Here is a 52,586-nt window from a genome sequence, read left to right as displayed (position 1 = left end):
GAACCACCAGGCGGGGGCGTACCGGGACGTGCTGCTGCGGCGGTGGCGGAACCTGCTGGGGCGCACCATGTGGGACTTCCCGCGGGCCGAGGGCGGGGACGATGACGGCCGCCTGTTCCTGGTGCTCGGGCTGGGGCCGGAGGACACCGAGGGCGCGGCGGATGCCGCGGTGCCCGGCGACCGGGACGCGCTGATCGCCTACGGGCCGCTGCTGTCCGACGACGGCACGGTCCGGGTGGGGACGGCGGCGCTGGTACGGGCCACCGACGCCGGGGCCGCGCGCGCCGTGCTGGACGCGGAGCGGCACGCCGGGGTGGAGGTCCACCCGTGGGAGTTCGGCGGTCGCCGCTGAACCGGGGCGGGTCTCCACGCGCCGGAAAATCGTTGGCGGCGCCGAAACCGCGGATGCCAGGATGCGGTGCATGACGCCGCAGTACCAGATCCGTGCCGACTACGACGCTCGTACCATCGTGGTCTACCAGGCGTACCCGCCCGCGATCGCCGACGCCGCACTGCGGGCGGGGCGCTTCGTCGCACCGTTCTCGTTCCAGCGGATGACGTGGATCAAGCCCTCGTTCCTGTGGCTGATGCACCGCAGCAACTGGGCCCGCAAGCCGGGGCAGGAGCGCGTCCTCGCGGTGCGGATCACCCGGGAGGGCTGGGAGCAGGCCCTGTCCCGGGCCGTGCGGACGACCGCGGACCCCAAGGCGCTGGCCCGAGCCGCCGTGCACCTCCAGTGGGACCCCGAGCGCTCGGTGCGCGGAGCGGCGCTGAACCACTACAGCATCCAGGTCGGCATCGGCCGCCACCTGATCCGCACGTTCGCCGAGGACTGGGTCGTCGGCCTCACCGACCTCACCCCGCAGGCCCACAAGGCCGCGGAGCTCGTCCGGAGCGGACGCGCCGCCCAGGCACGGCGGCTTCTGCCCGCAGAGCGCGTCTACCCGATCAGCCGGAGCCTGGAAGAGCACCTCACACCGATGTAGGCCGTGCCCGACCGGCGAGGACGGACCCGCGCCTGTGGCGCTAGGGGGGCAGCGTGTTCTGCACGAATCGTCGCAGGTGGGTGCGGACGGTGTCGGGCCGTTCCAGCCAGGGTTCGTGTCCGGCGTCCTCGATCCGGGTCAAGGGGAGCGGGAGACGGCGGGCGAGGGATTCCAGCGCGGCGAGGGGCCGGGGGTCGGCGCGGGCTTGCGCGCCGAGTTCGGCGTTCATCGTCCAGTTGACGGGGCGGCGGCGCCGGGCTTCCCGGGCGGCCCGGTACAGGCCGTGTCCGGGGTCGGCGTGGTCGGTGGACCAGGAGAGGGTGAGCAGCTCGACCTCCTGGTCCTCGGTGCGGTGCGGTGTCTCCTTCAGGGTGCGCAGGCGGGCCTGCTGCCGCGGGACATGCGGCGGATGCGCTCGTCCCGGTAGCGGGTGCGCCAGTCTCCGGTGAAGGGACCGCACAGGAGCAGTGCCGCGGCGACCCGGTGGGGGTGGCGCAGGCAGAACCGGGCGGCCGGGTCGGCGCCGTAGGAGTGCCCGACGAGGACGGCGGTGGGGGCGTTCCAGGCGTCGAGGAGCTCGGCGAGGTCGTCGACGTGGCAGGCGAGGGTGTGCCGGCCGGTCCAGGGGGAACGGCCGGTGCCGCGCTGGTCGTAGCGGTAGGCGGGGGTGAGGTCGGCGACCATGGGGGCGGGTTCGGCCAGGTAGTCGGGCAGGCCGGGGCCGCCGTGCAGGAGGACGACGGGCGGGCGGTGGTGCCCGGTGTCGCCGAGTGACCGCCAGTGCAGGTGCGCGCCGCCGGTCATGGATGCCTGGTTCCGGGTCTTCGTCGGGGTCACGGTGGTGAACGTACCCGGGCGGTGGGCGGCAAATGAATGGCGTCGGCGCGCGGTTCTTCGGCAGGGTGGGGTGGCAACACCGGTACCGGAGAGAGGGATGTCGATATGGCCAGCAAGTTCACCGAGCTCGCGTTCGATTGTGCGGATCCGGCGGGGCTCGCCCGGTTCTGGTGCGAGGTCCTGGGTTATGAGGTGCAGGGGGAAGAGGACGACTTCGTGTTCATCGGTTCGCCTGATGCTCCCGAAGGCAGGAAACGCCGCGGGCCGGTGCCGCCGGTGCTGACCTTCGCGCGGGTGCCGGAGGGCAAGGTCGTCAAGAACCGGCTGCACATCGACGTCAACCCGACCGACCGGGAGCAGGGGGAGGAGGTCGAGCGGCTGCTGGGGCTGGGCGCCCGGCGCGTGGACGTGGGCCAGGGCGAGGGGGACGGCTGGGTGGTGCTGGCCGACCCGGAGGGGAACGAGTTCTGCGTCCTCGCGGGGCGCCACCCGTAGGCGGTCACAGGGTGAGGGCGTGCAGGGTGATCGCCCACTCCCCCGCGGAGAACTCCAGTCGGCAGAGTTCGCGGTTCCGGGTGTCGCGCACGGCGGTGGCGACACCCTCCTTGATCTCCACGCAGTTACCGCCGTTACCGCCGCTGTGGCTGGACTTGTGCCAGTGGTCGGTCACGGGCCTTCTCCTAACGTCCGGGGCGGAAGGCCGCAGGGGTCAGTCGGCCGTGAGCGTACCCAGGAAAGCGGCCCACTCCCCTGCCGTCACCTCCAGGTGGCCGAGCCCGCGGTTCCGGGTGTCACGGATGCGTGTTCTCCGTCCCTCTCTCACCTCCACGCACTCACCGGAGTGACCACTGTAAGAAGACTTGTGGTACTCGTCTGCGTTCACAGCGTGTTCCTCTCCTTCGCAAGAAAGCCCTTGGTGGCGATGGGAGACCGGGCCACGGCCATGAGCGAGTTGAAGAGGTCCCCGGTTTCCAAGCATCTCGTCGAGATCCGCGGCCTCACCCCCGACGGCGACCAGCACGGCGCGATGCGCTTCCACCTCGCCACCCGGGCCGGGGAGGAACTCTGGTTCCACGAATTCCCCGCCCGCCTGATCGGCGCCCCGCCCTCCCCCTTCTTCCGCCCCTTCGCCCACAGTCCCGCTCCCGCCGACTTCGACCACCTCGGCTATTGGTGGCGCCACTTTCCCACCGGCCCCACCTGGTCCTACGCGCCCCCCACCTGGATGCTCCCACCGAACGGACGGGTGCCCGGCCGCGCCGTGCAGCGAGACTGAGGACCGAAGACCGGGAGCCGCCCGCGGAAAAACCCGTGGCCCCACCGGCACACCCCCTGTGACAATGCCCGATATGCAAGAGGTCGAGGTCGTTGTCGCCCACCGGGAGTGCGCGACCCTGCGCGTCGGCGACGTGTTCCTGAAGATCGACGCCGACCAGGCCCGCACCGACACCGAGGTCGAGGCGATGGCCCTGGCACCGGTCCCCACCCCCGAGGTCCTGTGGCGCAGGCCCCCCGCACTCGCACTCGCCGCCCTCCCGGGAAGGCCCCTGGGGCGCCTGGGCGAACCGTCGACCGCGCCACCGGCGGCATGGGCCGCGGCCGGTGCCGCCGTGCGCAGGCTCCACGAGGCGCCGCTGCCGCCCTGGCCCGGTAAGAGCCCCGACCGGCTCGCATCCGACCTGGACCGCGAATGCGCCTGGCTCCTCGCCAACGACGTCCTCCCCGCCGACCTGGTCACGCGCAACCGCCGGATCGCCGAGGGCGTGCTCCGGCCGTGGACACCGGTGTTCGTCCACGGCGACCTGCAACTCGCCCACGTGTTCGTCGACGGCGACGAGGTCACCGGCGTCATCGACTGGACCGAGGCGGGCCGGGGCGACGCCCTGTTCGACCTCGCCATCCTCACACTCGGCCACGAGGCGCACCTCGGCGACGTCATCGCCGGTTACGGTGCCGACGTCGACCTCGATGTGATCCGCGCGTGGTGGTCCCTGCGCTGCCTGCTGGCGATCCGCTGGCTGGTCGGGCACGGCTTCGACCCGGCGGCGCCGGGCTGCGAGATCGACGTTCTCAAGGCCCGGATGTGAATTCGTAGAAGGGACCGACGAGGATGCGGGCAGCGGAGTCCTCACGTGCGGCGGCCGCGGCCATGGCGATCGCCTCGTCGCTCGGCCTGACGGCCCGGGTGGCGCCGGCGGCGGAGCAGGTCGCGCAGTTCGAGGTCGACCTCGCACAGCGGCTCGCCCGGGCCGGATGACCCGTGGCCGTCCTCGACCCCCGGGTGGAGCCGCGCGTGTACGAACGCGACGGCTTCACGGTCACCCTGTGGACCTACCACGAACCCGGGACCTCCCGCGAGGTTCCGCCAGCCGACTACGCCGACGCGCTGGAGCGCCTGCACACCGGCATGCGCGCACTCGACGTTCCGGCACCGCACTTCACCGACCGGGTCGAGCACGCCCAACGGCTCGTCGCGGACCGCGATCGCACCCCGGCACTCGCCGACGCGGACCGGCAACTGCTCGGCGACACCCTGCACACCCTGAAACAGGCGGTCGGCGAACGCGGCGGTACCGAACAGCTCCTGCACGGCGAACCGCACCCCGGCAACCTGCTCACCACGCACAACGGCCTGCTGTTCGTCGACCTGGAGACGTGCTGCCGCGGCCCCGTCGAGTTCGACCTCGCCCACGCGCCCGAGGAGGTCGGCGCACACTACCCGGGTGTCGACCACGGCCTGCTGCGCGACTGCCGGACCCTCGTGCTCACGATGGTCACCACGTGGCGCTGGGACCGGGACGACCGGTTCCCCGACGGCCGCCGGGTCGGCACGGAGTGGCTCGGCCGGATCCGGACGGCCCTCGCCTGACGGACACCGCAGACCTTCTCCGCGATGAGTTCCGGCCCGGGTGAGAGTCTGTAGTGGTGACCGTCACGGCATGAGACACCCGGAGGACACCATGACCACCACCCACGACGACCAGACCGCCGCCGCGCTGCCCGGCCGCCCGCCCGTCGTCGACCAGGCCACCTGGCAGGCCGCCCGCGACGAACTCCTCCTCCGCGAGAAGGCCCACACCCGCGAGGGCGACGCCATCGCCGCCGCCCGCCGCCGCCTGCCCATGGTGGAGTTCGACGGAACCGCCGAGGTCGTGGGCGCCGACGGCCCCGTTCCGTTCCTGGACCTGTTCCAGGGCCGCGACGAACTCGTGGTGTACAAGCACATGTGGCACGACGACACCCCGCACCAGGGGCAGTGCTACGGCTGCACCACCGCGGCCTGGCACTTGCAGGACGCCTCCTACCTCAACGCCCGCGGTGTCTCCTTCGCGTTCCTGACCGAGGGCCGCTGGGAGGAGGTGGCGCCCTTCGTCGAGTTCATGGGCTACACCCAGCCCTGGTACTCGGTGCGCGGCCTGCCCGAGCCGATCGGCGGCGAGATGGGGTACCTCACCTGCTACCTGCGCGAGGGCGAGCGCACGTTCCTCACCTACTCCACCACCGGACGCGGCTGCGAGCGGGTCAACGCCTCCATGGGCCTGCTCGACATGACGCCCTACGGCCGCGGCGAGGTGTGGGAGGACAAGCCCGAGGGCTGGCCCGAGGGCCGGGCCGCCTGCTGGTCCTGGAAGACCGACGCCGACGGCGAGCCCACCTGGGGCCGGACCGGTCGGCCCACCCCGCAGTGGACCCGCCCCGGCGCGACCCGGCTGTAGGCCATCGGGCGCACCGGGACGTCGGACGGGGACCGGCCGGGGCGGGACGACGGCGCCGTACCCCGCCCCGGCCGAACGGACTACAGCAGCAGGAACGAGAAGTCCTGCCCGGTCCTGCGCTTCAGCGGGAAGTCCGCCTTGACGCGGCGGGCGACCTCGCTGCGGCTGATGCCCAGGGCCTGGGCGATGAGCCGTTCGGGACGGACCGGTACGGGGTCCTCGAAGGCGACATCGACCCGGACGGGCCACGGGTCCTCGGGGGCCGGGGGCGCGTCGAGCTCCCAGCAGTCCTCCCAGTCGAGTGCGAACCGGTTGCGGTGGGCGGTCGACGGGTCGAGTAGGACCCGCGCGACGAGGTCCGCCGAGTTGGCGGTGTACCCGGCGAGCAGGTCGGCGGGCAGCGAACGCACCGGAACGCGCTCATGGACGATGAGCTTGCCGGTCCGGTCGCACCCGACGCAGTTGACCAGCAGCCAGACGTGGAGCAGCTTGCCGTTGGCGTTGACGCGGAACCGGCCGTCCTTGGTGGTGGCGCGCTCACAGGCGCAGTCCACGCAGGTGAGGACGAGCAGGGGCAGGCGGGTGCGCCGCACGGCCCAGGGCAGCACGGAAAAAGTATGTGAGGACAAACCTGATCTCTCTTAAGACCTGACGAAGAGCACGGGAAAGAGAGCCGACGGTGTCCGTCGGCGACCGATGCACGGGAAAGAGTCAGAGAGCAGGGGGCGTCATGCGCGCGATGTCCTCACGTAGGTGAACGGGGCGGGAACACGCTAGGGGGCCGCCGCCCGCCGGGACAACCCATTTATCCGGCGCCCCGCCGGCGGAGGCGGGTGCGCCGGTCCCCGAACACCGCTGCCGTGCCCGAACCCGGCGGGCCCGGTGCTAGCCGGCGTCCTTGACGAAGACGAGACCGTCGATACCGGGCAGGTGCGCCGGGTCCAGCGACGCGTACCCGAACCACGGGGACACCCGGGCGGCGGGGTCCGCGCCGTCGAGGGCGGCGGCCAACCTGCCGGGGCCGACGATGCGGCGGTCACCCGGGAGCGCGTACGGCAGGCCCTCCACGGGGCGTTCACCCCCCGGTCGTGCAGGGTGCCCACGGCGGTGGCCCAGATACGCGTACTGCTCCCCCAGCCGGGCGTCCACCTGCGCGCCCGCGCTCCACCACCGCACCGGTCCCCGCCACATGGTCATGGTGCTCTCGTCCCGCTGGAAGTGGCTGTTGCGGCCGCTCGCCAGCACGGGGCCGCGTTCGGCGAGGGCGAGCAGTTCGGCGGCCATCATGGCGGCCCGCACGCCCAGCAGCCGTCCCATGCGCCCCGGGGAGGCGTCGGCCGTCCAGTGGTGGTAGCGCAGCAGGCCGACGGCGGTGCGCCCGTGCAGGCGCGCCCGGTCCCGTTCCTCCCGTGAGGAGGTCGCGATCAGGTGCGGCGCCTGCTCGTCGAGCAGCCCGACCTGGTCGTGGTGGCGCAGGGTGCGGCCGCTGACGCCCGCCCGGGCCGCCAGTTCACCGATGGTCCACTCCATCGCCGTCCCCCTCCCCCGCGTCACCGGCCCAGGTGGCCCAGCGCGGTCGCGATGATCTCAGCGTGGTCGTCGCGCAGCGACCGGGCCGCGGTGCGCCCGGTCGCCGCCAGGTAGGCGTCGACCAGCCGGTTGCCGACCGCGTACCCCGCCCCGGCGGGCAGCCCCACCGGGGCGGCGCCGAAGCGCCTGGCGCTCTCGTCGCCGTGCACCCAGGCCGTGAAGTTCTCCATGCCGGTCACCCCCAGCCCCGACACCACCTTGTCGAACACCGCCTCGTCATGCAGGTGCGGCACACCGATGCGGGTACGGCCCAGGTCGTCGCCGTACAGCTCGCGGGCGAAGGCGTCGGCCAGCCCCTCGCCCACCACGTGCTCGCCGACCGTGACGGTCGCCGGGTCCCACACCACCCCGCCCGGGGCGTAGCGCAGGTTGTGGTGCAGCTCGTGCACGGCGGTGGCCTCCAACCGCTCCAGGTTCTCCGGGGACGGCCACAGCGTGATGGTGACGTACCCCCAGATACCGCCGAAGCCGGTCACGCCCAGGACGGTGTCCGTGAAGTGGGCGTCGGCCGGATCGCCCAGGGTGAGCAGCACCGTGACATCGTGCACCTCCAGCCCCGGCACGGCACCCGCCAGCTCGGCCGCGGCGCCCTCCATCGCGGTCCCGACCCGGTTCCACGCGTCGGCCCGCGCCAGGTCCTCCAGGGCCGCCAGGCAGCGCTCGGTGTCGCGGTCCAGGGGGAAGCCCATGCCGCCCAGGTGCGCGTCCACGAGGTCGACCTCCGCGGGTGCGAAGCGGTACATGCCCCGCACGGGTTCGAGCATCCGAGCCAGCAGGGCGGGGCGGTCGGCGGCCGGGGAGCGCAGCACGCGCTCCATGCCCGTACGGGTGTCCACAACAGTGATCGTCATGGCACCGACGCTAGGGGCTGACGCTGCGTCAACCGCAAACCGGCGGACCGCGGACCACCGTAGCGCGCACCCTCCCACGGCACAGTGCCGGCGACCGCGCGCCACGGGGACTCCCCCCGTGGCCCGGCCCGCTACGCTGACCGGATGCGCGTGCGCAATCGTTGGATGATCCTGTCCCTGGCCATGGTGGCGCAGATCGCCGGGATCACCGCTTCCTTCGGCGTCCCGGTGGTACTGCCCCAGTTGGGCGAGGCCTTCGGCATCGGTGTCGCGCAGGCCGGGGTGGTGGCCGGGCTCCCCTCCCTGGGGCTGCTGCTCACCCTGCTGCCGTGGGGCGTGGTCATCGACCGGGCCGGTGAGCGGACCACCATCGTGCTGAGCCTGGTCCTGACCGCGGTGGCGCTGGGGGCGCTGTGGTCCGCCGACGGCCTGTGGGGGGTGTCCGCCGTCATGCTGGCAGTGGGCGCGGTCTGCGGGCCGGTCAACGCCGCCAGCGGCCGTCTCGTCCTGTCGTGGTTCTCCGCCCGCGAACGCGGCCTGGCCATGGGGATCCGCCAGTCCGGGTTCCCGCTGGGGGTCGGCCTGGCCGCGCTCGTCCTGCCCGGGGCCGCCGACCGGTGGGGGTTCGTGGCCGCGATGTCGCTGCCCGCGGCCCTGGCCCTGGCCGCCGTGCCCCTGGTCCTGCTCATGGCGGACCCGCCCCCGGCTCCGGCCGCGGCCCCGGGCACGCCCACCGGACCGGCCGCCCCCGGCCGGGGCTCGCCCTACCGGCACCGGACCCTGTGGCGGGTGCACGGGGTGAGCATGCTGCTGGGCGTCCCCCAGATCACCCTCATGGTCTACGCGCTGGTGTACCTGGTGCAGGAACAGGGGTGGAGTGCCCCGCTCGCGGGGGCGGCGGTGGCCGCCGCCCAGGTGCCCGGCGCCGCGGGGCGGCTGCTGCTGGGGGTGTGGTCGGACCGGATCGGCGACCGGATGCGCCCGGTGCGGTGGCTGGCCGCCGCCACCGCACCGGTCCTGGTCCTGCTCACCGCAGTGCCGCCGCTGTGGGACGCGGCGGCGGTGCCCCTGCTGCTGGCCTGCCTGGTGGCGACCATGTGGCACAACGGGCTGACCTTCACAGCGGTGGCCGAGACCGCCGGGACCGCGTGGGCGGGGCGGGCGCTGGCGGTCCAGAACTGGCTCCAGGCCGTCAGCACCGTCCTGACCCCGGTGCTCATGGCCGCGGTCATCACCCTGTGGGGGCTGCCCGCGGTGTTCGCGGTCGCCGCCCTGTTCGCCGCGGCCGCGGTCCCCCTGGTCCCCGCGGCCCGTACCGCCCGCCCGGCCGCGGCCGGATAGACCAGTCGGATAGACCGGTCGGATGGGCCCCTGGGCGAGCACGGTGTCGGCCACCCGCTCGAACCCGGCCGCGCGCCACCTCCTTGATCTGCTCGGGCAGGGCCGGGTCCAGGCCCTGAAGGTCCCCGGGGTGTGGTCGAATACAGACATCAGCCCCAGAGGTCGCGCCAGCCCCGCACTCCGCTAAGGACATCCTGTGCCGAACCCGCCCGCCGCTCCCCTGCCCGACCTGGTCCGCCGCTGGCAGCGGGGCTGGGGGACGGCGCGCTCCCTGCCCGAGCCGACCGAGGTGGACGGGGCGCTGCGCGTGCACTTCGGGTTCGAGCACCGCCACGACGAGTACGTGCTGCTCGACGCCGACGGCGACCCCGACACCATCCCCGCCGCCGCCGAACGCGTCCTGGCCTCGGAGCACACCGACTGGCTGACCGTGCCCACCACCGCGCCCGACAAGACCGCGCTGCTGTTGCAGGAGGCGGGCCTGGAGGTCGACCCGGGGACCGAGACGCTCATGTCCGCGGACCTGGACGAGCACCCGGTCCTGGACCCGCCGCGCCCCTACCGGGCCACGGTCGGGCGCGCCCGCGCGGTGATCCGGGTGCGGATCTCCACCGCGCAGGGCGAGGAGGCCGCCGGCGGGGTCATGGGAGTCGTCGACGACGACGCCGTGGCCGACTCCATCGTCACCGAACCCGACCACCGCCGCCGCGGCCTGGGCGCGGCGGTGATGTCGGCGCTGGCCGAGCACGCCCGCCGCGCGGGCGCCGTCCACGGCCTGCTGGTGGCCTCCCCGCAGGGCCGCCACCTGTACACCTCCCTGGGCTGGGCGCCCCGTGCCACGGTCCTCATCGCCCGCGCCCCGCTCTCCGTCGGAGGATGACGCCGTGCCCGTCTGCGGCGTTCGGCCGTCATGGGCGCCATGACGGCCCCTCTCCGGCCCCCGTACCGTTGCCCCGCCCCCGCTCACGTGTCGGCGTGGATGCGCTCCACCAGGGGCGGGGCCCGGTGGGCGCCGTAGCCGCGCGCAGGGCGGGCGGCCGCCGGTCACGGCCGGTGACGGCGCCCCGCCTGGTCCGCGCGCTGACCGCGTGAACCCCGGTCAGGGCGTGCGGCGGGTGACCGCCACCAGGTAGCGGCACTCCCGCCGCCCGGGGTTGTGGAACTCGCAGGGCGCGGCCGGGCCGAGCCGCAGGCAGTCGCCCTGGTCCAGCTCGTGCACGGTGTCCCCCTCGCCGAACTCCAGGGTCCCCTCCAGGACCCAGATCTGGTGGTGGGTGAAGGTGTAGGCCTCGGCGGGGAAGGCCACCCGCGCCCCCGGGGGCAGGTGCACCTCCACCAGCTCCAGGCGGCCGTCGGAGGCGGGCGAGACGGCCCGGCGGGTGTACCCGGTGTCGGGGTCGGTCCACACCGGCTGCTCGGCGCGCCGGACCAGCCTGCGCTCGCCGCGCTCGGCGTCGGCGATCAGCTCCGACAGGGTGATGCCCAGCGCCGCCGACAGCCGCCCCAGCAGGGAGGCGGTGGGCTGGACGTCGCCGTTCTCGATGCGGCTGATCATGGCCCGGGAGACCCCGGACAGGTCGGCCAGGGCGGCGCCGGTCAGGCCCCGGTCGGAGCGCAGGCGTTGGAGGGTGGTGGCGAGGGCCACAGAGAGGTCATCGCTCATGGGGTTCATCATAGTGAACATATTCGTTTACCATCCTCACTATGAACGCGATGCCCACCCTCCACACCGTCCGTGACGCCACCCCGGCCGACGCCGCCGCCTGCGCCGACATCTACGCCCCCTACGTCACCGACACCGCCATCACCTTCGAACTGGAGGTCCCCACCGCCCAGGAGATGGCCAACCGCATCGCCGCCGCCCAGGCCCGCCACGCCTGGCTCGTCCTGGAGGACGCCGACGGCACCGCCCTGGGCTACGCCTACGGCGGCACCTTCCGCACCCGCGCCGCCTACGACCACTGCTGCGAGGTGAGCGTCTACCTGCGCCGCGGCCTGCGCCGCACCGGCGGCGGGCGCGCCCTGTACTCGGCACTGCTGCCCCGCCTGGCCGAACGCGGCATGACCCGCGCCATCGCCTGCATGACCCTGCCCAACGACGCCAGCCTGGGCCTGCACCGCGCCCTGGGCTTCACCGACGTCGGCGTCATGCACAGGGTCGGCCGCAAAAACGGCCTCTGGCACGACGTCGCCTGGGCCGAACTCGACCTCACCGCGCCGAACACCTGACCGTCCCGCCCCACCGGCGGCCCCGGCGGCACGGACCGTCCCCACCGACCACTATCCTCGAAAGATCCCACCTTTTCCGTGCCGCCCCGGGAGAGCCCGTGCCCCCAGCACCCGCCCGCCACCGCCCCACCGGCCTGGTCTTCGCCCTCGCCTCGGCCCTGGCGTTCGGTGGCGCGGGCATCTTCGCCCGCCCCCTCCTGGACGCCGGCATGGACCCGATCCACGTCACCTGGCTGCGCCTGGCCGGGGCCGCCCTCCTGCTGCTGCCCGTCGCCGTGCGCCACCGCCGCCTGCTGACCCGCCGCCCCCTGCTCATCCTCGCCTACGGCGTGTTCCCCATGGCCGGGGTCCAGGCCCTGTACTTCGCCGCGATCGCCCGCATCCCCGTCGGGATCGCCCTGCTCATCGAATTCCTCGGCCCCGTCCTGGTCCTGGCCTGGCTGCGCCTGGTACGCCGCACCAAGGTCCCCCCGGCCGCCGCCGTCGGCGTGATCCTGGCCGTCACCGGCCTGGTGCTGCTACTGGAGGTGTGGGCGGGCATGCGCCTGGACGCCGTGGGCGTCGGCCTGGCCCTGGGCGCCGCCGCCGGCCAGGCCGCCTACTTCCTGCTGTCGGACCGCACCGGCCAGGACGCCGACCCCCTGGCCGTCATCGCCTTCGGCTCCCTCACCGCCACCGTCCTGCTGCTGCCCCTGGCCCGCCCCTGGTCCCTGGACTGGGACCTGCTCGCCACCACCACCGCCCTGGGCCCGCTACCGCTGCCCGGCTGGTCCCTGGCCCTGTGGCTGGGCCTGGTCTCCACCGTCATCGCCTACTTCACCGGCATCGCCGCCGTGCGCCTGCTGTCCCCGCAGATCGCCGGAGGCGTCGCCTACCTTGAGGTCGTCACCGCGATCGTGCTCGCCTGGATCCTGCTGGGCGAGACCCTGGCCCCCGTGCAGATCCTCGGCGCCGTCGTCATCGTCACCGGGGCGTTCATCGCCCAGACCGCCGTCCCGGGCACCCCCGGACCCCCGACCGACACCCCGCCGGACCCCATCGACCCCGACCGGCCCGCCGCACTGGCCTGAGGACGCACCCGCCGCGCTCAGCCGTTCCCGCCCACCGGGCACGGCTCCTCCCCCCGAACGGCGCGGCGCCGCGACAGCCACCAGGTGCCCGCCCACGAGCAGGCGATGATCGCCGCGATCACGTACCGCGACGTCATCAGGTGCTCGCGCGGGTACAGGTTCCCGGTCAGGTAGAAGTCGATGAACCCGAACTCCATCACCGGCCGCCCGGTCGCGGCCCGCGACCAGTTCTCGATCTCGGTCAGAGAACACGGCCAGTCCACGATGACGATCCCCAACGCGTAGGCGGCCACCCCCAGGTGCGCCCAGAACAGGCGGGGGCGCCACCAGGCGGTGAAACCGCCCAGGACGACGTAGGCGAAGAACACGAAGTGCAGGGCCGCGGCCGCGTACCCGGCCAGCAGGACGAGGGAGGTCATACCCCGAAGCTACGGAGCCGCGCACCCGCCCGCATCCGCACGTGTACTCACCCGCACTGAGCACCCGTACTCATCCGCGCCCGCACCCGGTAGCGTCTCGGTCCATGACCACCGCCTCCGCCGTTCTCGTCCTGGGCGCCAGCGGACACCTGGGCGGCGAGGTCGCCCGCCGGGCCCTGGCCGCGGGCCACCGGGTGAACGCCACCTCCACCACCGGTGCCCCCGCCGCCCCCGCCGCCCCGGGCATCACCTGGCACGCCCTGGACCTGCGCGACCGCGACGCCGTCACCGACCTGGTGGAACGGGTACGCCCGGACACCGTCGTCAACACCGCCTACCGGCAGGGCGACTGGGCCGTCACCGCCGACGGCGCCGCCCACGCGGCCCTGGCCGCCGCCGCGACCGGCGCCCGCCTGGTCCACGTCTCCAGCGACGCCGTGTTCTCCGGCGCCGCCCCCGCCTACCCCGAGACCGCGCTCCCGGACCCCGTCAACCCGTACGGGGCCGCCAAGGCCGCCGCCGAGACCGCGATCAGGGCCCTGCACCCGAACGCGGTCATCGCCCGCACCTCGCTGATCCTCGGCGACGGCGGCTCCGTCCACGAACGCCGCGTCCACGACCTGGCCTCGGGCGCCGCCGTCGGCGCCCTGTTCACCGACGACGTCCGCTGCCCGGTCCACGTCGGCGACCTGGCCGACGCCCTGCTGGAACTGGCCGCCTGCGACCGCACCGGCGTCCACCACCTCGCCGGACCCGACGCGCTCAGCCGCCACGACCTCGGCGTGCTCATCGCCCGCCGCGACGGCCTGGACCCCGACCGGCTGCCCCGCGGACGCCGCGCCGTATCCGGCCCGCCCGGCCCGCTGGACGTCCGTCTGGACTGCACCGCCACCCGGGCGGTACTGCGCACACGGCTGCGCGGGGCCCATGCCTTCCTGGCACCGCGCTGACCCGCCCGCGGCCCCCGGGCCGCAGGGCGCGCAGAACCGGATGCGCCGAGCACGCACATATGCGCTGGTGAAACCCCGTGCCGAAGCGGGCGCACCGCCGCCGGCCCGGCTACCGTCGAAGGTGCGGGCGACCTCCGACCCCGTCCCCTCCGAGAGAGCGCCCGCGACGGCGCGGCCGGGACCCGATCGTGAGCCGTCCTGCACACCGGCCGTAAGGCGCACTCATCTCTTACGGCACAGCGGATCGGGGTATGGACGAGGTGCATCGATTCCGCGGACGGGCAAGACGAACAGCCCACCAGGGGTTGTCGAAAATGCCGTTTCGTCCAAATCCTGCTAGCGTGCGGGGCGCGAAACGACAGGCACGGTGAGGAGAGCTGAACATGGCCCGACAGACTCGCGAGCAATGGGGGACGCGCGCGGGCTTCCTGATGGCGGCGATCGGCTCCGCCGTCGGCCTCGGCAACATCTGGCGATTCCCCTACATCGCCTACGAGAACGGCGGCGGGGCCTTCCTCGTTCCCTACCTCGTCGCCCTGCTCACCGCCGGCATCCCGCTGCTCCTGCTCGAATACGCGATCGGCCACAGGTACCGGTCCTCCGCACCGCTGGCCTACCGGCGCATCGCCCGCCCGGCCGAGGCCATCGGATGGTGGCAGGTCGCGATCTGCTTCGTCATCGCGATCTACTACTCCGCGATCATCAGTTGGGCCATCGCCTACATGGGCTTCAGCGTCACCGAGGCATGGGGACAGGACCCCGACGGGTTCTTCTCCGGCGACTACCTCCAGGTCGCCGACGCCCCGGGCGGCATCACCGGATACGTCCCCGGGGTGTTCTGGCCGCAACTCGCGGTCTGGGCCGTGGTCCTGGTCGTCCTGGCCCTGGGCGTCCGCAGGGGCATCGAGATGGCCAACCGGATCTTCATCCCCCTGCTCGTGGTCCTGTTCCTCGTCCTGGTCGTCCAGGCGCTCACCCTGGACGGCGCCGCCACCGGCCTGAACGCGTTCTTCACCCCGCAGTGGGACCGCATGCTCGACGGCGAGGTGTGGATCGCCGCGTACGGGCAGATCTTCTTCTCGCTGTCCATCGGGTTCGGCATCATGGTCACCTACGCCTCCTACCTCAAGCGCAGGGCCGACCTGAGCGGTTCGGCGATGGTGGCGGGCTTCGCCAACAGCTCCTTCGAGCTGCTGGCCGGCATCGGCGTGTTCGCCGCCCTGGGCTTCATGGCCACCGCGGGGGGCACCGCGGTGAACGAGGTCGCCACCGCCGGTATCGGCCTGGCGTTCGTCGCGTTCCCGCAGATCATCTCCACCCTGCCCTTCGGCGGTGCGGTGTTCGGCGTGCTGTTCTTCGCCTGCCTGGTGGTCGCGGGCCTCACCTCGCTCATCAGCATCGTCGAGGTCATCATCTCCGCCGTGCGCGACCGCACCGGCCTGGGCCGCATCCAGTCCGTCGCCCTGGTCGGCGGCACCGTGGCCGTGGTGTCGCTGCTGCTCTTCCCCACCCACGAGGGCCTGTACTACCTGGACGTGTTCGACCACTTCATCAACCAGTACGGCATCGTCCTGGCCGCCCTGGTGATGCTCATCGTGTTCGGGTGGGCCCTGCGCCGCCTGTCCTTCTTCCAGGGGCACATCAACGCGGTGTCCAGCATCCGCCTGGGCCTGTGGTGGACGATCACCCTGACCGTCGTCACCCCGGTCCTGCTGGGCTTCATGATGTGGGACAGCCTGCGCGTCGAACTGACCTCCGCCTACGAGGGCTACCCGGAGGGCTTCCTGCTCACCGCGGGCTGGGGCGTGGCCATCGGCGCCATCGTCTTCGGCGTGGTCATGTCGCTGATCCCGTGGCGGCGCGCCGACCAACAGGCCGCCCACGACCACGAGCACTCCGGACTCGAAGAAGAAGGGGGACGCTGATGTCCGCCAGCGCGATCGTCATGATGATCATCTCCATGGTGGTGCTGTGGGGAGGACTGGCCGCCGCCGTCCTCCACCTGCGCCGCCACCCCGAGGTCCCCGACGACGAGTGACCAGCACGCCGCGAAAAAAAGGGGGGCGGGGCCCGCACCGGGCCCGCCCCCTTCGCCGTGTCCCGGATCGGTAGGCGCCGGCGGACGGGGCGGGACCGCGGCTCCCCGACGCCCGGCCCGCGAACCGCACCGCGTCGGCACGCGGGTCGTCGTGGTCCCGCGCCCACGCCCCGGCCGCCCGACGGTCCACATCGAACCGGCCGGCCGGTTCGATACCCCCTTCATGGCCTGGATCCCACCGTCCCCGAGCGAGACCGGCCCGGTGTCGGCCCCGGCCTCCTCCAGCGCCCGACGCGGCTGTTCCAGCTCGACCTGTGCGACACCGTCCGCGGCCAGGGACGCCGCCCGGTCGGCGCGTCGGTCACCGTCCCCTTCGACGTTCGGGTGGGACCCGCCCCCGCCCGCACCGGGGCGGCCCCGAACAGGACCGTGCCTCAACCGACGGTGTCGCGGCGGTCCCCCCAGGCCGCCCGGGGCACCCGCTCCAGCAGATCCAGCAGGGCCCGGGCGCGCTCGGCCGCCCGGTCGGGGTCGAGCGCCCCGTCCTGCCAGGTCAGCAGGTGGGTCCCGGAGAAACGGAACGGCACCGGCGCCCCGTCGGCCCCCGACAGGTGGGCGCGCACCCGCTCGTCCAGGACGGTGCGGGCGAAGTCCTCATCGGCCGCGGCGACGGAGAACGCCCCGTCGAAGGCGGCGTCCCCCACCCGCACGTCGCACACCCCCGCGATCTCCGACCGGAGGTGGCCGGCGCCCCGGGCGCGCACCTCCAGCACCGGGGCCGGACCGGGCAGGGACACCGCCACGACGGTGTGCGCGTGCCCGGTGGTGGCGGTGTCGCGGCCGTCGTGGCGGGAGGCGGTGTAGGAGTACTCATAAGCCATCACCCGGTACCCGCGCAGCCCGGCGCACAGCACGTGGCGGGTGCGGGCGTTGGAGCGGCGCTCCACGAAGGGGTGCCCCTCGAACCGGTCGACCAGCTCGGGGCGTTCGCGGTCATAGCTCCAGCCGTTGTCGCGCGCCCACCCGGCCAGCCGCTCGCAGTGCCTGCGTTCGGGCAGGGAGCCCACGACCCGGGAGGCGATGACGGCGACGGCCGCGAGAACCACCACCCCCAGGGCGACGACCTCCACGACGGTGGTGTCCATCGGGATCCTCCCTTGCCGGCGAACGACTCTCGGGGGGTGAGACGCCCATCACCGCCCCGATGGTTCCCGTTCACCTTCCTCGTGCCCCTCGGTGGGGCGCACCCGCACGTGGGCGCGCTCGCCCTGGGGCCCGAACAGGCCCAGATAGGAGACCGGGCCCGGACCGGGGTTGAAGAACCCGTGCGGGATGCGGGTGTCGAACTCGGCGACCTCCCCCTGCTTGAGGACCATGTCGTGCGGCCCCAGCAGCAGGCGCAGCCGCCCCTCCAGCACGTACACCCAGTCGTGGCCCTCGTGGCTGCGCTGTTCGGCCTCGACGTGCCCGTGGGGCGGGGGGATGGTGATACGGAACGCCTGGATGCCGCCGGGGGTCCGCGAGAGCGGCATGTACTCGATGCCGTCGCGGGTGAAGGGGCGCAGCCGCACCCGGGGGTCGGCGGTGTCGGCGCCCACCAGCTCGTCCAACGGCACCCCGTGCACCCGGGCCAGTGGCAGCAGCAGCTCCAGGGTGGGGCGGCGCCGCCCCGACTCCAGGCGGGACAGGGTGCTCACCGAGATCCCGGTGGTCTGGGACAGGCCGGTCAGGGTGATGCCGCGGTCGCGGCGCAGCTCGCGCAGTCGCGGCCCCACCGCGGCCAGCACCGGGTCGAGTTCGTCGTCCATGGGCGTCAATCTGCCACAGGCCGGCCCGCCGGAGAAGGAAGGGCCCCACCGGGCGGCAAGGGGTTGGGTCGGATCCCAGTGGGGGTAGAGAGGGGCCACATCATACCCCCATCAAAGGGAGTTCCGGTGCCGAAGGTCAACGTCTACCTTCCCGAAGACCTCGCCGACGCGGTACGCGAGAGCGGCATCCCCGTCTCGGCCGTGTGCCGGCGCGCCCTGGAACAGGCGGTGCGCCGCCTGGCCACCGCCCGCGACGCCCTCCGCGGCCCCGTCCGCGACCGGGACCTGGGCACCCACCTCCCCTGTTCACCCCCCGGGCCCGCACCGTGCTGCGCCTGGCCGCCGCCCGTCCGGCCCCCGGCGCCCCCACCACCGCGGACCTCGCGGCGGCCCTGGTCGGGGTGCCGTTAACGAACGTGCCACCAGCCGCAAACGGCGGTGACGCTCCCGGTCAGCCTGTTCGGCTGAGGTCAGTACCCCACCTCTGTGGCATCAGAGCCGGTGTCCCCGCCGAGTTCCTGCCCGCCGCCCGCGAACTCGGCCGCAGCGATCTCACCTGGGTCCGTTCCACATCCTTGGAAGTGGAACACCCCGGGCGGTGCGGGGCCCGGCGGGCGCTTCCTAGGCGGACCGCCCCGCCCGCAGGTCCACAAGTCGTTCCACAAAGAGCGTTCCGAAAGACCATCACACAGCCGACTTACGGTAGGGCAGGACGATCACGGCGGGTCCATCTTGTTTGCGGCTGGTGCCACGTTCGTTAACGGCACCCCTGCACGGGTGGTCCGCCCCCGAGGACCCCGACGGCAGCGACGACGAGGAACTCGACGGCCGGGACCTGGTCGGGGAACGCCTGGCGGACGAGGCCCGGTGGCTGCTGCTGTGCCGCGGCCTGGGTGCAAGAGCACGAGACGGAGAACCTGCCGCCGGTGGTGGACCTGCGCCCCGACGCCGACGCCCAGCAGCACTACAACATCGTGCTCTACCTGGGGCGCATCGCCGCGGTGCTGCGCCGGATCGCCTACGACGTCGACGAGCTCGGCCGGGCCCGCACCGTGCAGGAGCTGGAGGGGGCGGCGGTGGCCGGCGACCGGCGGGCCGAACGCGGGCTCCGGCTCGGCGAGCCGGAGCCGACGTTCGCCGAGTTCCACCGGCGGGTCCGCGCGGGGGAGACGTCCTCGCGCTACCTCGCCTGGCGGGGGGCAGCCCCGGCACATGAGCGAGGCCGAGCTGGGGCGGGCCTACCAGCACGAGCCGGCTGAGCGCGGCCATGAGGACGCCGACCCGCGGGGGTTCAACCCGTTCGAGCGCTACCACCACGGCCACTGACCCGGCCCCGGATCCCGAACGCGCGGCCGGGGGCAATCCAGCGTGCAGTTCGCTGCACAGGGGTGTCCCCCGCGCCCGCCCGAGGTCACGCCCCGATCACGGAAACCTCGGCGCAACCGAGCGTTGCCCGGGGCTTGGAGGATCCGGGAAGGAATTCCCGGTAGCGCCCTTGGCCGGCCACACCACCAAGTCCCGGACTCCGGAACTCCCGGAGTCCGGGACTTTCTGTGTTTCAGGCCCCGACCGGAGCCCCCCTTCGGGGCCGACCGCATCAGCGCCCCGGGCCGGGGCGGAAACGGCCCGAACCCCCGCCTACCGGGCGCCCCACCGGCCGATCCGGGGCCGGGCGGCCTGTTCTCCCCCGGCCACGCCGCCGCGTCCGTGAGGATGGCGGGGCCGCAGGGGGGCGAGCCGCGCCCACCCGAGAAGTGGAAGGACGCGCGTGACCACCGCGACCGACAGCAGCAGGTTCGACCGTTTCTTCTTCGCCCACGACACCGACAGCGACGGCCACGTCGACTGGTCCGACTACGAGCGCCTGGTGGCGGCCTACCTGGACGCCGCCAAGGCGGACCGCGCAGGCCACAGGGCCGCCGCCCTGAAGGTGACCTTCCAGATGTGGTGGATGGAGCTGCTGCGCCACGCCCAGGTCCAGGGTCAGCGGCTCTCCCGCGAGGAGTACACCCGGGCGCTGCAGGCGCTGCTGGTGGACACGAGCCGGTTCAACATGCTGGAGGGCCTGGCGCACGCCGTCTTCGACGTCCTGGACGCCGACGGCGACGACCAGATCGGCCGCGACGAGTTCCAGGCCCTGCTCCGCGCCCTGAAGGTCCCGGACTTCGCCGCCGCCGACCTCTTCCATGCGCTGGACACCGACGGCGACACCGTCCTGTCCCGGCATGAAGTGGTCCGTGCCGTGCGGGAGTTCTTCTCCTCGCCGGAGGACAACCCCAGCGGTGGGATCTTCTTCGGGGTGGCCTGACCCGCCGGAGACCGCAAGGCCCCCGCGCAACCTTGGGTTGCGCGGGGGCCTTTTCATACCTTGGTGCAAACCCTCACACATGAAAGGCCCACTTGTCGAAAGTCAGAACGGGACCGGGCGGTTCCACGGCGGGGAGGGTGCCATGGCGGACGAGCGCGAGCCGGGGGTGCTCTTCGACGACGGCCAGGACCCGCCCACCGCCCTCCCCGCGACGGTGCCGCCTCCCCCGGCGCCGGGGGCGCTGTTCCGTCCGGCCGACGCCGAGCCCACCCCCTCGGCCGCGGCCCGCGTCGCCGACGGCTGGGCCCCCTCCACCCGGACCGGGTACGCCCGCGACTGGACGGCCTTCACCTCCTGGTGCGCCGACGCCGGGCGCACCCCGTTGCCGGCCACCGCCGAGACGCTGGCCTCCTACGTCGACCGCCTCGCCACCGCAGGGGCGGCTCCGGCCACCATCGACCGCGCCCTGGGCGCCATCGCCTCGCGCCACCACGCCGACGGCCACGGCCTCACCACCAAGGCCGCCCGGATGGCGCTGCGCTCCTACACCCGCCAGTGGACCAAAGAAGGGGGGCGCCGGCGCCGCGCCCCCGCGCTGACCGTCGAGGAGCTGCGCCCGATGCTCCAGGCCGCGGGCGAGGACCTGCGGGGCCTGCGCGACCGCACCCTGCTACTGCTCGGGTACGCGATGATGGCCCGCCGCTCCGAGCCCGCCGCCCTGGACACCTGCGACCTGCGCACCCTCCCCGAGGGGCTGGAGGTGTTCGTCGCCGCCTCCAAGACCGACCGCGACGCCGCCGGGGTGACGGTCGCCGTGCCCTACGGCACCCACCTGCTCACCTGCCCGGTGCGCACCGCCATCGCCCACCACCGGGCCCTGGCCGAGGCCGACGCCGGGCAGGGGCCGCTGTCGCGCTCCATCGACCGGCACGGCCGCCCCCTGGGCAGCCCCGGCACGGCCGGCCGCGGAACCGGCCGCATGTCCGGGGCCGGCATCAACCTCATCGTGAAGCGGCTCGCCGAGCAGGTCGGCCTGGACGGGGTCACCGCGCACCCGCCGACGCGCTCGACGCCCGGCTGTCACCCCTGCCGGCCCGCATCGAACGCCTGAACGCCCAAGCCTGAGGCGGCCCGCCCCGGTCAGGGCCCCGCGGCCTCCCACAGGTCCAGGTAGTCCTGTAGGCGCGCCACGCCCGCGGACAAGGCGCGGGCCCGCGCCGCCAGGTCCTCCTCCCGGCGGCGCAGCGCCCCCTCCAGCGCCTCCCCGCCGCCCGAGGCCCGCAGCTCCTCCATCACCGGCGCGATCCGCCCCAGCCCGTACCCGCCGCGCCGCAGCTCCGACACCACCCGCACCTGTCGCACCTGCTCGGGCCCGAACACCCGGTACCCCGTCCGCGGATCCCGCACCGGACAGACCAGGCCGGCCCGCTCCCACACCCGCAGCGCCGAGGCCCGCACCCCCACCAGACGCGCCACCTCACCGATCCGCAGCGGCCGCTCCCCCCGCCGCGCCCGCACCCCGGCCAGCACCGCGGGCACCTCACGCCCGGTCGCATCGGCCACCGCGGCCAGCGCCCGCGCCGCCTCGCGCACCGCACCCCGTTCCCTGTGCGCCCGCGCGAAAGCCGCCTCCACCAGCTCCAGCGCCGCGTCCGCCCCGTGATCGTGCAGGGTCCGCAGCACCTGCCCGGCCGCCATCACCCCCATGCCCGGGGCCAACGCCCGATAGGCCACCAGCGCGGCCAAATGGCGGGAGGTGAACCGCCGCTGCCCCGACCCCGTCCGCCGCGCCGGCGGCAACACCCCCGAGGCCTCGCAGTCGCGCACCGTCTGGGCCGACACCCCCACCGCCCGGGCCAGGTCCACCGGCCGCAGCTCCCCCTCGACGCCCCCTGCGACCACCGCGGCCTCCCCCTCCTCGCGCACCGCCACCCCGCCGACCGTCTCTGCGTGGTCGATGTCCCGAACGACGGTACAGATGACACCGGGCGTGCGGAGCCGGGCACCCCGGGGGAGGTGTCGGGGTGTGAGTAACAACGGAACAGGATCGTGCGCTAAGCGTTCGTCCTGCTGAGTCCGGGTTTGCCCGGTCGTGATCGTTGCCGGAGTCTTTGCGGGTCTTCAAACCACAGACCCGATGGAGGTTCCGGGTGCCGGTCGAGTTCTTGTCTGATGAGCAGGCGGCGGCGTTCGCGTCGTTCCAGGGCGCGCCCACACGCGATGAGCTGAGGAAGTACTTCTTCCTCGACGACGTGGACCGCCAACGAGCCATGTCCAAGCGGCGTGACCACAACAAGCTGGGGTTCGGTGTCCAGATCGGCGTCGTGCGCTACCTGCGCCGGTTCCTGCCCGACCCGCGGCAGGTCCCGGCCGAGGTCGCGGACTACGTCGCCGAACAGCTGAGGATCGCCGACCCCTCCTGCATCAAGCTCTACGGCCAGCGCGACGGCACGGCCCGCACCCACGCAGGAGAGATCGAGAAGGCCGACGGGTGGAAGGACTTCTCCGAAGCCACCGACGACCTGGAGAAGTGGCTGTTCGCCCGCGCCTACACCACTGGAGAGGGCCCCAAAGCGCTGTTCGACGCCGCCGTTGCCGAGCTGCGCAAGCGCCCTGTGCTGATGCCGGGGGTGAGCGTGCTGGCCCGGCTGGTGGCGCGGGTGCGCGACGAGGCGACCAAGCACCTGTGGGACACCCTGTACGAGCTGCTGGACGCCGAGCAGCGCGATGCGCTGCTGGACTTGCTGGAGGTACCTGCGGGGAGCCGGTTCTCCAAGCTGGAGCGGCTGCGCCGACCACTGGCCAAGGCCTCGGGCCCGCAGATGGCCCATGCGCTTGAACGCGCCAAGGAGATCGCCGAGCTAGGCATGGGCGAGATCGACGTCTCCGCGGTGCCGCCGCGGCGCATGGCCGAGCTGTGGCGCTACGGGATGGACGGCAAGGCCGGCCTACTGGCCCGCCACGGCGACGAGCGCAAGCTCGCGACTCTGCTGGCCACCATGGTGCACCTGAACACCCGATCGATCGACGACGCCCTGGACCTGCTGGACTTCCTCGTCTCCACCCGGTTGCTGGCCCGGGCCGAGCGGGAGAACGCGAAGGAGAAGCTCCGCACGCTGCCGCGGATGGAGCGGGCCTCGACCAAGCTCGCGGCAGCGGTCCAGGCGCTGATCGAGGCCACCTCCGATGACGTCGACCCGGAAACCGGCGAGATCGTGCGCCCCGGACTGGACTCAGTGGAACAGGTCTGGGAGCGCATCGAGGCGGTCGTGCCACGCCGCGACCTGGCCTCGGCACTGTCGGCCGTCGCGGAACTGGCGCCGGCCCCCGACTCCGACGCCGACGAGGCGTGGCGGGCCTCGCTGGTCAACCGGTTCGCCACGGTCCGCCCGTTCCTGGGCCAGTTGTGCTCGGTGATCAAGTTCGGCTCCAGCGACGAGGCCCGCCCCGTGCTGGAGGCGCTGCGGAGCCTACCCGCGCTGATGGGCCGCAAGTACGTCACCGCCGACGAGATCGACACCCAGGTCCTGGTGGGCTCCTGGCGGCGCCTGGTGCCGCGGCCCACCCAACTGGAGGGCAACCGGGTGGACTGGAAGACCTACGTCTTCTGCGTGCTGGAGCAGTTCCACCGGCTGCTGCGCCGCCGCGAGATCTATGCGCTCAACTCTTCCAAGTGGGGTGACCCAGGGGCGAAGCTGCTCAAGGGCGCGGCGTGGGCGGTCAAGGCCACGGCGCTGGCCAGCCTGCGCCTGCCCGAGCAGGGCGGGGAGTTCCTCACCACCTGGGCCGAGCGCCTCGATACGGCCTACTGCGAGACCGCCGAACGGCTGCCAGCCAGCACCCAGGCGCGGATGGGCCCGGACGAGCGCCTGCACCTGGCCGCGCTGGAACCGCTGCCCGAAGAACCCAGCCTGGTGGCGCTGCGCAGGGCGGTGGAGGCGATGATGCCGCGTGTGGACCTGCCCGAGGTCCTGCTGGAGGTCTTCACCTGGACCGGCGCCGACGAGGCGTTCACCTCCATCACCGGCGGTGAGCCCCGGCTCAAGGACCTGCACATCTCGATCGCCGCCCTGCTGGTGGCCCACGGCTGCAACGTCGGCATGACGCCGGTGATCGCCAACCACAAGGCGCTGCGGCGTGACCGGCTCTCCCACGTCGACCAGACCTACTTGCGTCTGGCCACCTACAAGGCCGTCAACGCCACCCTCATCGACGCCCAGGCCGCCATCGAGCTCGCGCGGGTGTGGGGTGGCGGGCTGGTGGCCTCGGTGGACGGGGGGGCGCTTCGTCGTGCCCACCACGACCCTGCACGCCCGCCCCAACCCCAAGTACTTCGGCCGCGGCCGGGGCGCGACCTGGCTGAACATGCTCAACGACCAGGCCTCCGGACCGGGCGGAAAGGTCGTGGCCGGCACCCCCCGCGACTCGCTGCACGTGCTGGACGTGCTCTATGACCGCGACGGCGGCAAGCGCCCGGAGACGGTGGTCACCGACACCGCCTCCTACTCCGACATCGTCTACGGACTGCTCACCCTCACCGGGTTCAACTACGCCCCACAGCTGGCCGACCTGCCCGACCAGAAGCTATGGCGCATCGACACCCGGGCCGACTACGGCCCGTTCAACGCGGTGGCCCGCGGCCGGGTCGACATCGCCAAGATCGAACGCAACTGGGGCGACATCTGCCGAGTGGTGGCCTCCATCCACACCGGCGCGGTGCGCGCCCACGACATCATCCGCATGATCTCCCGGGACGGCCGCCCCACCCCACTGGGGGACGCCGTCGCCCACTTCGGCCGCATCCCCAAGACCCTGCACATCCTGCGCCTGGCCGACGAACCCGGCTACCGGCGCACCATCAAAGCCCAGTCCAACCTCCAGGAAGGCCGCCACGCCCTGGCCCGCCTCATCTTCCACGGCAAGCGCGGCCACCTCTACCAGCGCTACCACGAAGGGATGGAGGACCAGCTCGGCGCGCTGGGCCTGGTCCTCAACGCCGTCGTGCTGTTCAACACCCGCTACATGAACGCCGCCCTGAACAAGCTCCGCACCGAGGGGTTCGACGTGCGCGACGAAGACGTGGCGCGGCTCTCGCCGTTCATCCGCAAGCACATCAACATGCTGGGCCGCTACTCCTTCTCCCTGCCCGAGATGCCCGAAGGGCTGCGTCCGCTGGGCGATCCCGACAGCGACGTCGACGAGGACGACACTGAAAAGTGAAGCCTTCGCCTGATGGCAGCACATCCAGCCTGGATCGTTTCTGAAGGACGATTCGGTGGACGGTTCGATTTCCATTCGAACACAGCGGGCTCCGCCTCACTCGGAGTGAGACGGAGCCCTGGCTGCGAAAAGAGATGAAGACGGGTTTCTACATCTTCGTCATCCGCTTCTTCGCCCTGTGCTCCTGGTGCTTTCCTCCTGCGTAGGACGCCCAGGCTATCAGCGCCACCGCGGCAGCCGCGTAACCAGCGATTCCCGACCACTGAAAGGGCGCGTATGCAGCGAAGAGAACACTGAAGGACACCAGAGCGGCGAAACCAGCATGAGGGAGGCGATCTTTCATCTACCAATCACCTCCTTTCCTTCTACCAGCCTTCGTTGATGCAGTATCCGATCACTCCGCCGGTTGTACCCGCAGCAGCAGCGATACATGCGATACATGCGGTTCCCGCGGTGACCGCACAGGCGACAGAGCAGGCGATGGTGATCGCTGTGACCACCCAGGCAGCCGCACCAGAGTTGTTCAGGCAGTTGATGAACTCAGACCACCCCTGGGTGGAGGGCATGTCCGACTCGACCACCTGGTCGACGAGCTTGTCCCCGCCGGACCAGAACTCGACGCTTCCGGAGGTCGAGCTGATCTCGCGCAGAAGAATCTCGTGGACGTAGGCCTCCCCGTCCGCAGAGAAGGAAACGGTCAGGGCACTGCTGGTGAGAGCGCCGCCGACCAACGGGAAGACCACGAGGGTCGTGCCGTCTTCCAGGCGGGAGACGCGTCCGTCCGTGACGGCAACGGTCTCGCCTTCCTCGGCACGCACGTGTGTACCGGTGGACTCGGCTTCACCGAGAGCCTGCTCGATGTAGGACTCGGCCTCGGCTCCCTCGATCTGCTCTGCCTGTTCGAGGGTCTCGTTCGTGCCTGCCAACTGGCCCATTGCCATTTCTGGGTTGGGGGTCGGGAGCATTCCCACGGACGAGTCGCTGGTCGACGCGGCAGACGCGGGGACGGATGTGTACAGCAGGGTTGACACTAATGCGAGGAGCACGGTGAAGACCTTGAATGCACCTGGTCTCATCAAACCATCATCTTCCTAATGGACATCAGGAAGCACCGAAAGTAACGAACCGGGAACTCCGTATCAACCCCCTTTGTTGCGCAAGCATCGCTCTCGCGGTCTTGGCATCCACGCGCTATGCGGAGTTGTGAGGTTAGCGCTTTCCTGTTTTTCGAGGTGAGCGGGACCTGGAGAACCAACTGCATATCATGAGCAGCTTGACCTCATGGCCACATGTGGCCCCAGGGTTGACATTCTTTGAATTTCCCCTACATGAGAAGTATATTAATATCCGAAAAACAAGAATTTAGGAACCGGTGATCGGAAAACACGGTCTGCGTGGCTCAGCTCCTGCGTGCCGGGTCGCGTCCTGCCTGCCAACGGGCCAGCCCTTCAGGTGAAACCCGGGCGTAGCGGGCCAGGGAAGCCACCGAGGTATGACCGGAGTAGGCGAGCAGGGTGGAGGTGTTGGCACCCTCCTCAGCCGCGTGGGTGAGCGCCGAGTGCCGCAGCTGGTGCAGCGTCGCCCCGCCGGCGGCCGTGCTGAACAGCTCGGCGGCCCTCCGGTAGGACAGCCGGGCCCGCCCTGAGCCAGCGTCGATGTCCTTGGGAGGTACCTCGACCCGGGCGCGCCGGTCGGTGGTGAACACCGGGCCGGAGGAGCGGCCGACCAGCAGCCGGGGCAGTAGCCGCGCGGTGGCGGTACGCCAGGTGATGACGTCGGCCGCACCGCCCTTACGTCGCACCCTCACCCGGCGGTTGCGCAGGTCCAGTTCCTCGACGTCCAGGGCGAGCACCTCCTCGGCGCGCGCCGCCGATTCGTACAGCAGCCGCCACAGGGTGCGCTCGCGCAGGGCGACCCCTTCCCGGGTGAGCGGGCGCTCGACCTCGGCGCGGTCCAGAGCCCGAGTGTGGTCGGGGGTGCGGGGCAGGCGGCGGATGCGCACCAGTGGGTCACCAGACAGCCACCCTTGGTCACGCCACCAGGCCGCGGCCGAGGCCAGCGCGCCCAGGCGGGCGTTGAACGTCGCAGGTGCCGCCGTGCCCCAGGTCGCGGTGAACCAGTCGGCCACACTGTCCGGGATCTGCTCGCCCTCCAGTACCGAGACCGGGCGATGGGTGCCGAACCGGTCGGCGAGGGCGGCCAGCGCACTGCGGTAGGCGCGGGCGGTGTTGGGGTTGGCGACCTCGGCGAGGAACGCCTCGGCCGCCGCACCGAGGGTGGGCACCGCGGTGCCGGTGTCGATCCGGTGGATCGCACTCATCGCCGCCCCCCGGGGTTATCGTAGATAACCGGGGCGAGTCGCCCCCTCCGCGCGGGAGCGTTCGCCCAGGACAGTGCCGACTCCACCGCAGATAATCGCAGATTATCTGCGGCGATTCCCTCCGGGGCGCAGGCATTGGGACGTGTCACTTCTCTGACCTGTGGGAAGAGGGCTTAGCGCACGATCCTGTTCCGTTGTTACTCACGCCCCGTGTCCCGCCCCCTTCGACCGCCCGGAAGCGGTCCCCGCGGCCCCTCCCCGGCCCTGACCCCGCCCAGGTCGGGCAAAGCAGTGGTCCGACCACACCGGGTGTGCGGAGGCGCCGCCGTCCCCGCACACCCCCGGGGTCAGGCGAACACCTTGCCGGGGTTGAAGATCCCCGCCGGGTCCAGGGCGTTCTTCACCGCACGGTGCATGCCCACCACCTCGGCCCCCAACTCCTTGGCGGCCCCGCGCATCTTCAGCAACCCCACCCCGTGCTCGCCGGTCACCGTGCCGCCCAGCGCCAGCGCCTCGTCCACGATCACCTCGAACGCCTCCTTGGCCCGCTTCTTCGCCGCCTCGTCCCCGGCCGGGACGATGAACAGGGGGTGCAGGTTGCCGTCACCGGCGTGGGCGATGTTGCCGATGTGGGTGTCGAACCGGCGGGCCGCCTCCTCGATCCGCGCCAGCATGTGCGGCACCTGCGCCTTGGGCACGCACACGTCCTCGGTCAGCAGCGGCCCCAGCCGCTCCAGCGCCGGGTAGGCCAGCCGCCGAGCCGCGAACAGCGCCTCGGCCTCCCCGGCGTCGGTGGAGCGCACCGCATAGGCCGCCCCTTCCGCTTGGAAGCAGCCCAGGACGGTGTCGGCCTCCTGCTCCCCGGCCGCCCCGGGCTGGTCGCTGCGCGCCAGCAGCAGCACCTCGCCCTCGGCCGCCAGGCCCATGTTCTTCCACGCGTCCACGGCCTGTAGGCAGAACCGGTCGATGAGCTCCAGCGCCGAGGGCACCACCCCCGAGGCGGCCACCGCCGCCACCGCGCGCCCGGCGTCGGTGAGGGAGTCGAAGTAGCCCACCACCGTGTGCTCCACCCCGGTGCGCAACGGCCGCATCCGCAGGGTCACCTCCGTGACCAGGCCCAGCGTGCCCTCCGAGCCCACCATCAACCCGGCCAGGTCATAGCCGGTCACCCCCTTGGCGGTGGACCGGCCCAGCCGTACCACCTGCCCGGTGCCCACCACCGCCTCCAGGCCCAGCACGTAGTCGCGGGTCACCCCGTACTTGACACAGCACAACCCGCCCGCGTTGGTGGCGACATTGCCGCCGATCGTCGACCAGGGGGCCGAGGCCGGGTCCGGCGGGTACCACAGCCCGTCGTCGGCCACCCGGCGGCGCAGGTCGTCGTTGACCACACCGGGCTGGACGACGGCGCTCTGCTGGACCGGGTCCACGGCCAGCACCCGGTTCATGCGCTCGAAGGAGACCACGACCCAGCCGTCGACGGCGTTGGCCGCGCCCGACAGCCCGGTCCCGGCGCCGCGTCCCACCACCGGAACGCGGTGCTCGGCGCACAGGGCCACCACGGCGGCCACGTCGGCGGTCCCGCGCGGGCGCACCACCGCGGCGGGGATGCCGTAGGGCGCCCACTCGGCCTCGTCGTGAGCGTAGCCCTCCATGATCTCGGGGTCGGTGACGACCTGGTCGGCGCCGATCGCGGCGGCCAGGCTCCGGGCGATGGACATGCTCCTCCTCGGTGCGCGGGCGCCGGCCCGGGGGCGGGCGGCGCTGACCAGCACCCTAACGACCCGGCTCGGGGCCCGGTGCCGCGCGGTGCCCGCGCACCGGGGGGCCGTGGTGCTAGCGTCGCCAGCGGCGGTGCGAAGGGAGCGGACGATGGCGGAGATCCTGGTCACCGGCGGTACCGGGACCCTGGGACGACCGGTGGTGGAGGGGTTGCGGCGGGCGGGCCGGGGGGTGCGCTCGCTCAGCAGGCACCCGCGCCCGGGCGATCCGCTCTCCCACGCGGTGGACCTGCGCGAGGGCACCGGCCTGGCCGAGGCCCTGGAGGGGGTGGACACGGTGGTGCACTGCGCCACCGACCCCCTGGGCGGGGACCTGCGGGCGGCCGCCCACCTGATCCGCCGGGCCCGCGAGGCCGGGGTGGGGCACCTGGTGTACATCTCGATCGTGGGCGTGGACCGCGTTCCGCTGGGCTACTACCGCGCCAAGTACACGGTGGAGCGGGCGCTGGCCGCCTCGGGGCTGGGGTGGACGGTACTGCGCACCACCCAGTTCCACGAACTGGTGGCGTCGCTGTGCGCGCGGGCGGCCCGTCTGCCGGTGGTGCCGGTGCCGGACGTGGACGTGCAGCCGATCGCGGTGCAGGAGGCGGCGTCCCGGCTGGTGCTGCTGGCCCGGGGGGAGCCGCAGGGGCGGGTGGCCGACATGGGCGGCCCGGCGGTGGAGTCCTTCGCCGACCTCATGGGCGCCTACCTGCGCTCGCGCCGCCTGGAGCGGCGCACGGTGCCGGTGCGCCTGCCGGGGCGGGTGTTCGCGGCCTACCGGGCGGGGGAGCACCTGGTGCCGGACCGGGCGGTGGGCACGGTGACCTTCGCGGACTTCCTCGCCCACCACTGACTTGAACACCATGTTGAAAACTCATTGTTGACAACCCTGGGTTGTTCCGGTGAGGCCGGGGCATGACCACACCCGACCCCGAGAAGGCCCGCGAACAGCGCGCCCACCCCGCACTGACCCGCCTCACCGGGCGCCACGCCACCGGCGAGGACCGCATCCGCTGGGAGGCCCACACCCGGCCCATGGCACCCGTGGACGCCCTGCGCCGCACCGCCGACCTGGCCGGCGGCAGCGCCGAACCCGACACCGGCGAACCCGGCGTGGACCACGAGGACCTGCTGGCCGCCCTCACCTTGCTCCCCCCCGGCCCGCGCCGAGTTCGACCGCCTCGAACCGGGCCTGCTCCAGATGGCCAAAGGGCGCGGCATGACCTGGCAGGACATCGCCTTCGGCCTGGGCCTGGGCTCGGCCCAGGCCGCCCGCCAACGCCACGACCGCCTCACCCGCCGCACCGACTGAACACCCGGCCGGGGGCGCCTTCAGGCCCCGGTGGCGGCGCACCACGCGGCCGGCGGCCCGGTCCGGATGCGCGCGGCCGCGTCCTCGTCCACCTCGGTGTTCTTCCCCGTGCCGCCCACCTACCCGGTGAACAGGCCGTCGCCCCCTTTCGGGCTCACCCGGTCCGCCCCCCCGCAGGGGACCCCACCGCACCCTCGGCCCGACACCGGGTGGGCGGCCCGCACCACACCCCGCGGGTCGCGCTCGCGCTTGATCCGCCCCAACCGCTCCAGCGCCCGCGGCGAGAACACCCGACCGATCGGCTCCCCGGCCCCCAAGGTCGTGAGCGGCTTGCGCCCGCTCACCGCCACCCCCGCGAACAGCCGCTCCAACCGCTCACGCACCGCACCCGCCCCGCCCGGACCCACCGGCGCCCCGAACGCGTACGCGTAGAACGGCTCGGTCAGCGACCCGAACGGCGTCCCCGACGGCCCCGCCAGCGCACCGCCCAGGTGACGCACCTGCACCCCGAACAGCGGATCCAGCGGCTCGGCCGCCAACGCCGCACTCCACCGGCCCACCGACCCGGTGAGCAGCTCGGTCCGGGCCAGCCCCGGCGTCGGATCCACCGGATCCCCCGAGACCGACCCCAGCTCCGTCAGCGGCAACTCCCCCAAGGTGTCGCGCACCGACCCGCCCACCGACGCCAACGGCGCCAGCAGCCTCTCCCCCACCGCCGCCGTACCCAGGAACGCCGCCTGCACCGACACCAACGGCTCCGCCCCCGGGAACCGGTGCAGGCTCCACCACAGCGCCAACCCCTCCGGCGCCCCGGCGGTGACCTCCTCGTACACGGCCGCCACCCGCGCAGCCTCCGACACCGGCCACACCACCGCGCCCGCGTACAGCTCCGGGGCCTCGAACAGGTCCAACTCCACCGCGGTCACCACCGCCACGTCACCCCCACCGCCGCACAGCGCCCAGAACAGGTCCGGGTCCGATTCCGCCGTGACCCGCACCTTCTCACCGCCTGCGGTCACCACCTCCCAGGACCGCACCGCGTCGGCCGCCCACCCGTGGCGGCGCCCGAACCAGCTCAGCCCCCCGCCCAGGGTGTACCCGACCACCCCCACACCCGGAGAACTACCGGGCAGCCCGGTCAGCCCGTGCGCGGCGGCCGCCTCCTGCACCAGCCCCCACGACACCCCGGCCCCCACCCGCACCGTCCGGCGCACCGGGTCCACCTCCACCCCGTCCAAAGCGGCGGTACGCACCAGCACCGCCCCCGAAGCACTGCCCGTGGCGCCGTGCCCCGTCGCCTGGGCCGCCACCGCCAGCCCGCGCTCACCCGCCCACCGCACCACCGCGGCCACGTCATCGGCGTCGGCGACCTCCACCACCGCCTCCGGCTTCTGCTCCACCGCCAGATTCCACGGCCGCGACGCCGCCCCGAACCCCGCATCCGCACCCGTCAGCACCCGACCCCGCACCACCGTGTCCAGACCCCGCACACCCATCACAGCCCTCTTCCCCCGGTCACATCACCGGGCCCCGATACGTCGTCCCGATGAACCGTCGAACCCACGACGGACCCGACCGCGAGAATGTGACCGATGCACGAGAAGAACTTCGAAGAAGACCGCGCCGCCCTCTTCCAGGAGCACCGGCCGCTGCTGCTGTCCATCGCCCACCGCATGCTCGGCTCCACCGCCGAGGCCGAGGACGCCGTCCAGGAGGCCTGGCTGCGCCTGGCCCGCACCACCGAGGAGATCGACAACCCCGCCGGATGGCTCACCACCGTCACCGGCCGCATCTGCCTGGACCTGCTGCGCTCGCGCACCGCCCGCCGCGAGGAGCCCGCCGACCACCCCGGCACCGAACTCCCCGACCCCGCCCCCGGCCCCGAACACCAGGCGCTCACCGCCGACGCCGTCGGCGTCGCCCTGCTGGTGGTCCTGGACGCGCTCACCCCCGCCGAACGCCTGGCGTTCGTCCTGCACGACGTGTTCGCCGTGCCCTTCGACGACATCGCCCCCATCGTCGAGCGCACCCCCGCCGCGGCCCGGCAACTCGCCTCCCGCGCCCGCCGCCGGGTGCGCGGCACCCCCGCCCGCACCACCACCGTGGTCCCCGACCACCGCGACAAGGCCGTCGACGCCTTCCTGTCCGCCGCCCGCGGCGGCGACCTGACCGGGCTGCTCACCGTCCTGGACCCGCAGGTCACCGCGCGCGGCGACGTCTTCGCCCGGCTGCGCGGGGTCCCCGCGCTGACCCGCGGCGCCGACACGGTGGCCGCCCAGGCCCTCACCTTCTCCCGCCTGGCCAAGGGCGCCCGACCCGTCCTGGTCGACGGCCTGCCCGGATTCGTGTCCCTGTCCGCGAGCGGCCCCACCGCGGTCCTACTGTTCACCGTCGACGCCGACCGCATCACCGACATCGACATCCGCTACGACCCCGACCTGCTCGCGGCCCTGGCCTGACCCCCACCGGCGGCCGCACCCCGCACCGGGTGCGGCCCCCGAACCCTCCCAGCGGTCAGGGCACGCTCAGACCCGGTCCAACGGCACATGCGGCCCCTCGGGGACCACCACCTCCACGGCCATCCCCGGCTCCACCCACCCGCCCCGCAGCACGACCCCCATGATCCCGGCCCGTCGCACGATCCCCCCGTCGGGGCCGCGCCCCACCAGCCGCTTCATCAGCCCCGGCGAGAACGCGTCGATCTGCGCACACGGGTTGCGCAGCCCCGTCACCTCCACCCGCGCCTGCGGCCCCAGGCACAGCACCGTCCCCCGGCCCGACCCCAGCAGGTCGACCCCCCGGGTGGTCACGTTCTCCCCCAGCTCCCCCGCGGCCACCGCGAACCCGTCGGCGGCCAGCTCCTCCAACAGTTCGGCGTGGATCAGGTGCACCTGCCGCAGGTTGGGCCGAGTGGGGTCCACCGCCACCCGGGAGCGGTGCTTGACCGTCACCCCCATGTGGGCGTCCCCCTCCACCCCCAGCCCCGCCAGCAACCGGATGCCCTCCCGCGCCGGCTTGCCGAAGGTGTGCCCCGCACTACTGCTCACCGACTCCACGACCGCGCCCACCCACGACCCCTTCCACCGCTCGAACAGATCCGGGCAGCCACCCTAGACCCCGCCCCGAAACGGTTCGGGCGCCGCCCCCATCCGCCAGACTGACCCCATGCACACCACCACCCGCACCCGGGGGGCCTGATGCGCCTGCGCACCCTGGGCCGCACCGGCCTGCGCGTCTCCGACCTGTTCCTGGGCGCCATGGGCTTCACCCGCGCCGACGAGGCCGCCCGCATCATCGACCGCTACACCGACGCCGGCGGCAACGTCATCGACACCGCCCCCGTCTACGGAGACAGCGCGGACCTGCTCGGCGAGATCCTGCACGGCACCCGCCGCGACCGCCTCGTCCTGGCCACCAAGTTCACCCTGCCCGCCGACCCCGACAACCCGCTCACCGGCGGATCCCACCGCAAAGCACTGCGCCTGTCCCTGGAGCGCGGCCTGCGCCGCCTGCGCACCGACCACATCGACCTTCTGTGGGTGCACTGCCACGACCCCCGCACCCCCGTCGAGGAGACCATGCGCGCCCTCGACGACGCCGTCCGAGCCGGAACCGTCCTGTACACCGGCGCCTCCAACCTGCCCGCCTGGGTCGTGGCCGCCGCCAACACCGGCGCCGACCTGCGCGACCGCACCCCTTCAGCGCCCTCCAGGTCCCCTACAGCCTCGCCAAGCGCGACATCGAACGCGAACTCCTGCCCATGGCCCGCACCCTGGGCCTGAGCACCGCCGCCTACAGCCCCCTGGGCGGCAGCCTGCTCTCCGGACGCTTCGCCGACCCCGACGCCCGCGCCGCCATCGCCTGGCTCCTCTCCCGGCCCGACCCGATCCACCCCATCCTGGGCCCGCGCACCGACGCCCAGCTCGCCGACCTGCTCCCCGCCGCCGACACCACCCTGTCCCCCCACGCCCTGGACCGGCTGGAGGAGGCCTCCCGCCTGGATCCCGGCTACCCCGCCGACCTCATCGCCCAGACCCTGCCCCGACTGGACGGCAACCGCGACATCCACCCCGGCTGAGCTCGGGATCCGACCCGCCCGGTGCCCGCGCCCTGCGATGGTCTCCGTGCCGTCGGCCGTCTCGCCCGCTTCGTGCCGGGGTGCAGGTCCGTACCGGGCCGCCGCCCGAGGACCCCGCGCGCATGCGCGCCCACCCGGGCCGCGAATGGCCGGCCGTGCTCTCGGGCACGGCCGTGCTCCTGCCGGGCGACCGCCGCCTGCGGGTGGAGCCCCACCGGGCGGCGGAGCCCCCCACGATGCTCCCGCACGCCATCGGTGCCGAGGGCGGCCCGTGCGAGATCCTGGGCGTCTTCGACCGCGACGCCCGCCGCGGCCACCAGCGCGCCGAGGACCGGTGAGCGGACCCCTGGATCGTTGATGGGAAGGTGTGCCCTGGTCAGTGGTCGTGGGCGATCAACGACCGCTCGACCGGGGCACCGATCGGCCGGTGGTGCCGGATCGCCTTCGCGGAAGGGATCACGTCGTCGTCCAGATGGACGTGGAGTGCCGGCACAAGGGCGTCGAGGTCTTCGGGCGCACTCTGGTCCTCGACGCCCTGCGCCGTGTCCGCAGGCGTTTCAGGGATTTCCCATCAGCGATCTGGAGCCGGCCCCGGTCACGGGTTGACGCAGGAGGGTGCGCAGCCTCTCCGGTGCGGTCCTGCGCAGGTCGCTCAGGTAGATCTCGTGGTGGCGGCCGCTCATGCGCAGCCCGCGGTCGGGGATGAACCCGTGGTGCATCCGCTCCAGCACCGGGCCCTCCTCGTCGAAGGGGCCCACGTGCAGGGTCTGCACGCACCGGCCCTCGCACAACGCCTCCAGCCGCACCTCCCCCAGCCGGGCGGGCGCGCCCTCGGCCCCGGCCGCCCCGACGGCGGCGGCGACCATGGCGGCGTCGGTCCACTCCGGGACCATGATCATCAGGGTCCAGTCCCACTGCGACTTGTCGCGCGCGGTGGTGAACGCGTCCATGTCATCGGACCACCACAAACCCTCCAGGGGCATGACGACGTAGTCGCGGCCCAGCTCCCTCTTGCTGGCGAACTTGAGCTTGTAGGCCACCGGGTACAGCGCCTGGACGGCCTCGGCGAAGGCGGCGCCGTTGGGATCCCCGTGTCCGTCGATCATCAGGTACCGCAGTTCGGGGACGTCCAGGAGCCGGAAACGGCCGCGCTCGGCTTTGTAGGAGTCCAGGGTCTTCTTGAAGTCGGTCTTATCGGTCATCGTGCACCCGGGCCCGCCCGGCGAGCCACGTCCTTTCCGCCTCCATGAGGCTCAACGAGTAGGAGAACACCTCACGCGCCGCACGGGGCAGCGGCCCCTGGGCGGCCGCGGCCGCCCGGACGTCGGCGATGCGCTCCTCCACCAGGGCCAACCGGGCGGCCAGCGCCTCGGTGTACTCGCGTTCGGAGAGCAGGTCCAGGTTGGCGACGCCCACCAGCAGCGGGTGGGCGACGGGCGCGGGGTCGGCGATGAGGGCGAGCACCCCCTCGCGGGCGGCCCGCCGACCGGCGTCGGTGGCGTGGAAGACACGGCGGGACGTGGCCGCCGCCGGGGCCTGGGGCACGTGCACCAGGCCGCGTTTCTCCAGCCTGCCCAGCAGGTAGTAGATCGAGGAGAACCCGATGTCGGCCCAGCGGCGGATACCGCGCTGTTCGATGACCTGCTCCAGGTCGTATCCGTGCCGGGGCCGTTCGACGACCAGGGCCAGGACGGTCAGTTCCGCGGGTGTCGGGGGTGCCTGCTCCACACCATCATTCTAGTACTGGAATAGATACTCGGGACACCCGGCACCGCCGGGAAAAGAAAAGGTGGCCGAGCCCGCACGGTGGCATACTCATGCCGATGGAACCCACCCTGGAACTGCGCTTCGCGCCCGAACTACGGTTCTTCCTGGCTCCGCGCCACCGGAACGGAACCCTGCACGCGCGCGCCGACTCCACCTCCACCCTGGCCCACCTGGTCCAGTCGCACGGTGTGCCCATGACCGAGGTCGGCACCCTGCTCCTGGACGGCCGCCCCGCATCGCCCGGCACCATACCCGCCCCCGGGCAGACCGTGGACGTCCCACCGGTGGCCCTGCCCCAGTCCGTCCCCTTCCCCTTGCGCTTCCTGCTGGACGTGCACCTGGGCACCCTGGCCCGGCGCCTGCGCCTGCTGGGCCTGGACACCGCCTACGACAACGACCGCGACGACCCCTCGCTGTTCCGGCAGGCCAACGCCGAGGAGCGGGTCCTGCTCACCCGCGACCGCGGCCTGCTCAGCCGGTCGGGCCTGTGCGCGGGCGCCCACGTCCGCCAGACCCGCCCCGACGACCAGCTGCGCGAGGTCCTGGACCGATTCGCCCCGACCCTGGACCCCTGGACGCGCTGCCCGGCCTGCAACGGCCTGCTCGTCCACGCCGACAAGCAGCAGGTCACCGCAGATCTGGAGGCGGGCACCCGCGCCGCCTACGACGCCTTCGCCCGATGCCCGGCGTGCGATCGGGTGTACTGGCCCGGGGCCCACCACTCCCACCTGGCCGAGATCGTGCGCCGGGCCCGGGAAACGGTCGCGGCCCACCGCCCCTGACCGGCTCTTCGCCGCTCACCCGGTGCGTGTGAGCACCGCGGCGGCCCGCCTGATCGCAGACCCGCCGTGCGGCGGATGTGCCCTCACGCGGGGTCGGTGCCCGGGACGGGAACACCCATCTCGGCCAGCGCCTGCTCGGTGAAGGTGGCGGGCGCGGAGTCCACGGCGCCGATCCGGACCAGCGCGGCCACCCCCAGGTAGCCGCCGTACCCGGCGACCACCCGGGCCCGGGCCTCCTCCTCGGACCGGCCGAGCAGCCGCAGGGCCGACTGCATGAGGCCCATGCGCCGATCGGTCACACGCCGGGCGACCTCGGCGGCGGCCGGGTCGTCGGCTCCGCTGATCAGCCAGAAGGAGACGGCGGCGGCCGTGGGTTCGCCGAGCGCGATCTCCAACAGGGTCCGCAGGCGCTGGGCGGGATCGGTGATCTTCTCCACCTCGGCGATGACCGCCCCGGTGCCGGACTCCCACAGCCGCAGCGCCGCGTCCACCAGGGCCCTGCGGTTGGTGAAGTGCCAGTAGAAGCTGCCCTTGGACACGTTCAGCCGGGCGGCGACCGCCTCCACGGCGATCGCCCGCAGCCCGCCCTCCGCCAGTACCTCCAGGGCGGCGCGCGCCCAATCGTCCGCGGTGACCCGACCCATGACGCCATTACGCCACCGTATGGAGGTCGGGCATGATCAACAACACGCACGAACGCATCGTTGCGGGCACCCCGGACCAGGCCTGGGCCCTGCCGGAACGCCTCGGCGGCGACAACGACCCGCTCTGGCCCGCGGGCCCCGTCGGCAGGTCCAGGGACCGATGGGTCGGCTCCAGATCGCCCACCTGCGGGTGATGGAGGCGTTTGGGCTCCGTGGTGGCGGATGCGCACGTCGGGCGAGGCCCACAGGGTGTTTCGTGCCGGGTTTATCGGAGGCTCTGGCATGTACCGGATTCGCTGGAGCCGTGTTTCCGGATTCTCAGACCACGGTGCTCGGTGGCCTCTTCCCGAACTCTACGGGTGACAGCCGACCGATCGCCGAGTGCCGCCGCTGCCGGTTGTGCAAGAGCCCGGGCAGTGCCCAGAACCCGGCCAGCACCGGCGTGATCACGCCCAGGGCCAGCTCCCAGACCTTCCTGTGTCCCATACGGGTGATTGTTCCTCACCCTGGCCGTTGCGGACAGGGATTCGCCGGAAACGGTCAGGCGGCACCCCTCCCCACATGAGGGTGCCGTTCAGGAAAATTTGAAGCCGGGGCCGATACTCCTCGCGCCGAGGGTGTGGTTTAGGCAGTCCGGGTTTCCGATCGGATGTTCCCCGCGCCTTCGCGCCCCGTTGTTGGACCCCTGGTTTTCCTGAACCTGACGCCCGATAAGCGGTTCCTCATGTGTGAGGATTTGCATCAAGGCAGGAAAGAGCCCCCGCGCGACCAATCGGTTGCACGGGGGCTGTCGTGACCGGGGCGTGACCTCAGGTGGGCTTGCGCTCGGTGCCGGGCTTCTCCACGTCCGGCTCGGGGGCCGGGGCCGGGTCGAGCGGGTCGTACTCGCGGCTGCCGATGCTCGGGCTGCCTTTGGACCTGTGCACGGTCGTCTCCTCCCGGACGGGCGCACCGCGCGCCCGCTCCCGAGGCGGCCCACCCCGCGCCGGCGACGGACAGGCCCCGGTGGCCGGGAGGGGCCACAGCCGAAACCGGCCCCGCGAACGCGAAAAGTCCCGCACCCCCGGAGGTTCCGGGGTGCGGGACTTCGTGGTGCGGCCGGTCGGGCCGCTAACGGGAATTCCTACCGGTCTCCCCTGGCACGTGCACTAACGGCACCTACAGTCACAATCGGTAAGTTATCGTGACGGAAGGTCTCCTGCTGAGGTCGGGGGAGGTAGTGGTCCCTGCATGAGAATCATCCGATGCTCTGCGGTTGGCCGATGGGCGGCTGCCATAGCGATCCCCCTCGGTGCCCGGTTCACCCGCCCCGGAGTCGGCGCCGCCGTGATCGCGGTGGGAGCCGTGGGCGTGTCCGTGCTGCTGGGCATGCCCTGTTCGGCAGCGACCGGCACAGCAGCCGGGCGTTCCGGGTCCTGCGCTGGCTCTCGGGCCGCCCCGAGCCCCGGGAGCCTGGCTTGGAGGCCCAGCGCCGGATCCTGTTCCTCGATCCCATCCGTGGTCAGGGCAGCAGGGCGCGCAGCCTGGCCGCGTGGCCGTCGAGTTCGGTGCGTTCGGCCTCCTGCCACAGGGCGTGCACCGAGAAGGCATCGCCCTCATAGCGTGGAAAGACGTGCAGGTGCGCGTGGAAGACCTCCTGGCCGGCCGCCTCGCCGTCGGCCAGGAACAGGTTGACGCCCTCGCAACGCATCGGCCCGCCGGAACCTGCGTCCGTGTCCCCGGTGTTCAGGGCGTTCCGACGCAGGGCCTCGCCCACGCGGCGGGCCACGCTCCACAGCCGTCCGCCCAGCTCGTCACCGATCTCGCCCAAGCCCACCAGATGCTCACGCGGAACCACCAGCACGTGCCCTGGTGTGACCGGGTACAGGTCCATGAACGCCAACACCAGGTCGTCGGAGTGGACGAGGCTGTGTGCGGCCTCGCCGTCGCGGATCAGACAGAACACGCACGCATCCATGGGGGCCTCCGTTGACCGGGGAGAGACCAGCGTGGCACGGGATGCGGCGGGTGTCATTCGGATTTCCCGGCTGCGGACCGGACAGTGCCGCCCCCAGCGACCGCACACAGTGATCAGAGTGGTGGAAGTCCCGAAGAATGCAGATCACTTGATCAACGACTCCTACCGGTCTCGGCCCCCGGGTGTGCGGCCCATGCGCAGGCCGAGGGCGGGGAGCTGCTCGGCGATCTCGTCGTTGGTCAGCGGAGCGCCGACCGGCGCGGCGGCGCAGCCGCGGTCGTCGTCCTCTCTTTTCCCGTCAGGGGCGACGATGCGGATGCGGACCACGGTGCCGTCGGTGACGCAGACAATGGCCTTGAGGTAGCGGCGTCGAGCGGGGGCACTTGGCCGCTCCAACGAACGCCAGCAGACGTAATGCCGTCAGGACTCACCGTTCCGTCCTGACGGTCGTGCCCGCCACGCGGGCGTGCTCGGCGGGCCCGGATCGACCGTCCCGGTCCCACGGTGCGCCACGGCCTCTTCCCCACCGCCTCCGCGCACCGGTGTCGGTTCTCATCTGATGTGGCGAACCCGGCATGGTCTGACCAGGCGTCCGCCACATCGGGTGAGAAGCCCTGACGCAGGTTCTTTCCATGTGAAGTGGCGACTTCCTGGTGTCGTTCGGTCGGTCTGGTCGGCTCACCCTCAGGAGGGCAGCCGCGACCCCTCCGCCCACGGCGCTCCTTTCCAGATCATCTGACAACTCGTGTTCCGTCTCATCAGATCTTGCAGGGGTGAGGCCGCTGACCTGCGGGATGACAGGTTCAACCGCGAATCACCGGGGGCAGCGACGAGGCGTCGCGAAGACGCGTGGGCGGTGCGGTTGGCGCGTCTCATGGATCATGGCGAGGGTGATGCCGCCTGAGCAGGACCTTGCCAGGTCGGCGGGACGCCTGATGGCCGGTTTCGCGTTGAAGATGGCGGTTTCCTGGTCGAGGTCCCCGGTAATGGACGTGCTCGGGAAGAGGGGCGCCGCTGACGATCCTGAAGTTCACCGCGGGCGGTCGACCAAACGAGCTCGAACTCATCGGCCGACAACGACTGCGGGCCGTGCCCTTCCCACTCGGAGATGGCCGGTTCCGCGGTCAGGCCGTAGACGCTCTCGTATTCAGCGGATCGACCGTCTCTTCGGGCCTCCTGCCACTCGGCCGGCGAGGCAGCGGTCAGAGCCCTGTTTCCAGGCTCCCACGGCTCGACTTGCCGGATCACGTAGCCATCGGCGTCCAGCTCGAAGCAGAACCACACGTCTTCCTCGGCCCAGGAGCAGCGAACCCAGGTCATCACGGGCTCACCGCGTCGAAGGGCTCGTCGTGCCAGCGCCAGCCGGCGGTGCCGTCGTCGTGGATGTGCAGCATGAACTCGGCGACCGGGCCACCGCCGGGAAACGTCAGGGTGAGCGCACTGCGGATCCGGGTGTAGCAGGCATCGGCCCGGTCCCAGTCCTCCTCGTCGACAGCCCGCTCTTGCTCAACCAGGAAGCGTCTCGACTTCTGCGTGCGTCCAGGGCATATCGGTGCCGATCACGGTCAGCCGGGCAATCTCCTGGTCGCCGTGGTTGAGCCGCCAGATACTGCCGGTGCTGAGGTTCGGGTTGGCCATGTCTCCCATGATGACGATCGGCGCTGACAGCCGACGGGTGAGATCACGGCCCCTTCTCGGTCACGGGGACGACCATCTCATGCAGCGGAAGCCGATGGGGTGCGATGTTGAGTCGTTGTGACGCTTCGGTCGGCAACTGAGGATGGTCTTGCCGGTAACCCGAGGCGGATCACCGAACGGGTCCCCGCCCGGCGCGTGGAGGCGGCGGTTCCATCTCTGTTGAAGCGGCTCACCGCTGCTCTCGCTGGTGAACCACCTGTTCAGGCGGTCACGGGCGTCGGTGTAGGCCGGTGCGGTGGAGGGACGTGCACCTGGGTGGACGATCCGGTGATGGCGGAGATCGGCTCGCAGGATCTCGGGCAGCCGCGTCGGTTCATGCTGTTCATCGCCGAGGAGCCAGCGGTGGTGACGGTGGCAGACGCCTTCATGGTGTGGAGTGCTGCGGACGACGAGGCCGTGGATGTGCCGTCGGGCCATGCAGAGGCGGCAGGCCGGGCGGCGCGGTGGTGGTCTCAGCGACGAGGGCGATCCAGCCTTCCTTGGTTCGATGCGACGGGACAACTCGCCACGCCGCTCGCCGATTCGCGTGAGAAGTCGCCAGGTCCAGTGAGAACCGACATCTCTGCGCACCGGCCGCCCCCGCCGGACTCCGCTAATTTCGTTTCGTTGGAAACGTTAACTCTAAAACGTATTTAGTTACGTTGAGCCCCGACGCCATCCGGGAACCCCGGAATCCTGACTCACGATAAGTGGGCCTTATCATGTTCTAAGGTTTGTACCAACCGGGTCCGGGCACGAAAAAGCCCCCTTAGCGCACGATCCTGTTCCGTTGTTACTCACACCCCGACCCCCGTGTTCCACGAGACCGCCGCCCTCCAGGAGCTGGCCGACGTCCTGGTCGGCTAGGACGTCGACGCCACCATGTGTCTGGTCCCGGCCGAGGCGCTGTGGACGGCCCTGCACTACGCCAACGCCCTGGACGTCTACGGCGTGGACGAGTGCGACGCCGCCCACCTACACCCGCCCGGCCCTGCGGGCCGAGGCCCACGTCCAGCGCCAGCTCCTGGAACAGGCGCCGCGCACCGACGCCGCCATGGAGGCCCTGACCGAAGCGGGCCTGGTCCTGCTCCAGGCCGAGTGCGACCTGCACGCCTCCTACCTGTACGGCAACGCCCACATCACCGAACGGCGGTGCCTGACCTGCGAGGTCACCTACCCCTGCCCGGCCGCGCAGGCCCTGGGCCTGGGAGAGGAACCCTGACCACCCCGACCCCCGTGGAGGCGTCGATGTCCCTGTTCATGGTGTGGCTCAACCGCATCCCCGAGCACCCCGTCTACCCCCGCTGTTCGGCGTGTGAGCATGTGGCCGACCCGCACGGGCCCGAGCCGGGGCACACCGCGCCGTTGTCCACCGACGACTACGCCGCCGCGACCGAACCGCGGCGGTGCCGACCAAGATGGCCGGTTGTGGTCAATGTTTTGGCTGGTGACCAGAATTACAAATCTCCGCCACTCCAGATCAAGCGCATATGCGAATAAACCTTCGCAGGTCAAAGCTTTTTGGGTGGTGATCAGTGGGTGCGGGATCTATCGCATCCCGTGGGCGACTTAAAGGTAGAGGTGGGCATTGATTAGACCTCGTCTCCAATGTTAGCGTCGCAGGCGCTCGCCAAAATCCGTGCGCATTCAGAACAGGAGCAATCGAATGAAGAGGTCTTCTTGCCTTGCCGCCGTGGCTGTGGCTGCATCCATCCTGGCGCTGACTCAAGGCCCCGCCTACGCCGACAGTCCTCGCGGGCAGGAGCGCGCAGAACTGCGCGAGGATGTCTCTACCGCCGTATGGACGTCGGAGGACCCTCAAGCCGTGGTCGATGGTTTCTCCGACCTGGAACAGGAGCTGTTCGAAGAAGCCATCAATAACATGACTGCCGAGACGGCCGTCTCTGACTTCGAGCTCCTCGGGCCTGACGACGAACAGGTCCAGGCTATGGGTGAGGAGGCTGTGGAGTTGGCGCGGATTGGCCAAGAGCGCGCCGAAGCTGGTGTCGCCGCTGCGCAACAGCAGACGCAAGCGGCCGCGTGCTACCGGCACTACCAATACGATGAGTGGTACGACTTGGGCTTTCACACTGGTGACACCTGGATGGAGCTGAAATGGTGCCACAACGGGTCGAGTGTGACCAGCCACAGCGTCAGTCAGGCCGGAGGTGTGGGCTACAAGGGCAACGAGTACGAAGGCCTCAACCGGTACTACACCCGTGACGTGAACTGGGAGATCCGCAAGGCGGCCCAGTTCAACTTCAACTTCTTCGGAGCCAGTGCCCAGCCGTGCACACAGATCCGCGGTGGGGACGGTCGTTACTCGACTCGGATGGACTGCAACCTGAGCTGACCCACGAAACGGTGTGTTCCCCGCCATAGCTGTGGCGGGGAACATTTTACTTCGTAGCGGAGGTTTGCATCCGGTCGAACACGGAGCGGACCAGCCGGAAGCACAAGATGACGATGGCCCTGAGGACCAACAGCAGCGCGACGATGCCCAAGGCATTGGCCGCCATGTCACTGATAATCAAGGATCCCGCATCAACCCCCAACAGCCTTGGGGTTTCCGCGATCACCACCATTCCCCCGACTAGACCCGGAATGATAGACCAGAACAAACTCGAATGCCAGGGCTTCTGCGCATGGCGCCGTCGCGTCTGAGCGATCATGAACGCGCATGAGGCGGCAATGAGGCATATGCCGACAACGACGTTGATCCACTGTGTCTCAATGTACATGGAGAGCTCTCCCGGCAGATCGACTTTTACTGTATCCTACCCAGGGTCGTATCCGAGTAAGTCCGCACGGACACCGTGATGCCATTGTCTTTTTCACGTGTTCGTGATAGCCCGGTTCCCTCTACGGGCATCTGTGGACTCCAGTCACTCCTCCTCATCGTCCTCCAAGGGCTCGTCGGGATCGCGCAGCTCGCGGCGGCCGCCGCAGGGTCTTGGCTCCGCCGCGCACCACGGGGAGGATCACCTCGGCCACCGTCCCCTCCGGGGAGGCCAGGGAGGTGTCCACCGTCCGGCGCAGGATCAACTTCTTGCCCGGCACCGCGGTCAACTGGCCGATCAGCTCCTTCTCCACCCGCTTCTCCGCGCTGGACCTTCTCCGGTTCCGGGATGAGCAGCTCCTGGGGGCCGCATTCGAGCACCGCGCAGATGACGTCGAGGTCGTCGAGCTTGATGCTGGCCGGGTCACCCGACCACAGCCCCGACATCTTCCCGGCGCTGATCACCAGGCCGTGCTCGGCGAGCAGGCGCTGCATCTGGCTGGCCTTCCAGATGCCGCGGTTGGCGGCGGCCAGCCGCAGGTTCCACTTCACGGGATGAGTCCCTTCAACTGTGCACCCCTTGCATCGCCTGTCCCGCGAGATCTCCACCGAACACCCCGGATGTGAGGCTCGCGCCACCTACACCCAGTCCTGCGCCTCCCCCTACAGTTCTTCCCCCCGCTGGATCTTGTCCTGGATTGACGGGCCCACTCTCGCCGCAGTGCGCAAGCGCGCCCCGGCTGGAGGTCGGACGGAGTTCCAGCGCCACTACCGCTACCGCTCCCTGGCTGTGGCCGCGGTCGAGCTGTCTCTGGCGGGCAAGCTGGAGGAGGTGAAGGTGGCCCGCTACGACCGGTGGGGGCTGATCGACCCAGTGACCGAGCACCTAGCCGAGATCACCGACCCGGATGCCGCCGCCGGCCGGGTCGGTGCCCTGGCCGACGCGCTTCTGGAACAGCTGCCTGACAGGGTGGATGCGGCCGACGTCGCGCTTGTGGTGCGCGAGCGCGAGCGCAGGCTGGCCCCTCTGTTGCGCCAGCCCAGTACGGACGACAGTGACACGGACGAGGACCCGCTGATGATGAGCCCGGCCGAGTACCTCACCGCCCGCTATGCCGCCCCGGGTCAGGCCGCCCTGAACTAGAACGCGCGCCTGGCCACTGCCCCGGCCGCCGAACTGGTCGCGGCCGCCAGCCGCGACGCGACCCTGGATCAGGTCGGGCACCTGGCAGTGCTCGTCCTGTTCGGGCAGATGCGCACCGAGATCGAGCGCCTGGAGGATGCGGCGCTGTCCCGAGCGCACGCCGCCGGGGTCTCCTGGTCGTGCATCGGTGCCGCTCTGGGGATCACCAAGCAATCCGCGCACGCCCGTGCCAAGCGCCGGGCGGAGGGGCGCCCCGCTCGGTCGCCAGCTTCGCCCTGACAGGCACGCGTTTATGAGGGCTAGCGGCTAGCAACGTTCCGTTGCGCCCCCGCCCTCACGGTTACTTTGCCTCTCGCCGTAGCTTTGGGAGAACTGGGCCTACTCGGTGAGCATGGCCACGATCTCCGCGACCCGGTCGGCCTGGCCGGTGAAGTGCGAGGCGAGCAGCTGGACCTGCTCGTTGGTGACCAGGAGCGGAGAGGGGAACGCTTGGCGTTGGATTTTCCGCGAAAACTACCGGGCCCCTGGGAACGACCGGGCGGGAACGCGCGCCCGGCCCTGGAAACGCGGAAAGCCCCGCACCCCGGGGGTTCCGGGGTGCGGGGCTCGGCGGCGCGCGGGGTTCAGCGTCCGTTCGCGGTGCCGTGCAGTTCCAGTGACGCCAGCAGGCCGCGCACGTGGGTGAGGGCCTGCCGGGGGAACGCGGGCTGGGTCAGGTTGTGGCGCAGGCACGCCAGGGCGGAGGCCCTGGGCACCCCGGCCCCGTCGAGCATCTCGAAGGCGGCGTCCAGGTCTGTGGCCAGGGAGACGGGGTCCTCCTGGGCGCTTTCCCCGATCATCCGGACCAGGGCCGGAGGGATGTCGCAGGTGTCCATGTCCGTGCCGTAGCGGTGCCAGTAGTAGTCCAGCGCCCCGTAGAGCGCGTGGTAGAACACGGCTTCCACCGTCGCCTCCCTAGTCTTCGTCTTCGGCGAGTTCGGCCGCGAGCTTGGTCGCGGCCGCCAGGGCCAGGGTGGCGTGCACCTGGGCGGTGGCGGCCAGCACCGCCGCCCGCTCGGGGTGGGCGTCCACCTGGTCCGCAGCGTGCTTGGCCAGGCGCTCGGCCATCTTGTGCGCGGTCCGGTACTCGTGGTGGGACTCGAACGTCATGAAGCTCCTTCGGGGGGGTCAGCTCTCGTGGGCGGCGCGCACACGCCGGCACCCGGGGCAGTCCACGGGCGTACCCGGGGGCAGCGGTTCCGAAGCCGCCGGGATCCAGCCGTCGCAGTGCGCCCACCCGGGGGCCTGGCCGGGCATCTCGTGGACGGTGCCGTTCACGCGGGTGATGGTCATCGCCTTCTCCTCAGTTGGTCGGTTCGGTGGTAGTGAGCGGACCGAAGAAGTCCTCGACCTCGTCCTGGGTCATGATCCTGCCGGTCCCGGTATGGCGAAGGAGATCGGTCGGGACCTCCCACTCGTCTCCGTCGCGGTCGATGATGCTCATGGGCGCTCCTCCAGATCAGGCAGATCGGACAGCAGGCCCCGGTCGTGGGCGATGTCGGCCAGGCCGGCGGCCACGACCCGGGGCACGAGCCCGGTGTCGGCCAGGGTGCTGGACCCGACCAGGTGGCCGGTGTGGGTGCGCAGCACCCACGACCACCAGGTCCTACCGTCCGGCGCGGTCCAGGGGCGCACCCGGGTGAGCACGCCCAGGTGGGGCGGGCGGCCGCCGTCGCGGGCCATGGCCACCCATCGGTCGGCCAACGGGTGGGTGGCGGTCGTGGTGGTCAAGCGCGGTCGTCCTCTCGCTGTCGGTCGGCGGTGTAGCGGACATCGTCAGGGGCGTGGCGTCGCAGGGCAGCGCCGCGCAGGCGGGCGGCGCCCCGTCCGGTGCCGGGTGCGGGCCGCAGCCCCTGGCGGGCCAGTTCGGCCTCCCACTCCGGGGAGCGGCTGATCTTGTCGGCGGTGATGCGCGGCTTGGGCACGGGGCCCTCCTTCGGGGAGCAGGGCGGCCGCCCCACCTACTGGGGCGGCCGCAGGGGGTTACCAGGGTTGGGCGGTGATGCGCATCCGGCGGCCCCCGTTCACGTTCAACTCGGCGGCGGCCTCAGAGCCCACGCCGTAGGCGTCGGTGACGTCCACCCGGTGCCCGGCCCGGCGCAGGGCGGCGAGCACGACCAAGAGCAGGTCGTTGGCATCCTCGCCGGGTGCGAGCAACTCGCGCACCTCGTCCTCGGTCAGCGGGCTCACAGGCTCTTCCCCTCAAGTCCGGGCTGGCGGACCGGCATGAGCAGCCACATCAGCCCGGTCTCCTCCTCGTCGCCCGGGCGGATCAGGAACGGCTTCTCGGGGTGTCCCAGAGACAGCCGCGCCCGCTCGCCGGGGGTCGCGGCCAGGGCCTCGGTCAGGAAGTGGGCCTGCACGTGGATCGTGAGATCCCGGTCGGTGTCGATGCGGGCGTCGACGTCCTCGGCGACCGCCCCCAGGTCCTCGCTGCCCGAGCGCACCACCAGGCCCTCGCCGGTGATGCTGATGCGCAGCGGGGTGCTGCGCTCGGCGAACAGGGACACCCGTTTGATGGTGTCGCGCAGGGCGGCGATCTCAACGTCGACCTCGATGTCCTGGCCGACGGCCAACTTGTGCATGCGCTCCCAGGTGGGGAAGGGGGTCGAGGAGGATCGCCGAAGAAATTCCCGTTAGCGGCCCGACCTCCGCTTCGGTTCGGTGACGGGCCGATTCTGGGCACCTCGCGGGCCATACGTTCTGGCCCATGCCACATGAGTTCCTCTCCGACGAGCAGATCGCTCGCTATGCCCGCTTCCCCGACGAGGTGTCCATCGGCGACCTCGAGCAGTTCTTCCGCCTGGACGCCAAAGCCCACGAAACGGTCGCCACCAAGCGCCTCCCCGCGACCAAACTCGGGTGGGCCCTGCAATGGGGCACCGTGCGCATGCTCGGCGTGTTCCTGCCCGACAACCCCACCGGCGTCCCCGAAAGGGTCGTGCCGTTCGTCGCTGACCAGCTCGGCGTGGACCCCGCCTGCGTCGGCGAATACCGCCGCCGCTGGCAGACCGCCTACGAGCACACCCAGGAGATCCGCGACACCTTCGGCTACACCGACTTCAGCGAGGGCGAGGAAGGCCTGCGCGAGTACCTGGCCGCCCGGGTCTGGGCCACCGAGGACGGACCGCGCACCCTGTTCGACCGCGCGATCGTGCACCTGGTGAACAAGAAGGTGCTGCTGCCGGGGATGACGGTGCTCGCCCGCGTGGTCACCAACGTCCGCAAGAGCGAGAACGCCCGCCTGCACGCCTCCCTGCACCAGCGCACCCCCGACACCGTCCGCTCGAGCATGACCGGCCTGCTTCAGGTACCCGACGGGACGCGCTTCTCCGGACTGGAGCGGTTGCGCACCGAACCCACCCGCGTCTCCAGCCAGTCCATGGTCGAGGCGCTGGACCGCACCTCCGAGATCGGCGGACTGGGCGCCGGGCGGGTGAACCTCGAGGATGTGTCTGCGGTCAAGCTGGACACCCTGGCCAAGTACGGGCTCAAGTCCAAGGCCCCGACCCTGCGTGACCTCGAGGAGAACCGGCAGACGGCCACGCTGCTGGCCACCGTCCGCCGCCTGGAGACCTCCTCGGTGGACGACGCCTTGGACGGGCTGGACCTGTTGATCTCCTCCAAGCTGCTGAACAAGGCCGAACGCGAGGGCAACGAGGACAAACTGCGCGCCCTGCCGTACCTGAAGGCCGCGGCCAAGAAGATGGCGGCCGCCGTGGACGTGCTCATCCACACTCCGCAGGCCACCGGCACCCGGGTGGTGTCGCTGGCCGAGGTGTGGAACGCCATCGAGGAGGTGGTCCCGCGCGAGAAACTCATCGACGCGGTCAAGACCGTGGTCGAGCAGGTGCCCGAGGACGACGACGCGGCCGCCGCGTGGCGGGCTCGGCTGGTCAAGCGCTACCGCACCGTGCAGGGCTTCATCGAACTACTGGTGGAGGTCATCGCCTTCGACGCCACCGAGGCCGGACAGCCGGTGCTGGCGGCGCTGCGCACCGCAGCGTCCATCGCGCGCAGCCGCAAGCATGTGCGCACAACCGACATCGCCGCTCACGACGAGCTGGTCACCGGCTCCTGGAAGCGCCTGGTCTACGCCAACCCCGACCTGGACGGGGACCGGGTGGACAAGGCCGCGTTCATCCTGTGCGTGATCGAGCACCTGCACCGGGCGCTGCGCCGCCGCGACGTCTTCGCCCAGGGCGCCGACCGCTGGGGCGACCCCCGCGCCCGCCTGCTGACGGGGAAGCGGTGGGAGCAGACCCGGCCCCGGGTCCTGCGAGCGTTGAAGCTCGAGGAGGAGCCCGCCGGCCACCTGGCCGAGCTGGCCTCGGCACTGGACGCAGGCTACGTGCGGGTGCTGGACGGGCTGGGCACCAACACCGCCGTGCAGTTCGACGGCGGCAAGCTGCGCGTGGAGGCCCTTAACGCCCTGGCCGAGCCGCCGCTGATGAAGGAGTTCCGCGCCCTGGTGGACGCGATGATGCCCCGCCTGGACTTCCCCGAGCTGCTCATGGAGGTGGGTGCCCGCACCGGATTCCCCCGCGACTTCACCCACATCTCCGGAGCCGACGCGCATATGGACGGCTTCGAGGTGAGCCTGTGCGCGCTGCTGGTGGCCGAGGCGTGCAACATCGGCATGACCCCCGTGGCCAAACCCGGCGTGGACGCCCTGACCCTGGCCCGGCTCCAGCAGGTCGACCAGGGCTATGTGCGCGCCGAGACCATCAGCGCAGCGAACGGGCGCCTGATCGAGGCCCAGGCCCGCATCGGCATCGTCAAGGCGTGGGGCGGCGGGTTGATCGCCTCGGCCGATGGCATGCGGTTCATCGTCCCCACCGGCAACCTGCACGCAAGGGCCAACCCCAAGTACTTCGGGCTGCGCAAACGCGGCGCCACCTGGCTCAACGTCGTCAACGACCGGGTGATGGGCCTGGGCGGGGTGGTGGTGCCCGGCACGCTGCGCGACTCGATGTTCATCCTGGACGCGATCCACGCCCGCGACGGCGGCGACAAGCCGGAGATGGTCATCACCGACACCGCCTCCTACAGCGACATTGTCTTCGGCCTGTTCGCGATCTGCGGCTACCAGTTCTCCCCGCGCATCGCCGACTTGGGCGACACCCGCCTCTGGCGCACCAACACCCGCGCCAGCTACGGGCCCCTGGACTCCATGTCGCGGCACACCATCCGCCTGGACAAGGTCCGCGCCCACTGGGAGGACATGCTACGGGTCGCCGGATCGCTCACCACCGGGGCGGTGCGCGCCTACGACCTGGTGCGCATGATCTCCCGCGACGGCCGCCCCACCGGACTGGGCGACGCCTTCGCCCACTACGGCCGCATCTTCAAGACGCTGCACCTGCTCCAGTTCCTGCACGACGAGAGCTACCGGCGGATGATCACCGCCCAGCTCAACATCTCCGAGGGCCGCCACCAGCTCGCCCGCAAGATCTGCTTCGGCAACCGCGGCGAGCTCAAGCAGCGCTACCGCGAAGGGCTCGAGGACCAGCTCGGCGCCCTGGGCCTGGCCCTGAACGCCATCGTGTGGTGGAACAGCCTCTACATCGACGCCGCCGTCACCCAACTGCGGGCCGACGGGTTCCCCGCCACCGAGGAGATGTGCGCGCGCCTGTCTCCACTGGGGTTCGACCACATCAACTTTCTGGGTTCCTACGCCTTCCCCCAGCCGGACGTGGACGAGGGCCTGCGCCCCCTGCGCGACCCTGACAGCGCGCGGGAGTAAGTGTCGTGGGCCCGCCAGATGCCCGGGCGGGCCCACGGATGCAGTGCTCGCGTACCCCCTCAAGTTCCTCGGCCAGCGGTCATGCGGTCGGATCACGGCTCATACTGGCGGGGTGTCAGGTTATAAGCAGACCAGTGTCCGGCTCCCGGTGTGTGCTCTCGATGCTCTGGCTGTCGTTGCGGCCAGGTGGAAGACCTCGCGGGACGAGACGGTTCGTCGGCTGCTGAGCAAGCACGTCGAGCGGCAGGAGAACCGGAAGCCTGAGGATCGGTGCACCCACATCTCTACGGTGTTGCGCTATCCGCCGCCCCCGCTTGGGCGAGGCGAACCGAGGCCAGGTCAACGGTTGTCGTTTCGGGCAGCACCCGAGCTCATCGACCGGGCTCGAGACGTTTCGCTGCGGCTTCCGGGGCAGTCACAGCGGGCGCACCGCGACTACCAGAGTCGGCTGCTGACCGATGCGGTGATGACCGCGATCGCGGCGGAAGAGCCCTTCGTCAACGACGAGTTTCTTGAGGGCATGCTCCCGCTGCTCAGGCACCGCTCGGCCCTCGGGCTGTGGAAGTTGGCGGTGGCTGTAACCAGTACCCAACCTGAGCTGACCGTCCGCTCTGATGCAGAGGAAGAACGAGAGCGCACTCCAGAGGACATCGCTCTCCTAGACGCTGAGGATTCCGCGCTCCGGAACCGTCGGCTAAAGGTGGCTAAAGCCTTGGAGGAGGAGGCCTGGCATTCATCAGACCGCTTCCAAGTGGCGGCCAGCATCGCCCGCAAAGTGCTGTCGAGCGACAGGGCCCGGATCAACGAGCAGGCTCTCTATGAGCAAGGAACCGCATGGGTCAAGCTGCACCAGAACTTTCTTGATGCCAACAGCGGTAAAAACTATTCCTTGGTCGGGCGTGGCGGAACAGCGGTATGGCGGGCTGAACGCAAGGTAACGGTGCAGGACTTCGAGGACTGGCTGGTCGAACGCACCGAGGCCGAGTTGGTTATGCGCCCACCCGGATGGCTGGTCCGAACACCCAGAAGGTGGCGCGCTCGCACGTTCTCCCCGATGACCACACAGGTGCCGGAACCGTATAAGACGTGGGTCGCCGAAGGACACCTACTGATCTTCCCCTACAAGAACCGGCAGGCGGTCTGGCCACTGACACAGAGCACTCAGGGCAGATGGGAACGTGTGCCGGGTATCGAGCCGATAATCAGCGCCGCTAA

At 71.6% G+C, this 52,586-nt stretch carries 68 protein-coding genes and 3 pseudogenes (1 of these 71 running past the window's edge); 36 read left to right on the top strand and 35 right to left on the bottom strand.

Annotation, left to right across the window (positions count from 1 at the left end; genetic code table 11):
• Positions 1–352, top strand: the 3' portion of a protein-coding gene (locus QJS33_RS14580; RefSeq protein WP_306368501.1) for a YciI family protein. It extends 215 nt beyond the left edge of the window; the window shows 352 of its 567 coding nt (coding positions 216–567); the start codon falls outside the window, past its left edge; the stop codon is at positions 350–352.
• A gap of 70 nt (positions 353–422) precedes the next feature.
• Positions 423–986, top strand: a complete 564-nt coding sequence (locus QJS33_RS14575; RefSeq protein WP_306368500.1) for a DUF4291 domain-containing protein — start codon at positions 423–425, stop codon at positions 984–986.
• 40 nt (positions 987–1,026) lie between these two features.
• Here QJS33_RS14575 and QJS33_RS14570 read toward each other — a convergent pair whose 3' ends face one another.
• Together QJS33_RS14570 and QJS33_RS14565 are read right to left on the bottom strand one after the other, a co-directional pair.
• The gene (locus QJS33_RS14570) at positions 1,027–1,215 is read right to left on the bottom strand and encodes an alpha/beta fold hydrolase (protein WP_306368499.1); all 189 of its coding nucleotides are present in this window, start codon (positions 1,213–1,215) and stop codon (positions 1,027–1,029) included.
• A gap of 137 nt (positions 1,216–1,352) precedes the next feature.
• Positions 1,353–1,823, bottom strand: coding sequence for an alpha/beta fold hydrolase (locus tag QJS33_RS14565; RefSeq protein WP_306368498.1), 471 nt, complete (start codon positions 1,821–1,823; stop codon positions 1,353–1,355).
• A 105-nt stretch (positions 1,824–1,928) separates the two neighbouring features.
• Here QJS33_RS14565 and QJS33_RS14560 point away from each other — a divergent pair, with 105 nt between their 5' ends.
• Positions 1,929–2,318 carry a VOC family protein gene (locus tag QJS33_RS14560; protein ID WP_306368497.1) on the top strand — a complete coding sequence of 130 codons (390 nt, stop codon included), beginning with the start codon at positions 1,929–1,931 and terminating at the stop codon, positions 2,316–2,318.
• Between the two features lie 4 nt (positions 2,319–2,322).
• On the opposite strand, the gene QJS33_RS14555 is transcribed toward QJS33_RS14560, so the two are convergent.
• Together QJS33_RS14555 and QJS33_RS14550 are read right to left on the bottom strand one after the other, a co-directional pair.
• Entirely contained in the window at positions 2,323–2,493 is a 171-nt protein-coding gene (locus QJS33_RS14555; RefSeq protein WP_306368496.1) for a DUF397 domain-containing protein, read from the bottom strand.
• Between the two features lie 39 nt (positions 2,494–2,532).
• Positions 2,533–2,802, bottom strand: a complete 270-nt coding sequence (locus tag QJS33_RS14550) for a DUF397 domain-containing protein (protein WP_306368520.1) — start codon at positions 2,800–2,802, stop codon at positions 2,533–2,535.
• Here QJS33_RS14550 and QJS33_RS14545 point away from each other — a divergent pair.
• The 5 genes from QJS33_RS14545 to QJS33_RS14525 all read left to right on the top strand — a co-directional run bounded on the left by QJS33_RS14545 (position 2,767) and on the right by QJS33_RS14525 (position 5,539).
• Positions 2,767–3,099 carry a hypothetical protein gene (locus tag QJS33_RS14545; RefSeq protein ID WP_306368522.1) on the top strand — a complete coding sequence of 111 codons (333 nt, stop codon included), beginning with the start codon at positions 2,767–2,769 and terminating at the stop codon, positions 3,097–3,099. The two genes, QJS33_RS14550 and QJS33_RS14545, sit on opposite strands and share 36 nt — an antisense overlap.
• A gap of 73 nt (positions 3,100–3,172) precedes the next feature.
• Complete coding sequence (locus QJS33_RS14540) at positions 3,173–3,910, top strand: aminoglycoside phosphotransferase family protein (RefSeq protein ID WP_306368495.1); 738 nt, start codon at positions 3,173–3,175, stop codon at positions 3,908–3,910.
• A gap of 23 nt (positions 3,911–3,933) precedes the next feature.
• The gene (locus tag QJS33_RS14535; protein ID WP_306368494.1) at positions 3,934–4,080 is read left to right on the top strand and encodes a hypothetical protein; all 147 of its coding nucleotides are present in this window, start codon (positions 3,934–3,936) and stop codon (positions 4,078–4,080) included.
• A 3-nt stretch (positions 4,081–4,083) separates the two neighbouring features.
• Positions 4,084–4,692 carry a phosphotransferase gene (locus QJS33_RS14530; RefSeq protein WP_306368493.1) on the top strand — a complete coding sequence of 203 codons (609 nt, stop codon included), beginning with the start codon at positions 4,084–4,086 and terminating at the stop codon, positions 4,690–4,692.
• 70 nt (positions 4,693–4,762) lie between these two features.
• Entirely contained in the window at positions 4,763–5,539 is a 777-nt protein-coding gene (locus QJS33_RS14525) for a DUF899 family protein (RefSeq protein WP_306368492.1), read from the top strand.
• 80 nt (positions 5,540–5,619) lie between these two features.
• On the opposite strand, the gene QJS33_RS14520 is transcribed toward QJS33_RS14525, so the two are convergent.
• From QJS33_RS14520 to QJS33_RS14510, 3 genes are all read right to left on the bottom strand, one after another.
• The gene (locus QJS33_RS14520) at positions 5,620–6,147 is read right to left on the bottom strand and encodes a DUF1062 domain-containing protein (RefSeq protein WP_306368491.1); all 528 of its coding nucleotides are present in this window, start codon (positions 6,145–6,147) and stop codon (positions 5,620–5,622) included.
• Between the two features lie 277 nt (positions 6,148–6,424).
• Positions 6,425–7,069, bottom strand: coding sequence for an erythromycin esterase family protein (locus QJS33_RS14515; RefSeq protein ID WP_306368490.1), 645 nt, complete (start codon positions 7,067–7,069; stop codon positions 6,425–6,427).
• A 20-nt stretch (positions 7,070–7,089) separates the two neighbouring features.
• Entirely contained in the window at positions 7,090–7,980 is an 891-nt protein-coding gene (locus tag QJS33_RS14510; RefSeq protein ID WP_306368489.1) for a DUF2268 domain-containing protein, read from the bottom strand.
• 144 nt (positions 7,981–8,124) lie between these two features.
• Between QJS33_RS14510 and QJS33_RS14505 the strand changes: the two genes are divergently transcribed.
• Positions 8,125–9,321 (top strand): MFS transporter, encoded by a 1,197-nt coding sequence (locus QJS33_RS14505; protein WP_306368488.1) that lies wholly within the window; start codon positions 8,125–8,127, stop codon positions 9,319–9,321.
• Positions 9,322–9,517: 196 nt separating this feature from the next.
• Positions 9,518–10,201 carry a GNAT family N-acetyltransferase gene (locus QJS33_RS14500; RefSeq protein WP_306368487.1) on the top strand — a complete coding sequence of 228 codons (684 nt, stop codon included), beginning with the start codon at positions 9,518–9,520 and terminating at the stop codon, positions 10,199–10,201.
• A 219-nt stretch (positions 10,202–10,420) separates the two neighbouring features.
• Here QJS33_RS14500 and QJS33_RS14495 read toward each other — a convergent pair whose 3' ends face one another.
• On the bottom strand, positions 10,421–10,984 hold the full coding sequence (locus QJS33_RS14495) for an XRE family transcriptional regulator (RefSeq protein WP_306368486.1): 564 nt from the start codon (positions 10,982–10,984) through the stop codon (positions 10,421–10,423).
• A gap of 41 nt (positions 10,985–11,025) precedes the next feature.
• Here QJS33_RS14495 and QJS33_RS14490 point away from each other — a divergent pair, with 41 nt between their 5' ends.
• Together QJS33_RS14490 and QJS33_RS14485 are read left to right on the top strand one after the other, a co-directional pair.
• On the top strand, positions 11,026–11,550 hold the full coding sequence (locus tag QJS33_RS14490) for a GNAT family N-acetyltransferase (RefSeq protein WP_306368485.1): 525 nt from the start codon (positions 11,026–11,028) through the stop codon (positions 11,548–11,550).
• A 98-nt stretch (positions 11,551–11,648) separates the two neighbouring features.
• Positions 11,649–12,620 (top strand): DMT family transporter, encoded by a 972-nt coding sequence (locus QJS33_RS14485; protein WP_306368484.1) that lies wholly within the window; start codon positions 11,649–11,651, stop codon positions 12,618–12,620.
• Positions 12,621–12,637: 17 nt separating this feature from the next.
• Here the strand turns inward: QJS33_RS14485 and QJS33_RS14480 are convergent, their stop codons facing one another.
• The gene (locus QJS33_RS14480) at positions 12,638–13,039 is read right to left on the bottom strand and encodes a DUF2784 domain-containing protein (protein WP_306368483.1); all 402 of its coding nucleotides are present in this window, start codon (positions 13,037–13,039) and stop codon (positions 12,638–12,640) included.
• A 104-nt stretch (positions 13,040–13,143) separates the two neighbouring features.
• Between QJS33_RS14480 and QJS33_RS14475 the strand changes: the two genes are divergently transcribed.
• From QJS33_RS14475 to QJS33_RS14465, 3 genes are all read left to right on the top strand, one after another.
• Positions 13,144–13,989, top strand: a complete 846-nt coding sequence (locus QJS33_RS14475; RefSeq protein WP_306368482.1) for a sugar nucleotide-binding protein — start codon at positions 13,144–13,146, stop codon at positions 13,987–13,989.
• A gap of 383 nt (positions 13,990–14,372) precedes the next feature.
• Positions 14,373–15,914: a sodium-dependent transporter gene (locus QJS33_RS14470; RefSeq protein ID WP_306368481.1), complete on the top strand. Its 1,542-nt coding sequence runs from the start codon at positions 14,373–14,375 to the stop codon at positions 15,912–15,914.
• Positions 15,914–16,027, top strand: a complete 114-nt coding sequence (locus QJS33_RS14465; protein ID WP_306368480.1) for a methionine/alanine import family NSS transporter small subunit — start codon at positions 15,914–15,916, stop codon at positions 16,025–16,027. The genes QJS33_RS14470 and QJS33_RS14465 overlap by 1 nt, the downstream gene beginning before the upstream one ends.
• Positions 16,028–16,461: 434 nt before the next feature.
• Here QJS33_RS14465 and QJS33_RS14460 read toward each other — a convergent pair whose 3' ends face one another.
• Together QJS33_RS14460 and QJS33_RS14455 are read right to left on the bottom strand one after the other, a co-directional pair.
• Positions 16,462–17,172 (bottom strand): hypothetical protein, encoded by a 711-nt coding sequence (locus QJS33_RS14460; protein WP_306368479.1) that lies wholly within the window; start codon positions 17,170–17,172, stop codon positions 16,462–16,464.
• A gap of 48 nt (positions 17,173–17,220) precedes the next feature.
• Complete coding sequence (locus QJS33_RS14455) at positions 17,221–17,835, bottom strand: helix-turn-helix domain-containing protein (RefSeq protein ID WP_306368478.1); 615 nt, start codon at positions 17,833–17,835, stop codon at positions 17,221–17,223.
• A gap of 126 nt (positions 17,836–17,961) precedes the next feature.
• On the opposite strand from QJS33_RS14455, the gene QJS33_RS14450 reads away from it, so the two are divergent.
• The 4 genes from QJS33_RS14450 to QJS33_RS14435 all read left to right on the top strand — a co-directional run bounded on the left by QJS33_RS14450 (position 17,962) and on the right by QJS33_RS14435 (position 21,254).
• The gene (locus tag QJS33_RS14450) at positions 17,962–18,246 is read left to right on the top strand and encodes a type II toxin-antitoxin system CcdA family antitoxin (RefSeq protein ID WP_306368477.1); all 285 of its coding nucleotides are present in this window, start codon (positions 17,962–17,964) and stop codon (positions 18,244–18,246) included.
• A 482-nt stretch (positions 18,247–18,728) separates the two neighbouring features.
• Complete coding sequence (locus QJS33_RS14445) at positions 18,729–19,094, top strand: hypothetical protein (protein WP_306368476.1); 366 nt, start codon at positions 18,729–18,731, stop codon at positions 19,092–19,094.
• A 509-nt stretch (positions 19,095–19,603) separates the two neighbouring features.
• Positions 19,604–20,143 carry an EF-hand domain-containing protein gene (locus QJS33_RS14440; RefSeq protein WP_306368475.1) on the top strand — a complete coding sequence of 180 codons (540 nt, stop codon included), beginning with the start codon at positions 19,604–19,606 and terminating at the stop codon, positions 20,141–20,143.
• A gap of 142 nt (positions 20,144–20,285) precedes the next feature.
• Positions 20,286–21,254 carry an integrase gene (locus tag QJS33_RS14435; protein ID WP_306368474.1) on the top strand — a complete coding sequence of 323 codons (969 nt, stop codon included), beginning with the start codon at positions 20,286–20,288 and terminating at the stop codon, positions 21,252–21,254.
• A 29-nt stretch (positions 21,255–21,283) separates the two neighbouring features.
• Here QJS33_RS14435 and QJS33_RS14430 read toward each other — a convergent pair whose 3' ends face one another.
• Positions 21,284–22,075: a MerR family transcriptional regulator gene (locus QJS33_RS14430; protein ID WP_306368473.1), complete on the bottom strand. Its 792-nt coding sequence runs from the start codon at positions 22,073–22,075 to the stop codon at positions 21,284–21,286.
• Positions 22,076–22,293: 218 nt separating this feature from the next.
• Here QJS33_RS14430 and QJS33_RS14425 point away from each other — a divergent pair.
• Positions 22,294–24,369, top strand: a pseudogene (locus tag QJS33_RS14425) (DUF4158 domain-containing protein); the annotation flags it as partial.
• Complete coding sequence (locus tag QJS33_RS14420) at positions 24,281–25,363, top strand: Tn3 family transposase (protein WP_306368472.1); 1,083 nt, start codon at positions 24,281–24,283, stop codon at positions 25,361–25,363. The pseudogene QJS33_RS14425 and the gene QJS33_RS14420, both read left to right, overlap by 89 nt.
• Positions 25,364–25,728: 365 nt before the next feature.
• Here the strand turns inward: QJS33_RS14420 and QJS33_RS14415 are convergent, their stop codons facing one another.
• From QJS33_RS14415 to QJS33_RS14405, 3 genes are all read right to left on the bottom strand, one after another.
• A complete protein-coding gene (locus tag QJS33_RS14415; protein ID WP_306368471.1) occupies positions 25,729–26,298 on the bottom strand; it encodes a hypothetical protein in 570 nt (189 codons plus the stop codon).
• A 464-nt stretch (positions 26,299–26,762) separates the two neighbouring features.
• Positions 26,763–27,683: a site-specific integrase gene (locus tag QJS33_RS14410; protein WP_306368470.1), complete on the bottom strand. Its 921-nt coding sequence runs from the start codon at positions 27,681–27,683 to the stop codon at positions 26,763–26,765.
• Positions 27,684–28,030: 347 nt separating this feature from the next.
• Positions 28,031–29,404 carry an FAD-binding oxidoreductase gene (locus QJS33_RS14405; RefSeq protein ID WP_306368469.1) on the bottom strand — a complete coding sequence of 458 codons (1,374 nt, stop codon included), beginning with the start codon at positions 29,402–29,404 and terminating at the stop codon, positions 28,031–28,033.
• A gap of 151 nt (positions 29,405–29,555) precedes the next feature.
• Between QJS33_RS14405 and QJS33_RS14400 the strand changes: the two genes are divergently transcribed.
• Both QJS33_RS14400 and QJS33_RS14395 read left to right on the top strand, forming a co-directional pair.
• Positions 29,556–30,299: an SDR family oxidoreductase gene (locus QJS33_RS14400; protein ID WP_306368468.1), complete on the top strand. Its 744-nt coding sequence runs from the start codon at positions 29,556–29,558 to the stop codon at positions 30,297–30,299.
• A gap of 62 nt (positions 30,300–30,361) precedes the next feature.
• Positions 30,362–30,758: pseudogene (locus QJS33_RS14395) on the top strand (DNA-binding protein).
• A 119-nt stretch (positions 30,759–30,877) separates the two neighbouring features.
• Here QJS33_RS14395 and QJS33_RS14390 read toward each other — a convergent pair.
• On the bottom strand, positions 30,878–32,158 hold the full coding sequence (locus QJS33_RS14390) for an FAD-binding oxidoreductase (protein WP_306368467.1): 1,281 nt from the start codon (positions 32,156–32,158) through the stop codon (positions 30,878–30,880).
• 192 nt (positions 32,159–32,350) lie between these two features.
• Here QJS33_RS14390 and QJS33_RS14385 point away from each other — a divergent pair, with 192 nt between their 5' ends.
• A complete protein-coding gene (locus tag QJS33_RS14385; RefSeq protein ID WP_306368466.1) occupies positions 32,351–33,217 on the top strand; it encodes a sigma-70 family RNA polymerase sigma factor in 867 nt (288 codons plus the stop codon).
• Positions 33,218–33,283: 66 nt separating this feature from the next.
• Here the strand turns inward: QJS33_RS14385 and QJS33_RS14380 are convergent, their stop codons facing one another.
• Entirely contained in the window at positions 33,284–33,826 is a 543-nt protein-coding gene (locus tag QJS33_RS14380; RefSeq protein WP_306368465.1) for an MOSC domain-containing protein, read from the bottom strand.
• Positions 33,827–33,955: 129 nt separating this feature from the next.
• On the opposite strand from QJS33_RS14380, the gene QJS33_RS14375 reads away from it, so the two are divergent.
• The 3 genes from QJS33_RS14375 (at position 33,956) to QJS33_RS14365 (ending at position 35,174) form a co-directional block, all read left to right on the top strand.
• Positions 33,956–34,540, top strand: a complete 585-nt coding sequence (locus tag QJS33_RS14375; RefSeq protein WP_306368464.1) for an aldo/keto reductase — start codon at positions 33,956–33,958, stop codon at positions 34,538–34,540.
• Complete coding sequence (locus QJS33_RS14370; RefSeq protein ID WP_306368519.1) at positions 34,498–34,836, top strand: hypothetical protein; 339 nt, start codon at positions 34,498–34,500, stop codon at positions 34,834–34,836. The genes QJS33_RS14375 and QJS33_RS14370 overlap by 43 nt, the downstream gene beginning before the upstream one ends.
• A gap of 122 nt (positions 34,837–34,958) precedes the next feature.
• On the top strand, positions 34,959–35,174 hold the full coding sequence (locus QJS33_RS14365; RefSeq protein ID WP_306368463.1) for a hypothetical protein: 216 nt from the start codon (positions 34,959–34,961) through the stop codon (positions 35,172–35,174).
• A gap of 219 nt (positions 35,175–35,393) precedes the next feature.
• Here QJS33_RS14365 and QJS33_RS14360 read toward each other — a convergent pair whose 3' ends face one another.
• The gene (locus tag QJS33_RS14360) at positions 35,394–36,038 is read right to left on the bottom strand and encodes a GyrI-like domain-containing protein (RefSeq protein ID WP_306368462.1); all 645 of its coding nucleotides are present in this window, start codon (positions 36,036–36,038) and stop codon (positions 35,394–35,396) included.
• Complete coding sequence (locus QJS33_RS14355; RefSeq protein ID WP_306368461.1) at positions 36,028–36,564, bottom strand: PadR family transcriptional regulator; 537 nt, start codon at positions 36,562–36,564, stop codon at positions 36,028–36,030. The genes QJS33_RS14360 and QJS33_RS14355 overlap by 11 nt, the downstream gene beginning before the upstream one ends.
• Positions 36,565–36,659: 95 nt before the next feature.
• Between QJS33_RS14355 and QJS33_RS14350 the strand changes: the two genes are divergently transcribed.
• Complete coding sequence (locus tag QJS33_RS14350; protein WP_306368460.1) at positions 36,660–37,385, top strand: Mut7-C RNAse domain-containing protein; 726 nt, start codon at positions 36,660–36,662, stop codon at positions 37,383–37,385.
• An 83-nt stretch (positions 37,386–37,468) separates the two neighbouring features.
• On the opposite strand, the gene QJS33_RS14345 is transcribed toward QJS33_RS14350, so the two are convergent.
• Positions 37,469–38,029: a TetR/AcrR family transcriptional regulator gene (locus tag QJS33_RS14345; RefSeq protein WP_306368459.1), complete on the bottom strand. Its 561-nt coding sequence runs from the start codon at positions 38,027–38,029 to the stop codon at positions 37,469–37,471.
• A 32-nt stretch (positions 38,030–38,061) separates the two neighbouring features.
• Here QJS33_RS14345 and QJS33_RS14340 point away from each other — a divergent pair, with 32 nt between their 5' ends.
• Complete coding sequence (locus QJS33_RS14340; protein ID WP_306368458.1) at positions 38,062–38,223, top strand: hypothetical protein; 162 nt, start codon at positions 38,062–38,064, stop codon at positions 38,221–38,223.
• A gap of 124 nt (positions 38,224–38,347) precedes the next feature.
• On the opposite strand, the gene QJS33_RS14335 is transcribed toward QJS33_RS14340, so the two are convergent.
• The 4 genes from QJS33_RS14335 to QJS33_RS14320 all read right to left on the bottom strand — a co-directional run bounded on the left by QJS33_RS14335 (position 38,348) and on the right by QJS33_RS14320 (position 41,624).
• The gene (locus QJS33_RS14335; protein WP_306368457.1) at positions 38,348–38,515 is read right to left on the bottom strand and encodes a hypothetical protein; all 168 of its coding nucleotides are present in this window, start codon (positions 38,513–38,515) and stop codon (positions 38,348–38,350) included.
• A 1,015-nt stretch (positions 38,516–39,530) separates the two neighbouring features.
• Positions 39,531–39,974, bottom strand: coding sequence for an HIT family protein (locus QJS33_RS14330; protein ID WP_306368456.1), 444 nt, complete (start codon positions 39,972–39,974; stop codon positions 39,531–39,533).
• 174 nt (positions 39,975–40,148) lie between these two features.
• Positions 40,149–40,382, bottom strand: coding sequence for a hypothetical protein (locus QJS33_RS14325; protein WP_306368455.1), 234 nt, complete (start codon positions 40,380–40,382; stop codon positions 40,149–40,151).
• Between the two features lie 1,110 nt (positions 40,383–41,492).
• Complete coding sequence (locus tag QJS33_RS14320) at positions 41,493–41,624, bottom strand: hypothetical protein (RefSeq protein ID WP_306368454.1); 132 nt, start codon at positions 41,622–41,624, stop codon at positions 41,493–41,495.
• A 315-nt stretch (positions 41,625–41,939) separates the two neighbouring features.
• On the opposite strand from QJS33_RS14320, the gene QJS33_RS14315 reads away from it, so the two are divergent.
• The 3 genes from QJS33_RS14315 (at position 41,940) to QJS33_RS14305 (ending at position 44,016) form a co-directional block, all read left to right on the top strand.
• Positions 41,940–42,320, top strand: a complete 381-nt coding sequence (locus tag QJS33_RS14315) for a hypothetical protein (RefSeq protein ID WP_306368453.1) — start codon at positions 41,940–41,942, stop codon at positions 42,318–42,320.
• A 397-nt stretch (positions 42,321–42,717) separates the two neighbouring features.
• The gene (locus QJS33_RS14310; protein WP_306368452.1) at positions 42,718–42,885 is read left to right on the top strand and encodes a hypothetical protein; all 168 of its coding nucleotides are present in this window, start codon (positions 42,718–42,720) and stop codon (positions 42,883–42,885) included.
• Positions 42,886–43,302: 417 nt separating this feature from the next.
• On the top strand, positions 43,303–44,016 hold the full coding sequence (locus QJS33_RS14305; protein WP_306368451.1) for a hypothetical protein: 714 nt from the start codon (positions 43,303–43,305) through the stop codon (positions 44,014–44,016).
• Positions 44,017–44,062: 46 nt separating this feature from the next.
• Here QJS33_RS14305 and QJS33_RS14300 read toward each other — a convergent pair whose 3' ends face one another.
• From QJS33_RS14300 to QJS33_RS14290, 3 genes and pseudogenes are all read right to left on the bottom strand, one after another.
• Positions 44,063–44,404 (bottom strand): hypothetical protein, encoded by a 342-nt coding sequence (locus QJS33_RS14300; protein WP_306368450.1) that lies wholly within the window; start codon positions 44,402–44,404, stop codon positions 44,063–44,065.
• A 154-nt stretch (positions 44,405–44,558) separates the two neighbouring features.
• Positions 44,559–44,756 (bottom strand): hypothetical protein, encoded by a 198-nt coding sequence (locus QJS33_RS14295; protein WP_306368521.1) that lies wholly within the window; start codon positions 44,754–44,756, stop codon positions 44,559–44,561.
• Positions 44,757–44,838: 82 nt separating this feature from the next.
• Positions 44,839–44,937 (bottom strand): annotated as a pseudogene (locus tag QJS33_RS14290) (XRE family transcriptional regulator); the annotation flags it as partial.
• A 226-nt stretch (positions 44,938–45,163) separates the two neighbouring features.
• Between QJS33_RS14290 and QJS33_RS14285 the strand changes: the two are divergent.
• The gene (locus QJS33_RS14285; protein WP_306368449.1) at positions 45,164–45,586 is read left to right on the top strand and encodes a hypothetical protein; all 423 of its coding nucleotides are present in this window, start codon (positions 45,164–45,166) and stop codon (positions 45,584–45,586) included.
• Positions 45,587–45,673: 87 nt separating this feature from the next.
• The gene (locus QJS33_RS14280) at positions 45,674–45,865 is read left to right on the top strand and encodes a hypothetical protein (RefSeq protein ID WP_306368448.1); all 192 of its coding nucleotides are present in this window, start codon (positions 45,674–45,676) and stop codon (positions 45,863–45,865) included.
• 344 nt (positions 45,866–46,209) lie between these two features.
• Here QJS33_RS14280 and QJS33_RS14275 read toward each other — a convergent pair whose 3' ends face one another.
• The 8 genes from QJS33_RS14275 to QJS33_RS14240 are packed head-to-tail and all read right to left on the bottom strand — an operon-like array spanning position 46,210 to position 48,210.
• Positions 46,210–46,530 (bottom strand): hypothetical protein, encoded by a 321-nt coding sequence (locus QJS33_RS14275; protein WP_306368447.1) that lies wholly within the window; start codon positions 46,528–46,530, stop codon positions 46,210–46,212.
• A gap of 10 nt (positions 46,531–46,540) precedes the next feature.
• Positions 46,541–46,735: a hypothetical protein gene (locus QJS33_RS14270; RefSeq protein WP_306368446.1), complete on the bottom strand. Its 195-nt coding sequence runs from the start codon at positions 46,733–46,735 to the stop codon at positions 46,541–46,543.
• An 18-nt stretch (positions 46,736–46,753) separates the two neighbouring features.
• Positions 46,754–46,918, bottom strand: coding sequence for a hypothetical protein (locus QJS33_RS14265; RefSeq protein WP_306368445.1), 165 nt, complete (start codon positions 46,916–46,918; stop codon positions 46,754–46,756).
• Positions 46,919–46,928: 10 nt separating this feature from the next.
• A complete protein-coding gene (locus tag QJS33_RS14260; RefSeq protein ID WP_306368444.1) occupies positions 46,929–47,069 on the bottom strand; it encodes a hypothetical protein in 141 nt (46 codons plus the stop codon).
• Positions 47,066–47,356, bottom strand: coding sequence for a hypothetical protein (locus QJS33_RS14255; protein ID WP_306368443.1), 291 nt, complete (start codon positions 47,354–47,356; stop codon positions 47,066–47,068). The genes QJS33_RS14260 and QJS33_RS14255 overlap by 4 nt, the downstream gene beginning before the upstream one ends.
• Complete coding sequence (locus QJS33_RS14250; RefSeq protein WP_306368442.1) at positions 47,353–47,550, bottom strand: hypothetical protein; 198 nt, start codon at positions 47,548–47,550, stop codon at positions 47,353–47,355. The genes QJS33_RS14255 and QJS33_RS14250 overlap by 4 nt, the downstream gene beginning before the upstream one ends.
• 58 nt (positions 47,551–47,608) lie before the next feature.
• Positions 47,609–47,815: a hypothetical protein gene (locus QJS33_RS14245; RefSeq protein WP_306368441.1), complete on the bottom strand. Its 207-nt coding sequence runs from the start codon at positions 47,813–47,815 to the stop codon at positions 47,609–47,611.
• Entirely contained in the window at positions 47,812–48,210 is a 399-nt protein-coding gene (locus tag QJS33_RS14240; RefSeq protein WP_306368440.1) for a DNA polymerase III subunit beta, read from the bottom strand. The genes QJS33_RS14245 and QJS33_RS14240 overlap by 4 nt, the downstream gene beginning before the upstream one ends.
• A gap of 125 nt (positions 48,211–48,335) precedes the next feature.
• Here QJS33_RS14240 and QJS33_RS14235 point away from each other — a divergent pair, with 125 nt between their 5' ends.
• Together QJS33_RS14235 and QJS33_RS14230 are read left to right on the top strand one after the other, a co-directional pair.
• Complete coding sequence (locus QJS33_RS14235; protein WP_306368439.1) at positions 48,336–51,371, top strand: Tn3 family transposase; 3,036 nt, start codon at positions 48,336–48,338, stop codon at positions 51,369–51,371.
• A 466-nt stretch (positions 51,372–51,837) separates the two neighbouring features.
• Positions 51,838–52,586: hypothetical protein (locus QJS33_RS14230; protein ID WP_306368438.1), on the top strand; the 749-nt coding region annotated here is incomplete at its 3' end.

The sequence above is a fragment of the Nocardiopsis sp. CC223A genome (assembly GCF_030766825.1).
Taxonomy (GTDB): Bacteria; Actinomycetota; Actinomycetes; order Streptosporangiales; family Streptosporangiaceae; genus Nocardiopsis.
The sequence above is the reverse complement of the archived record's forward strand: the minus strand, read 5'-3'. Positions and strand labels throughout refer to the sequence as shown.

Bases quoted from the DNA above. Each gene is read 5' to 3' on its own strand.
- QJS33_RS14575 (WP_306368500.1), top strand. From the start codon at position 423: ATGACGCCGCAGTACCAGATCCGTGCCGACTACGACGCTCGTACCATC.
- QJS33_RS14570 (WP_306368499.1), bottom strand. From the start codon at position 1,215: ATGAACGCCGAACTCGGCGCGCAAGCCCGCGCCGACCCCCGGCCCCTC.
- QJS33_RS14560 (WP_306368497.1), top strand. From the start codon at position 1,929: ATGGCCAGCAAGTTCACCGAGCTCGCGTTCGATTGTGCGGATCCGGCG.
- QJS33_RS14545 (WP_306368522.1), top strand. From the start codon at position 2,767: ATGAGCGAGTTGAAGAGGTCCCCGGTTTCCAAGCATCTCGTCGAGATC.
- QJS33_RS14550 (WP_306368520.1), bottom strand. From the start codon at position 2,802: ATGCTTGGAAACCGGGGACCTCTTCAACTCGCTCATGGCCGTGGCCCG.
- QJS33_RS14540 (WP_306368495.1), top strand. From the start codon at position 3,173: ATGCAAGAGGTCGAGGTCGTTGTCGCCCACCGGGAGTGCGCGACCCTG.
- QJS33_RS14535 (WP_306368494.1), top strand. From the start codon at position 3,934: ATGCGGGCAGCGGAGTCCTCACGTGCGGCGGCCGCGGCCATGGCGATC.
- QJS33_RS14525 (WP_306368492.1), top strand. From the start codon at position 4,763: ATGAGACACCCGGAGGACACCATGACCACCACCCACGACGACCAGACC.
- QJS33_RS14515 (WP_306368490.1), bottom strand. From the start codon at position 7,069: ATGGAGTGGACCATCGGTGAACTGGCGGCCCGGGCGGGCGTCAGCGGC.
- QJS33_RS14510 (WP_306368489.1), bottom strand. From the start codon at position 7,980: ATGACGATCACTGTTGTGGACACCCGTACGGGCATGGAGCGCGTGCTG.
- QJS33_RS14505 (WP_306368488.1), top strand. From the start codon at position 8,125: ATGCGCGTGCGCAATCGTTGGATGATCCTGTCCCTGGCCATGGTGGCG.
- QJS33_RS14495 (WP_306368486.1), bottom strand. From the start codon at position 10,984: ATGAGCGATGACCTCTCTGTGGCCCTCGCCACCACCCTCCAACGCCTG.
- QJS33_RS14490 (WP_306368485.1), top strand. From the start codon at position 11,026: ATGAACGCGATGCCCACCCTCCACACCGTCCGTGACGCCACCCCGGCC.
- QJS33_RS14480 (WP_306368483.1), bottom strand. From the start codon at position 13,039: ATGACCTCCCTCGTCCTGCTGGCCGGGTACGCGGCCGCGGCCCTGCAC.
- QJS33_RS14475 (WP_306368482.1), top strand. From the start codon at position 13,144: ATGACCACCGCCTCCGCCGTTCTCGTCCTGGGCGCCAGCGGACACCTG.
- QJS33_RS14470 (WP_306368481.1), top strand. From the start codon at position 14,373: ATGGCCCGACAGACTCGCGAGCAATGGGGGACGCGCGCGGGCTTCCTG.
- QJS33_RS14465 (WP_306368480.1), top strand. From the start codon at position 15,914: ATGTCCGCCAGCGCGATCGTCATGATGATCATCTCCATGGTGGTGCTG.
- QJS33_RS14460 (WP_306368479.1), bottom strand. From the start codon at position 17,172: ATGGACACCACCGTCGTGGAGGTCGTCGCCCTGGGGGTGGTGGTTCTC.
- QJS33_RS14455 (WP_306368478.1), bottom strand. From the start codon at position 17,835: ATGGACGACGAACTCGACCCGGTGCTGGCCGCGGTGGGGCCGCGACTG.
- QJS33_RS14435 (WP_306368474.1), top strand. From the start codon at position 20,286: ATGGCGGACGAGCGCGAGCCGGGGGTGCTCTTCGACGACGGCCAGGAC.
- QJS33_RS14415 (WP_306368471.1), bottom strand. From the start codon at position 26,298: ATGGGCCAGTTGGCAGGCACGAACGAGACCCTCGAACAGGCAGAGCAG.
- QJS33_RS14410 (WP_306368470.1), bottom strand. From the start codon at position 27,683: ATGAGTGCGATCCACCGGATCGACACCGGCACCGCGGTGCCCACCCTC.
- QJS33_RS14405 (WP_306368469.1), bottom strand. From the start codon at position 29,404: ATGTCCATCGCCCGGAGCCTGGCCGCCGCGATCGGCGCCGACCAGGTC.
- QJS33_RS14400 (WP_306368468.1), top strand. From the start codon at position 29,556: ATGGCGGAGATCCTGGTCACCGGCGGTACCGGGACCCTGGGACGACCG.
- QJS33_RS14385 (WP_306368466.1), top strand. From the start codon at position 32,351: ATGCACGAGAAGAACTTCGAAGAAGACCGCGCCGCCCTCTTCCAGGAG.
- QJS33_RS14375 (WP_306368464.1), top strand. From the start codon at position 33,956: ATGCGCCTGCGCACCCTGGGCCGCACCGGCCTGCGCGTCTCCGACCTG.
- QJS33_RS14365 (WP_306368463.1), top strand. From the start codon at position 34,959: ATGCGCGCCCACCCGGGCCGCGAATGGCCGGCCGTGCTCTCGGGCACG.
- QJS33_RS14360 (WP_306368462.1), bottom strand. From the start codon at position 36,038: ATGACCGATAAGACCGACTTCAAGAAGACCCTGGACTCCTACAAAGCC.
- QJS33_RS14350 (WP_306368460.1), top strand. From the start codon at position 36,660: ATGGAACCCACCCTGGAACTGCGCTTCGCGCCCGAACTACGGTTCTTC.
- QJS33_RS14345 (WP_306368459.1), bottom strand. From the start codon at position 38,029: ATGGGTCGGGTCACCGCGGACGATTGGGCGCGCGCCGCCCTGGAGGTA.
- QJS33_RS14340 (WP_306368458.1), top strand. From the start codon at position 38,062: ATGATCAACAACACGCACGAACGCATCGTTGCGGGCACCCCGGACCAG.
- QJS33_RS14335 (WP_306368457.1), bottom strand. From the start codon at position 38,515: ATGGGACACAGGAAGGTCTGGGAGCTGGCCCTGGGCGTGATCACGCCG.
- QJS33_RS14320 (WP_306368454.1), bottom strand. From the start codon at position 41,624: ATGGCCAACCCGAACCTCAGCACCGGCAGTATCTGGCGGCTCAACCAC.
- QJS33_RS14310 (WP_306368452.1), top strand. From the start codon at position 42,718: ATGGAGGCCCTGACCGAAGCGGGCCTGGTCCTGCTCCAGGCCGAGTGC.
- QJS33_RS14300 (WP_306368450.1), bottom strand. From the start codon at position 44,404: ATGTACATTGAGACACAGTGGATCAACGTCGTTGTCGGCATATGCCTC.
- QJS33_RS14270 (WP_306368446.1), bottom strand. From the start codon at position 46,735: ATGACGTTCGAGTCCCACCACGAGTACCGGACCGCGCACAAGATGGCC.
- QJS33_RS14265 (WP_306368445.1), bottom strand. From the start codon at position 46,918: ATGACCATCACCCGCGTGAACGGCACCGTCCACGAGATGCCCGGCCAG.
- QJS33_RS14260 (WP_306368444.1), bottom strand. From the start codon at position 47,069: ATGAGCATCATCGACCGCGACGGAGACGAGTGGGAGGTCCCGACCGAT.
- QJS33_RS14240 (WP_306368440.1), bottom strand. From the start codon at position 48,210: ATGCACAAGTTGGCCGTCGGCCAGGACATCGAGGTCGACGTTGAGATC.
- QJS33_RS14235 (WP_306368439.1), top strand. From the start codon at position 48,336: ATGCCACATGAGTTCCTCTCCGACGAGCAGATCGCTCGCTATGCCCGC.